A 57,671-nucleotide genomic window follows, 5' to 3' on the forward strand; every position below is an offset into this window, starting at 1 on the left:
GTCGTTGTAGTGCGTGATGTGCACGAGCGACATCTGATGGTGCCGGGTCAGCCCGGACAGCACGGACATCAGTCCCTCGCGGCCCTCCTGGTCGACCATGCTGGTGACCTCGTCGGCGATCAGCAGCGACGGCTCACGTGCCAGCGCCGCCGCGACGGCCAGGCGCTGCAACTCGCCGCCGGACAACCCGCCGGTGTCGCGTTCGGCCAGGCCGTCGAGGCCCACCTCGGCCAGCAACTGGGCGACATCGGTGGCCTTGCCGGGCGGGAGCCCCCACACCACGTCGTCGGCGACACGAGTACCGAGCACCTGACTCTCGGGGTGCTGCATGACGACCGCGGTGCCGCCGATGCGGCCCAACCCGACGGCGCCCGGCCGTTCGATGGTGCCCGCCGTCGGCTCCCGGCCCGCCAGCATCAGCATCAGCGTCGTCTTGCCCGACCCGTTGGCGCCCGTCACCGCGAGGTGCTCGCCCGGTTCGACGCGCAGCGACACCGGACCGAGGGCGTCGTGGTCGGTGTTCGGGTAGCGGAACCGGACGTCGAGCAGCCGCGCCGGCACCGGGGCGATGGCGCCGACGTCTTTCGAGGACTCCAGTTTGTGGACATCGGGGATGCCGGCAAGGCGCTCCATCACCCGCGACAGGGCCCACCATCCGACGAGGCTGACGAAGGTGATCGACATCACCCCGGCGCCGAAGAACAACAACGGCCAGTAGTCCAGCGCCGTCGCGAAGTCGCGCTTCAGACGGTCGGCCGCGCCCTCCATGTCGGGGATGCGGGCGATCACCGCGGCCAGCCCGTTGATGTTGGCCGTGACGGATTCGAAGATCAGGTGGCGCAGGCGCGACAGGATGGACAGCGCCACCACTGCGGCCACGCCGAACACCGCACCGGCGACCAACGCCGCGAACAGCACCGTCGGGGTGCCACGCCCGCGGCGTTTGACGATGCCGGTCAATCCGCCGATGTAAGCGCAGTTCATAACGGTCATGAAGCCGCCCATACCGGCAATCAGGAAGGCGATGATGCCACCTGCGACAGTCGCGGTGAGCAGCACACGCACCCGGTAGCGATAAGCCAGCAGACCCATCGGCACGGTGCCAAGCAGCGCCAGGCCGGCCGCGAACGGAACGACCACGGCAAAGATCGCGATGGCCGCGCACAGCGCCGCAATGACGGAGGCCTGCGCGAGTTCGACGGGACGTAGAGGGCCGGTATGGCGAGTTCGGCCCCCGGTCGCGGTCATTGCACGATTCTGCCAGCCGCGACGGGCCGCCCCCCACGGCCCGCTGTTTGAAACGCATAGCAAAACTATGTAATCTGGACGACATGACCCAGACGCTCGGAGCTGATCTGCTGTCCGTGGTCGCCCGGATCAACCGATTGGCCACACAGCGGGTTCGTCTGCCCCTCGGATACGCCCAAGCACGACTGCTGTCCACGATCGAGGACCAGGGCGAAGCCCGTATCTCCGATCTCGCCGCGCTCGACCACTGCTCGCAGCCCACGATGACGACGCAGGTTCGTCGCCTCGAGGACGCGGGCATGGTGTCGCGAGCGGTGGATCCCGAGGACGCCCGCGCCGTGCTGATCCGCATCACCCCGAAGGGGGTGGACACCCTTCGGCAGGTGCGGTTGGACCGCGGTGCGGCGATCGATCCATACCTCGAACGGCTCGATGCCTCCGACCGGGAGACGCTCGGCGAGGCGGTGCGCGTCTTGCGCCGGCTTCTCGACGATGCGTCGTCGCCGAACACGATCACCAATTAACCCTTAAGGAGAGTTCGCCCGTATGTGGCGTCAACCCAAAGCTGTCTGGGCAGTTGCCTTCGCGTGCGTCGTCGCGTTCATGGGCATCGGTCTCGTCGATCCGATCCTCAAGCCCATCGCCGAAACGCTCAACGCGTCGCCGTCCCAGGTGTCGTTGTTGTTCACCAGTTACATGGCGGTCATGGGCGTGGCCATGCTCATCACCGGCGTGGTGTCCAGCCGCATCGGCCCCAAGCGCACGCTGCTGTTGGGACTGGTCGTCATCATCGTCGGCGCCGGCCTGGCCGGAATGTCCGCCGATGTGATGGAAATCGTTGGCTGGCGTGCACTTTGGGGTCTCGGCAATGCGTTGTTCATCGCCACGGCGCTGGCGACGATCGTGAGCTCGGCGCGCGGGTCTGTGGCCCAGGCGATCATCCTCTACGAGGCGGCGCTGGGGTTGGGCATCGCGGTGGGGCCGCTCGTCGGTGGTCTGCTGGGGTCGATCTCGTGGCGCGGACCGTTCTTCGGGGTGTCGGCGCTGATGGCGTTCGCGCTCGTGGTCACGGCCTTCCTGTTGCCGTCGACGCCGCGCGCCGAACGCGCGACAACGCTGGCCGATCCCTTCCGCGCGCTACGTCATCGCGGCCTGCTCGGCGTGGCGATCACCGCGCTGCTGTACAACTTCGGCTTCTTCACCCTGCTGGCGTTCACGCCGTTCCCGCTCGACATGAGCGCCTATCAGATCGGCCTGATCTTCTTCGGCTGGGGCGTCGCGCTGGCCTTCACGTCGGTGGTGGTGGCGCCGCGGCTTCAGCACCGGTTCGGCACCGTGCCCGTGCTGCTGGTCAACCTGTTGGCGATGACGGCGACGCTGCTGGTGATGGCCGTCGAGACCAACAACAAGGCCGTGCTCGCGACGTGCGTGGTGGTCGCGGGGTTGTTCATCGGCATCAACAACACGCTGATCACCGAGACCGTGATGAAGGCCGCGCCGGTCGAGCGCGGCGTCGCCTCGGCGGCCTACAGTTTCGTGCGGTTCTCCGGCGCCGCGCTGGCGCCGTGGCTGGCGGGCGTGCTCGGCGAGCAGGTCAACGTCCACATGCCGTATTGGGTCGGCGCGGGCGCCGTACTGCTCGGCGCGGGCGTGCTCGCGCTCACCCGCTCGCACCTCGCGGGCATCGACGTCGAGGAGCGAGAACTCGACGCGTTCAGCGAGGCGACCGCGGTGACCGTCGGCGACAGCTGATCAACTGCGCGGGAACCGCAGCATGCGGCGGGCGTTCTCCTCGACAATCAGCGCACACTCCCCGTCCGGAACGCCGGCCAACACCTCCGCGGCCCGCTTGCGCGAGTTCGGCCAGTTCGAATCCGAATGCGGGAAGTCGATTTCGAGCGTGATGCGGTCGACGCCGATGGTGTACCGGTTCTCCAGGCCGTGCTCGTCATCGATGAAGCAGCCGTAGAAGTGCGATCGGAACAGATCCGAAGGGCGCGAGTCGAAGTCGATCGGCTGGTAGTACCGGTGCCGCTCCCACACGTAGTCGGCGCGTTCCAGGATGTAGGGCACCCATCCGATACCGCCCTCGGACAGCGAGAACTGCAGATCCGGAAACTTCTGCAGCTTGCCGGAGAACAGCAGATCGACGGTGGTCCACATCAGGTTCGTCGAGAACAGCGTGATCGCCACCGCGAACGGCGCGTCCGGTAGGGCCGGCGCCGGCGAGTTGGCCAGCGCCGAATACGAAAATCCCGGAACGAACGAGCCGGAGCCGAAGTGCAGCGACACCGGCATTTTCGCGTCGGAGCACACCTGCCACAGTCCGTCCCAGTGGTCGGAGTGGAACGAGGGCAGGCCCATCGGCACGGGACTGTCGGGGAATGACACGGTGCGCGCACCCTTTTCGGCGACGCGTTCGGCCTCAGCGACGGTTTCGTCGATGTCCCACACCGGCAGGATCGCCAGCGGAATGTAGCGCTCCGGGGCGGTGGCGCACCACTCGTCGATGTAGAAGTCGTTCCACGCCTTGACGCACAGCAGCGCGAGTTCCTTGTCCTGGCCGCGGAAGAACGTGCTGCCGCCGAATCCCGGGAACGACGGAAAGCACAGCGCAGCCTGCACGCCGTCGAGATCCATGTCCGCGATGCGGGCCACCGGGTCGTAACAGCCCGGGATCATGTCCTCGTAGCGGACGGGATCCATCCCCCACTCCTCGGGCGGCTTGCCCGCGACCGCGTTGAGGCCGATTGTCGGCAGGATCTGCCCGTCGTAACTCCACAGATGCCGGCCTTCGATTTCCACGATGCGCGGGCCGTTTTCGTGAAATCTCGCCGGTAGCCGGTCCTGCCAGACGCGCGGATGTTCGATCAGGTGGTCGTCGACCGAGACGATCTGATGGTTGTCCTGCAATGGCATGGTGTGCCTCCTAAGCTCTCGGTAACGTGGGCTGCATGGAAGATGCGGAATCGTCTGAGGGTCCCGGCACGACGCGCAAGCGGGTCGACGAGGACGACCACGACCTGCTCACGTTCGGTGAAGTCGGTGAACGGCTCCGCATCGAAATCGCCTCCGCCCGAACCGCTGTCGAGCAATCGGAGTCCAGCGGCGACGCCGCCGCCCTCGAACAGGCCCGCGCGCGCCTGGCCGCGCTCGAGTCCGCCGCCAAGCGCAACAGCGCCGGAGGCATCAACGACGCGAACTTCGAGAAGTTCTTCGGGTATTCGGGCACCGCGAAACGCAATCTGCCCGAGTAGCCGTTCGTCGCGCGCACTGTTGTCACCGTTCTCATGGCCGCGGTGGGCAGGGTGGATTCGGTCCCACTCCACACATCCCGTGATGGATGTAGCTGGGCACGTCGACGGCCGGTGGCTGCACCTCGGCGTGCTGGTTGACCAGGTTGAAGCCCAGGTTGAACACCAGCATGATCAGGTTGAACACCGCTGTGAGCGCCAGGATTCGCACCCCGGTGACCGTGCGCTTGTTCTTCAGCTGGTCGATGCCGATGTCGGAGATCATCCGGCCGTTGCGGTCGCGCAGACAGTAGATGGCGATGGACGAGACGCTGACCAGGCCGCCGAAGACGATGCCTTCGTACAGCGGGAACTGGTACATGGTGCCTTTGAAGATCGACCAGGTGTCGTCCACGCGCAGGTAGGTCCACAACCCGATGCGGTGGAAATACTGCTCCAACACGATGTCGAGCACGATGAACAGCACCAGCATCGCCGCCAACACGCCCGCGGTGTTGATGCGCGGCCACACTTTTCGCATCCGGGCGATCACCTGATCGATGCCCATGATGGCCAACGGTGTCAGCAGGATGTAGCTGGCGAGGAAGTAGATGATCGGCTGCGGGTTCTCGGCGCCCTTGTCCACCCATCCGGGGATGAACTCACCCCACGTGCCCATGTTGAAGAAGCCCGCGTTGTACCCGAACACGGGCCGCACGGCGTTCACGCCGGGGTCCTGCCAAGCGGCGAGCAGCCACGCCACCACGAAGATGCCGACGGGCGGAAGTTGCCTGTCGCGCCGGGTCTTTCGGATCATCCAGATCAGGAAGACCACGCCGCCGATCATGCATCCGATCTCCCAGAACCGGATCCAGGCGATGCTCGACGCGGGGATCGGGTCGGGCCCGGTGGGCGCCGGCGCGAACTTGTCCGAGAAGACCCAGCGTCCGTAGACGTAGAGCTGGAACACCACGAAGAGCGCCCCCAGCCGGGCCAGCCAGACGATCGGGGGCGAGTCGCGGTAGGTCTTGGTGGGCTCGGGGAGGAACTCGGGGGCGTCGGTGTGGTGGTGGGTGGTCACGTGACTGCTCCTGTCCGCGTGAAGGCCTCGATGACCTTCGTGCTGTACTGCCTGCGCCGTCGCGGGCTGACGAGAAAACCTGGCGGGGAATGGAATCCGAGGTCGGGAAGCGCGTTGCGGGCGGCGAGCATCGCGCGCGCCTGCTCGGTGTCGCCGCACGCCGCCATCGCCCACAGCATGTCGTCGGTGACGTGCCTGCCGATCGCGCGCGCGTCTCCCCCGGCGAAGTCCGCCCGGATCGCGGCCACCTGGTCCTGCCAGCCATGCAGGGCGACCAGCGAGTCGTAGGTCTTGACGGTCAGATAGAACGCGATCTGCAGCTTGGCGTCGTCGATCGCGCGCTGGGGGTCCTCGTCGTCGATCGCGGTGATCACCCAGCCCCACCGCAACAGGCTCGCGGGGTCGCGGCCGGCGCGTTGCGCACCCAGCGCCAGATTCGGCTCAACGATTTCGGTCCACCATCGGTCGGTGAACAACCCGTGTCCGAGGACGCCGTCGGCCACACCGCCCACGGTGCGCAGCATGTGGACATTGAACGCACCCAACAGTATCGGCACCTCGATCCGTCCCAGGACAGGCGCTTGGATCCGGGCGTCGATGTGGTAGAAGTCGCCGTCGAAGGCGATTCGCTCACCGTTGTCCGCCTCCAGAAACGCCCGGATGCAGCGCACCAGCTCGGCCATCCGCGGCGCCGGATGTGAGGAGTCAACCCCGAACCAGTCGCGGTTCATCCGGCCCGTTCCCGCGCCCAGCCCGAGGAACACCCGGCCGGGCGCGATCTTGTCCAGGTGCCGGGCGGCCGCGGCGTGGACGAACGGCGACCGGGCGAACGCGTATGCGATGCCCGGCCCGATGCGCGCGGTGGTGGTTTCGTGCGCCATCTCCGACGCAGTGACATACGCGCCGGTGTCGGCGAACTCGCCCGCGCAGAATGCCGCTGCTCCAGCGGATTCGGCCTGTCTCGCGAGTTCACCGCCCGGCCACGGCATCGCCCACTGCATCGGCACGTCCGATCAGAACTTCAGGGTGGCGCCGGCGTCGACCTTGAGCTGCAGCCCCGTCACGTAACGGGATTCGTCGGAGGCCAGGTAGCAGATGCCGTGCGAGATGTCCTCGGGTTCCACGTAGGGAATCGGCATGCCCTGCATCATCGGGAAGGTCAGGATCGCGTCGTCGAGCGACGGATGCTCGAGGTCGGGCCGGAACATCTTGTACATCGACTCGTTGTGCAGCATCGGGGTGTTGACGTTGGTCGGGTGCACCACGTTGACCCGGATCGATTTCGGAGCCAACTGAGTGGCCAGCGCCATCGTGTACTTGTCGATGAACTGCTTGGCCAGGTTGTAGCCCGCTCCCCCGGAGCCGTTCGGGCCCATGCTCGCTGCCGGGCCGGCCTTTTCGGCCAGCAGCCCGGCCACCGATCCCACCGTGATGATCGATGCGCCGGCCGAAAGGTACGGCAAGGCAACGTGGATTGTGTTCACCACGCCGAGGAAGTCGACGTCGAAAGCGTTGGCGAAGGCGTCGATGGGCTGGTCGGAACCGAGCGGACAGATGCCGGCGTTGGCGACAACCACATCGAGCTTGCCGAGTTCTCCCACCGCGGACTTCAGCGCGTCGGCGAGCGCGGCGCGGTCACGCACGTCGACGACGGCCGTCACCGCTCGGCGACCGGTCTTCTCAACCTCTCGGCCGGCCTCCTCGAGGTCGTGCTCGGTGGACAGCGCGTATTCGTTGTGTTCGACGTCGCCGCAGATGTCGAAGAGGATGATGTCGGCGCCTTCCTCGGCAAGCCGCACGGCATGCGACCGGCCCTGCCCTCGGGCGCCACCGGTGATGAGGACGACCTTGTCCTGCACTCTGCCCACGTTCGTTTCCTTTCGTCGGATATCTATCGGCCGGTCGTGTCGAGTTGTTCTCTGAGACGGTGCTTTTGCACCTTGCCGCTGATGGTGCGCGGGAGCTCCGGGACCACCACGATGCGTTCGGGGGTCTTCTGGCGGGCCAGCCCGCAGGCCGCGAAGTGCGCTGCGGCGTCGGCGGTGTCGAAGGATCTGCCCTCCTGGAGCACGACGAACACACAGACCCGTTCGCCGTATTTCTCGTCGGGGGCGCCCACCGCGGCGGCTTCGGCCACTGCGGGGTGGCTGCTGACGACGTCCTCGACTTCCTTCGACGAGATGTTCTCGCCGCCCCGCACGATGATGTCCTTCTTGCGGTCGGTGATGGTCAGGAAACCGTCGGCATCCATGCGCCCGACGTCTCCGGTGCGGAACCAGCCGTCGACGAAGCCGGCCTCGGTGAAGCGGGGGTCGGTATAGCCCCGGAACAGTTCCGGTCCCTGCGTGAGGATTTCACCGTCGGCTCCGGTTGGCACGTCGCGACCGTGCTCGTCGACCAGTCGGATCTGGGTGCCCGGAGCGATCCGGCCGTCGGTGTCGGCCCTCTTGTCCAACGGATCCTCCGGGCGGCCGACGCTGATCGTGGGGTGTTCGCTGGACCCGTAGCAGCGGTAGGCGCCGATGCCGAACCGATCCGCGCGCCGGATCAGCGTGCCCGCGACGCCGGCGGCTCCGGTGGTGTACTCGCGCAGGCTCGACACATCGAGGCCATCGCGCTCGGCGACGTCGAGAATGCCACCGAGGTGGATCGGTGCACCGGCGGAGACGCTCACGCCGTGCTGGGCGATGAGCCGGGCGGCGGCTTCGGGGTTCCACGCGTCCATGGCGATCGTGTTCCCGGCGCGGCACAGCATGCGCAGGATGCCCAGGGCCCCGGCGATGTGTCCGGCCGGGAACACCGCCAGCGTGCTCTGGTCGACGTCGGTGTGGCGCAGCGCATCCATCGCACGCAGTTCCCCCAGCAGCGAGCCGTGGGTGTGCTGGACGCCCTTGGGCTCGGCGGTCGTCCCCGAGGTGTAGACCAGTACCGCGCGGCTGTCTGATTCAGGGTGAAACTGCGTGAAATCCGTTGCCGGCGTTCGGGTCAGCTCTTCGATGGGGATGGTGCCCGCGGCCGCGCCGCCCACCACGATGCGGTGCCGCAGCTCGGGCAGGTCGGCCAGTGCCGCCACGGTCGCACCGGTATCGCGGTTGCGGAGCTCGCGCGCCAGCACGATGGCGCGCGCCCCCGACTGTCGGGCGATGAAGGCGACCTCGGCCGGCCCGTAGATCGGCACGATGGGCAGCACCACCGCACCGCACAGCCAGGCCGCGGCGTGGACGGAGAAGCATTCGCGCCAATTCGGCAATTGGACGGCGACGATGTCACCCGGCCGGATCCCCAGCCCCGCCAGACCGGCCGCCAACCGCATGCTCTCGTCGAACAGTTCGGCGGTGGTGAACCGATCGGGACGGTCCGCGCTGTGCACCATGACCGCGGTGTCAGGGTGTTCGCGGATGAACCCGGCGATCTCGTCGGGGATGTTGTCCGCGGATGCCACCGCCGGGCGGCCGGATTCGGTCAGCACGACAACAGCACGCATCCGGCTATCGGGCCGCCCCCTGCGGAAGCGACGGCGACTTCGGGGCGTTTGGGTATCGCCGTGTCGGTGGCCAACCCGCGCAACTGCTGGCACGCCTCGTACAGCACCCAGTACCCGTGCATCCGACCCGCCGAGAGCTGACCGCCATAGGTGTTCAACGGCAGCTCACCGTCGCGCGCGATGCGCGCACCGCCGTCGACGAACGGACCGCCCTCGCCGTCGGCGCAGAAGCCCAGGGCCTCCAGCCATGCCAGCGTGAGATAACTGAAGCCGTCGTACAACTCGGCCAGAGCGACGTCAGTAGGTTTGAGGTCGGTCTGCGACCACATGTCGGCTGCCGCGTCGTGCATCGCCATCTTCGGATAGTCGGGGCGGCCGGTCCATCCGCCGATGCCCGACGCGCCGCCCGCGGCTTCGATGGTGACCGCCCCGTTAGGCGCGTCGGCGCGGTGTTCGGCATGCGAGAGCACCAGCGCGATCGAACCGTCGACCGGCACGTCACAGTCCAACAGGCCGAACGGTGTGGAGATGGGCCTGGCATCCAGATACTGCTGCATGGTCATCGGGTCGCGGTACACCGCCAGGGGATTACGCGCGGCGTTGCGCCGGGCGTTCAGGGCGATCCAGCCGAGTTGCTCTTTGGTGGTGCCGTAGCGGTCCATGTGGGCACGGCAGTGCATGGCGAGCCAGTTGGCGGCCGAATACGCGTGTGCGGCAAGCAGATAGCCGACCTCGGTCATGTCCATCCCGCCTGCGGGGCGCTTAGCCCCGGACTCCGGCGGCCGGTCGGCAGCACGGCGATCCACGGTGCCGCCGATCATTTGCACGGTCCGGTACACGAGCACATGGCGCGCCCTGCCCTCGGCGATCAAATCACGAGCCATGACCAGCGGGGTCAGTAACCCGTTGAGGCCCATTGCCGGCCCGTATTCACCGACCTGGGCGATGCCCAGCGCGCAGGCCGCCTCCTCTGCGGGAGTGTCACCGAGCGTGAGCACGCCGTCGATGTCGCCTGGCGTCAGACCTGCGTCGGCGATGGCCGCCGAGGCCGCGGAGACGGTGAGATCCAGCGCCGGAATGCCGGTGCGGCGGCCGATCGCGGAGATTCCGGCGCCCGAGATGACCGGCAGGCGCGGCGGGCTGGACATCCGTCCTCCTTCGGATCAATGAACTTAATCAGTGTACTTTTATGTTGTGTCCGACGCCTCGGTTACTCCGGTTTCTTCACACGCCCCGCGCATCCTGCCGCCGCTCGACGACACTTCGCGCCCGTACTGGACCGGCGGCGCCGAGGGCCGGCTGCTCATGGCCCACTGCGCGGCCTGCGCGCGTTACTTTCATCCCCCACGGCCGACCTGCCCGACGTGCGGCGCGGATCCGGGGTTCGTCGCGGTATCGGGCCGCGGCACCGTGTTCACGTTCACCGTGTGTCATCAGCAGTTCAATCCGAGCGTGCCGACACCGTTCGTGGTGGCCCTGGTCGAACTCGCCGAACAACCCGGGCTGCGACTGACCGCCAATATCGTCGACTGCGATCCCGATGCGGTGCAATCCGGGATGCCGGTCGCGGTCCGGTTCGAACAACACGGCGAGGCATGGGTTCCGGTGTTCGCGCCGGTCACTTGATCAACGGGTCGCGCGGCAATCCCAGGATGCGCTCGGCGATTTGGTTGCGTGTGATCTCCGAAGTGCCGCCCGCGATGGTCATTCCGCGCGACGCCAGCACCATGAAACCGGGGTATTTTCCGGGACCGCTGACAAGCGCGACGTCGGGTCCGACGAGTTCGGCCGAGAGGCTCGCCCTCGCAACCACGTGTTCGGCGATCAGGAGTTTGGTGACGTTGCCCTCGGGCCCGGGCTCGGCGCCGACCACGCTACGCACCACCCGGCGCAGGTTCAGCAGTCGCAGCGCGTGGTCGTCGGCGAGGAACCTGCCCGCCCGTTCGGGCGCGGCCGCCATCCGGTCGCCGTAGCGCTGCGTCAGGTCGACCACCATTCCCACGGCACCCTGAGTGCCCGGTAGCCCCCCGCCGATGCTGACCCGTTCGTTGCCGAGCGTCGCCCGGGCCACCCGCCATCCGTCGTTCGGCTCACCGACCACGTCACCGTCGGGCACGAAAACGTCGTTGAAGAAAACCTCGTTGAACTCAGAGCCCCCGGTGATCTGGCGCAACGGACGCACTTCGACCCCCGGGGCGTTCATGTCGATGATGACGGTGGTGATGCCCGCGTGCTTGGCCGCCGTGGGATCGGTGCGCACGGTCGCCAAACCGTAACGGCAATACTGCGCGCCGCTGGTCCAGACCTTCTGCCCATTGATGATCCAGCCACCGTCGGTGCGCGTTGCCTTTGTACTCACCGCCGCCGCGTCCGAACCGGCGCCGGGTTCGGAGAACAGCTGGCACCACACGTGTTCGCCGGTCAGTGCCGGGCGCACCAACCGGTCGATCTGATCGGCGGTGCCGTGCTGGATCATGGTCAACACCACCCAGCTGGTGATGCCGAACTCCGGTCGCTTGATGCCGGCCTCGGCCATCTCCTGCTCGATGACCAGTTGCTCGACGGCACCGGCCGCCCGACCCCACGGCTTCGGCCAGTGCGGCATGACGTAGCCGGTCTCGATCATCCTCTCCCGCAACTGTTTCGGCTCCAGTCCCGACCAGGAGGAGAACTCCGCGCGAACCTCTTCGCGCAACCGTTCGGCCTCGGGGGGCAGATCGACCGAATTCTCGCGGACGACGCCCTTGGCGGTCAGTTCGTAGACGTCGAGCGGTGCGTCCCGCCCCCCGAGCAACCCGCGCACCGTGATGGCCCGCCGCAGGTGCAGGTGCGCGTCGTGCTCCCACGTGTATCCGATGCCGCCGTGTACCTGGATGTTCAGTTCGGCGTTGTGGACGTAGGCGGGGAAGGCCAGCGTCGCCGCGCAGGCCGCCATCAACGCGAACTCCTGCTCCCCCGCATTGGCCGCCCGCGCCGCGTCCCACACTGTCGCGCCCGCCGATTCGGCCGCCACCAGCATGTTGGCGAGATGATGCTTGACCGCCTGGAAGGTGCCGATGGTGCGCCCGAACTGCTCGCGTACCTTGGCATACTCGACGGCCGCGTCGACGCAATCATGCGCTCCGCCAACGGCTTCGGCAGCGGCGATCGTCCTGGCCATCGCCCGCGCGATGGCTGCGGCGCCGGGCAACACCTCGGCGGCGCCGATCGCGACGTCGGTCAGCGTGACGCGCGCCGTGCGCCGGGTGGGATCGAGGTTGGTCTTCACGTCGACGGTGACGCCGTCACCCGCGGCCGGCAGCACCAACACGTCCTCCCCGACGGCCAATACCAACAGGTCGGCCAGTCCCGCGCCGAGGACCACACCCGCGTCGCCGGTGCAGTGTGAGCCGTCGGAGGACAGCGCGGTACTGAATCCCACGCCCGCGGTCGAGGTGCCGTCGACCAGGCCCGGCAGCCAGCGGCCACGTTGCTCCTCGGTGCCCGCGGCCGAGATGATCGCCGACGCGATCACCGTCGGGACGAACGGTCCGGGTGCGACCGCACGACCGAATTCCTCTGTCACCAAGACGAGTTCGGGCAGGCCGCATCCCGCGCCGCCGTACTGCTCCGGCACGTGCAGGCCGAGCCATCCCAAGCCGGCCAGTTCGGACCAGAAGTCGGGCCGTTCCTCGGCGTCGGCATCCAACAGCGCCCTGGCGGACGCGCGCGCACCCCGCGCGCCGAGGAAGGACCGCGCGACCTCGGCTAGCTCACGGTGGTCGTCGGTGATGGCGATGCCCATCGATGCACTCCTGTTTCGCTCGAATCGTGAAGTTCCGGCCAGGTCCGCTGCCGAAGCGCTCCGGAGGCGGTTCTGGTGAGGTAGTCGTCACGCTTGATGCCGCGCCACACTTGAGTGACGTAGTCGCGCTCGTCGAGTTCACCGCGGCCGACCAACTCCGCCAACGCGGCCCGTCCCGACGGCACCGAAGCCGGGTTTGTACCGAGCAATTCGCGGAGCTCGGCGAGTTCGGCGGCGTCGACCTGGGCGCCGACCCGATCCACCTCGGCGAGGTACTTGACCAGCCGGGCGGCGCCCTTGACGTAGCGGGTGGCCAACGGGTCGGTGGACCGTCCGGCCGCATCGGACAATGCCGCCGCGGTGGCGGCGTACACGGGCGCCCGCTCGGATTCCTGTTCCTCGTCGGGGAATTCGACATCGACGTCGGGGATGCCGACCACCCGGGCCAGCGCCTCGACCAGCAGGCGACGGTGCAGCATGCCGTAGATCAGGCTGTTGCCGGCGTCCGGCGAACGGGCGGGCACCGACGCCCGCGCGTCGACGCCCCCTGGATTCATCGACGCCAGCCGCGTCTCGGCGAACAACCGGTAGTACCAGACCCGGGCTTCGTCGACCGCATGGCCGGACAGCCGCTCGTATTCGGCGATGCGGTCGGGGAAATGGGTGAAGGTGTCCTGCACGGTGCGCAGGGACAGCCACGCGATGTCGTCCATCGGGTCACCGAAATGGGCCAGTTCCCAATCCACGATCGCGGTCACCGCGCCGTCGGCGTACATGAAATTGCCGGGCCCGGTGTCGCCCTGGACCAGCACAGTCGGTCCTTCGTACTCGGGGATGTTGCGCTCGAGCCAGTCGATGCAGAACGACACCAGCGGCGCCGGCTTCCCGCACGCCGCAACGCGTTCCCGCATCATTACCAGTTCGGCCCGCACATGTCCTGGCACCGGACCCGCCGATCCCAGGCTCGGGATGTTCAGCGCGCCGGCATCGATGCGGTGCAGGTAGGCCAGTTTGGCGATGAAGTCCTGCGCGATGCGGACCTGGTCGCCGGGATCCTTGATCAGCCGGAACCAGGTGTCGCCGCCGACGCGTTCCAGCAATACCGCCTGTTGGTCCGGATGCGCGGCCAGCACGCGCGGCACCGTCACGCCGTGGCGCCACAACTCCCCCATGATCTCCGCCTCGACCTGCAAGGAGTGAAAGGCGCTGCCCGGCTTGGGCGGATTCGGGTCGTAACGCAGGAACAACTGCTCGTCACCGCCCGCACCGTATGCGTCGACGAACCAGGCCTGCCTGCTGGCGCCACCGGGTACCTGCTTGAGCTCGACACGTTCGGCGCCGGCGGTCTGCCGGATCCACTGCAGCAGCTCGTCGGAGATCGCTTGGGCGCCGCTCATGAGCGTGCACCCGACTTCGCCGCGGCGGCGGCCAGCCACGCCTTCACCGCCGCACGGTGCTCCGCGGTCATGCCGCTGCGCACCATGCGCTCGCTTTCGGACGACAATGCCTCTTCGAGCGGAAGACACTGTGCGTCGAGGACGTTGGCCTTGGTCCCGGCGAAGGCGGATGTCGGCCCTGCGGCGATCTGCGCGGCCCAGCGGATCGCCGAGTCCCGCAGGTCGGCGTCGTCGACGACCCGGTTGAACAAGCCGAGACGCTGTCCGGCCTCCGCGTCGACCGGCTCATCGGCGATCAACAGTTCGAGCGCCTTGGCCGGTCCGAGCAACCGGGTGAGGAACCAGGCCCCGCCGAAATCACCGGAGAATGCGAGCTTCGACCACCCGGGGATGAGCCGCGCCGATCGTGCCGCGATGCGCAGATCGGCGGCGAGCGCGATGCTCATGCCCGCGCCGACGGCCGCACCGGGTAGCGCGGCTATCGTGACCTTGGGCATGCGATGCAGCAGGGTCACCATTCTGGCGTTGTCGGCCAGCTGCGTGGACTGCGCGCGCACCTTGGCCTCGACGTCGACCCCATCACCCCGCTTGTCCGGTGCCTGCTTGCCCGAATTACCGTCCCGCACATCGCCACCCGCGCAGAACGCGTTGCCCGAGCCCGTGATCAGCACGCTGCCGATCGCATCGTCGGCGGCGAACCGTTCGAGCAGGCGCGGCACTGCGACGTACATCTCGGCGTGCAGCGCATTGCGCCGCTCCGGCCGGTTGAGGGTGATGATCCCAACCCCGTCGACGACCTCGGCCAGCACGGTGTCGGTGCCGGTTTCGATCGGGTGAGCCGACGTCACCGCCGCGCTTTTCCGATCAGTTCGTTGTGCCGGTCGAGCATCGCGGCGGCCTTGCGGCGCAAGTCCTCATCCGGAGTAGGGAGAACCACCGGGCCGTGCTCGCGGCTGGGCAGCGCGACGGTGGCGGTGGCCGGAGCGGTGACCTCCCCGCGCTGGCTGGTGCAGCAGAAATCAAGATCCACCAGGGCATTTCCGTTCTCCATGCGCTTGCCGACCACCTCACCGGTGATGAATTGCGTATCCCCGATGAAGTTGAACTTGCGCATCTCGTCGTGCTGGCGCACCAGCCACCCGTCGTCGCCCATCCAGTCGGTGACGAAGTGGGTGAGCCAGCACTCGCGCATCACGCCGTAGTCGTAGGCCATCGGGTTGCCGATGGACTGCGACCACTCGTTCTCCCAGTGCAGGCGCTGAGCGACGTCGGGGATGCCCGCGGCGTTCTTGATGTAGAACTTCGGCACCCGCTGGCGGTTCTTGTAACCGATCCGTGCCGCGCCGATCCCGTACGGCCCGAAACCGTAACCGCCCGAGTGGAAGCTGATGACGTCGGTGAGTGTCAGCGGGCCCTTGACCATCTTCGGCAGCGGCTCGCCGACCTCGACGTCCTCCCAGTACCGCGGCTCCGCGCCGCGCGGGCCCTCGGCGGCATAGATCTCGTCGATCTCGGCGATCTGCTCGTCGGTGTAGGTCGCGGGCTTGATGTCCATGTACTTGCCGCGCTCACGCGAGCGCTGGCGCTCGGTCGCGATCAGGATGATGCGAGCGACCGCGACCACCTCGGCGCGCTGGTTCACCTTGACCTGGCGCAGGATGCGGATGATCGATCGGCCCGCGTATTCGCTGTGCTTCTCCTCGATCGACTCCAGGCCACCGAAGCCGTACAGCGAATCCCCCGGCCGCACGGGCTGGTACCACTCGGTGGTCTGACCCGAGACGAAGACGTGGATGCCGGAGAACAGCCCCCTCGTGGCCCTGCGGATGTCTTCGGGAATCGGATCGCCGAGCATCTTCTTCGACATCGCCGAGAAGATCATCGGCGGTGCGATCACCCCGCCCCACCGGGTGTCGGCGGCATAATCCGGATCGCAGAACAACGGATTGTCGTCGCCTGCCCCGCGGGCGAAGTTGCGGATCCCGTCGACGCTGGCCTCGCGGTAGAACTCGTCGATGCTCGTCGGCGCGTCGATGCCGATCAGCAGCTTCGCGCGCTCGATGTCCTCGTCCTTGATGGCGTGGTCGAATTCCTGCTGTTGCGTCTGTGTCATGTTCAGTACATCCGTATCGGTAGGTTGGTCAGTCCACGCAGCGACACCGTCGGCCGGTAATGCAGCCGCTCCGGCGCCGCCTTGAGCTCCCAGTTGGGAAAACGTCGCAGCAGGGTGCTCAACGCCGCGCGCCCCTCAAGCCTCGCGAGTTGATGCCCCAGGCAGTAGTGAATACCGAAGGCAAACCCGAAGTGACGGTTGGGTTTCCGAGTCAGATCCAGCGCATCCGGATCCTCGAACACCGTCTCGTCCCGGTTGGCGGAGATGATCGCTCCCAGCAGCTGTGAGCCGCGCGGAATGTGCACGCCGCGAATCTCCATGTCCTCCTTGGCCAGCCGGGCCGCGCCGTAGGCCACCGGGGCGGTGTAGCGCAACAGCTCCTCGATTGCGGTGGACTCGAGGAGTTCGGGCTGGCTGCGCAGCAGCTCCTGCTGTTCGGGGTGCTGGGTCAGCGCCAGCACGCTGCTGCCGATCAGGCTCGAGGTGGTGTCGTGGCCGGCCAACAGCAACAGGAACACCATGGCGACGGCTTCCTTGTGGCTGAGCTTGTCGCCACCTTCGTTGGCCCGCACGAGTTCTGAGATCAATCCGTCATCGGGGTTGACGCGGCGATCGGAGATCATCTCCTCGAACAGCCGGGACAGCTGGATCGAGTGATACGCACTGCGGAGCTGGCCGGCGCGGCGCCCCGCGTCGTCACCGAGCTTCTCCACCAGATCGTGGAACGTGTCGCGGTCCTTGTCGGCGATGCCGAGCATGGTGGCGATCACCGCCAGCGGCAGCTTGACGGCGAAGGCCTGAACCAGGTCGACGTCGCGTTCGGCCGCCACCTCGTCGGCGAGCTGTTCGGCGATCTTGTTGATGTCGGGCACCAGCGTGGTGACGAATTTCGGAGTGAAGGCCTTGTGCACCAACGTCCGTAGCCGCTTGTGATCGGGGTCGTCCCGGAAGACCATCGTCTGGGTCAGCATCCGGATCGACGACGGCAACATCCACGCGAACCGGCGCGCCGAGGTGTACTTGATGATGTCGTTGGAGAACCGATCGTCGCCGAACACCAGGCCGACATCCTCGTGCAGCGTCACCAGGTAGCCGCCCTTGCCCCGCAGCAGCAGCGGGGCGGTGGCCCACGAGATCGGCGCTTCCGCCCGCAGTTCGGCCATCCGCGCGAACGGATCGTCGAGCATCTGCCGGGTGCCCAGGTCCGTGTACGGCAACCCGGCCGGGCCAGGACTGGCTTTTGCGGACCGGGACGCCCTGGACGGTTTCGTCATGGTCACTCCCATCGGGGCCGACTCGCACCCCGGGCGCATTTCGGTCGCGCACCCAAACTGCCCATCTCATTTCCCCGTGTGTCAGTTGCGAATCCAATTTATTAGTACACTGAATACTATGATTTACGCTAGCCCCCAATCGGACATCGACCCGGGCACCTCCGATGGTGCGCTTCAGGCCATCGAATTCGCGGTCGGTTCGGACCACGTGGCCACGGTGACGTTGAACCGGCCCGACGCGATGAACGCCATCTCCGAACGGATGGCCCGCGAGCTGGTCTGGGTCTGGCAGACCGTGCGCGACACCGACGACATCCACGTGGTGGTGCTTCGGGCGGCGGGCGATCGGGCCTTCTGCACCGGTGTGGACGTCAAGGGCGACGGGGGCTGGTTCCTGAAGTCCAACGTGTGGAACAGCTTCGACCCCGGGGTGTGGGTGTCGCCGAAGATCGCGCACCGGTGCTGGAAGCCCGTGATCACCGCGGTCCACGGGCTGGTGGCCGGCGGCGGGCAGTACCTGCTCAACGAGGCCGACATCATCATCTGCTCCGAGGACGCCGCGTTCTTCGACCCGCACGCGAACGCGTCGATCGTCTCGGCGTTGGAACCGATCGGGATGCTGCAGCGCGGTGTTCCCCTCGGCGACGTGTTGCGTTGGGCGCTGATGGGGACCGAGGAACGCATCTCCGCCCAAACCGCGCTAAGGCTCGGACTGGTGACCGAGGTCGTCGAGCGCGAACAGCTCTGGGAACGCGCCCATCAGATCGCGGCGACCATCGCCGAGCGGAACACCACGGCAATCCAGGGAACCATCCGGGCGATATGGGAATCTCTTGACATGACCAGGTCGACCGCGCTGCAGAACGGCATGGCCTACACGCACATCGGCAACCCCCCGGTGGCCGAGAGACGCGCTACTCCACGGCGCAACGGACCACCGAGCTACCGGTGACGCGGTGGATCAAGACCTGATCGCGCCGCGCATCGACTCGCGGCAGGCCAAGCTGGCGGGCCGCGCGGCCGAGCAGATCGTCGCCGACGTCATCGAACTGGGCTGGCCGGTCGGCCACGTGCTCGGGTCGGAGGCCGAACTGCTCGAGCGTTACGGCGTGAGTCGGGCGGTGCTGCGGGAGGCGGTACGCCTCGTCGAGCATCAGCGCGTGGCGCGGATGCGACGCGGAACCGGTGGCGGCCTGGTCATCGACGAACCCGACGTCGACGCCGTGATCGGTCCGACGGTGATCTACCTGCTGCGGGCCAACGCCACGCTCGACGAACTCTTCGACACCCGGATCATCCTCGAGGAGCTGGTCGCGGAGTTGGCCTCGCAACGCGCAGGCGAGGCCGACATCAGCACCGTGCGCGAGACGTTGGCCGACGAATCGGAGGGCAACTTCACCGAGTACCGGCGGCTGCACACTCAACTGGCCGCGCTGACCGGAAACCCGGTGCTGCAACTGTTCGTCGAAACCTTCAGCCGCGTCATTGATTTCCACTTCGCCGACGAGGCGATGCTGCCCGCCAGCATGACCAAAGAGGTCCAGCACGCGCACGCCAGCATCGCCAGGGCGATCCTGACCAACAACCCGGGCGTGGCCCGCGAGCGGATGAGCAGACACCTGCGCGCCGAGGCGGACTTCATCCACCGCCAGCCCGCTACGGTGCAGCACCTGGACCCCACCGCCGCCCTCGCGGGCACCGACGGCGACAAACGCGGCGAGGCGCTGGCCCGGCAGATCTTCGCGTGGGTGCTCGACACGGGGGCGACACCCGGCACGTTCATCGGATCGGAAGCGACACTGATGGCCAAGTACAAGGCGAGCCGGGCGGTCCTGCGCGAGGCGATCCGAATCCTCGAATACCAGCAGATCGCGCTGACCCGCCGCGGCCCCGGCGGTGGCCTCTTCGTCACCGAGCCGGACAGCTTTGCGCTGACCGAGATCATCTCGATCTACCTGCGCCGCCACGGCGTCACCGCACAACACATCGGAGAACTGCGCACCGGGCTGGAACTGGCCGTCGCCGAGCGGGCGGCCGCCGCCGTGCACTCGGGCACCGTCGACGCCTCGATGATCGAGCGGGCGCTGGCCACCGAATCCGAACAGGGCGTCACCACTGCATACGCCAAACGCGAGGACTTCCACTCCGTGCTCGCCCGGCTCTCGGGCAACAAAGCACTCGAACTGGTGCACCGGGTCACCATGCGACTGGGCTGGAACTTCTTCGCCCAGTACGCCGGCGACGACCCGCAAGCCCTCGAACGCGCCTCGCGGGCCATCGATCCGGCGCATCGCAGCATTGCCGACGCGCTGCTGGCCGGGGACAGCGAGCTCGCCGTGGTCCGGATGCGCGCACACGTCTCGGCCACCATGCCGCCTGGGCGGTGACCTCTCGCTGACTCAGCTCGGGGCCTGTTCAGAGCTCGGTGTTGAGTATACTGTTTAAGCTAATTCAAGAGGGGAGCGCACGTGAAGCATCCGTGGGACCAGCGGCTCGGAGTGTGGTGGATCGCCGAAGATCGCCCCCATGCACCGGCGATCGCCGAGTCGCCCAGCGGGCGCACCATGAGCTTCGGCGAACTCGCCGCGGCGGCCCACCGGGTGGCCAATGCCCTGCGCGCCCACGGCCTGCGCGACGGGGAAGTGGTCGCCTACGCGCTACCCAATGACGTCGACGCCGTCGTGTGGCAGTTGGCGACCACCGAAATCGGCCTGCGCTATCTGACGCTGAACCCGACGTTGTCGACCGACGAATTCGCCTCGATCCTCGAGCACTCCGGCGCCAGCGCGCTGGTATCCCATGTCGAGTACCTCGATCGCTGCGCCGCCGCCGCGGGCGGCGCCACACTGGGCGTGGTCGCCGGTGCCACACCCGGAGACGGCGTACCGGCGGGGTTCGTCACCGATGCCGAATTCGTCGCCGATCAGCCGTCCACCCCGCCCGAGAACCGCAGACAGGGCGACACCATCCGGTATTCGAGCGGCACGACCGGGAAACCCAAGGGCATTGTGCGGGCGCTGGACAACCGCGATCCGTCCGAAGCCGCCAACGCCATGGCGGTGTTCGGGCGGGCCTTCGACTTCCGCCCCTTCGACGGTGCGCACCTGGTTTCGACCGGTATGCACCATGCCGGTTGCCAGAGCTTCTATCTCGGGGCGCTCAACGTCGGTCAGGCGCTGGTGATCCTCGGCAAGTTCGACGCGGAGCAGACCCTGGCCGCCATTGACCGGCACCCGGTCACGTCGGCCTACATGGTGCCGACCCAATTCGTGCGCATGCTCAAGTTGCCGCGGAATGTCCGCAGTAAGTACGACGTGTCGAGCCTGCGTTCGGTGGTGCATTCCGCGGCCCCGTGCCCGCTGCAGGTCAAGCAGGACATGATGGATTGGTGGGGCCCGGTGATCTGGGAGACCTACGGCGGAACGGAGGGTGCGGCCACCATCGCCAAGCCCTATCGGTGGCTGCAGAAGCCGGGCACTGTCGGCAGGCCGGTCCGCGGGATGAGCGTCAAGATCCTGGACGACGAGGGAAAGCCCCTGCCCGCCAACGAAACCGGAAATGTCTACATCGAATCCCTGAACGGGCCGGGCTTCGAGTATCGCAACGATGCCGAACTCACCGCGTCGGTGTACCGCGGCAACGCCTTCACGTTGGGCGACGTCGGTTATCTCGACGAGGATGGCTATCTGTTCATCTGCGATCGTGCCAAGGACATGATCATCAGCGGCGGCGTCAACATCTATCCGGCCGAGGTCGAAGGCGTCCTGTCGAGCCATCCGGCCGTCGCCGACGTGGCGGTGATCGGGATTCCCGATGCGGAATGGGGCGAACAGGTCAAGGCGGTGGTGGAACTCGTCGCCGAGGCGGAGCCGTCCAGATCCCTGGCCGACGAACTCATCGCCTTCACCCGCTCGCGGCTCGCGGGTTTCAAGTGTCCACGCTCGGTCGAGTTCACCGCTCGACTGCCGCGCACGGAGACGGGGAAGCTGATGAAACGCTCGATCAGGGACGCCTATTGGGCCGAAGCTGGCAGGCGGGTCTGAGGTGAGCGCGACCACGAGCCGAGGATCGCAATGAGCTTGACCCGCGAGGTCTTCGACGGCGAACAGGTCACCCCGACCACCGTCGCTGAAGTGCTCCACATCAAAGCGCTGCCTTACGACCGATTTCGGGCCGACCCGGTGAGCGTGACCGGTAGGCGCACGATCTACGGCGGGCAGGTGGCCGCGCAGGCGCTGCGCGCGGCGAGCTTGACGGTTCCCGACGATCGCGTCGCGCATTCCATGCACGGCTATTTTCTGCTCGCCGGCGACGCCAGCGCTCCGATCGAACTGCGGGTGGAACGCGACCGTGACGGCGGGCGCTACTCGGGACGACGCGTCACCGCGGTACAGAACGACGACGTGATCTTCTCGATGTCCTGCTCGTTCAGCCGCCCGAAGCCCGATGCGCCCGAGTATCAGGCCGGTGAGCTACCACGGGTACAGCAGCCGGAGCAGTTGGACACCCACCAGCTCAACGCCTCACGCACCTTCGACGTGGAGGCCCGCGTTCCCGAGGACACCCGGCCGTGGTACCGCTGGCCGGCACGCATGTGGTTGCGCATTCGCGAGCCGCTGGCCGACGACCCGAACGTGCGGGCCTGCGGCGTGGTGTTTCTCTCCGACCTGTGCACCGGGTTGTCCCGGGCACCGCAGATCGAGCAGGTCGGCCTGCTGCCCAGCGTTGATCACGCGGTGTGGCTGCACCGGGGTGCGGATCCGAACGACTGGCTGTTGATCGATCTCGATCCCGTCGCGACCGCAGGCGGACGCGGCATGTATTCGGGCCACCTCTACGACACGGACGGCACGCTCGTGGCCACCCTCGCCCAGGAGTCGCTGTTCGACATCCCCCGCCCTCGCGGCGAGAAGCGTTCGGACGCACGATGATTCGCGCGGGTCAGGTCGGCCGTCGGAGCATTCGCTTCGATCTGGGAAGTATCGCCTAAATTAGTATCCTTTACGTTAGGATGACGCCATGCCACGGGCCAGCAGTCCGGACGCAACGACGCGCACGGATCGCACGGACACGACAGACCAGGCGGATCGAACCTCGATGATCACCGCCGATACGCCGATGCTGCCCGCCGACGACAATTTCCATCCGGCCCCGGAGGGCGACCCGTACTGGGCCGAGACCACCTGGTGGTCCTTCAACATCCCGGAACGCAAAATCGGCTGCTGGCTGCACGCCACCTTCCACACCACGCGGCGCACCGTCACCTGGCGCGTCTACGTGTGGGACCCGCGCGGTGCCCACCCGGACCAGCTGCGCTACTTCCGGATGCAGACCGAGGTTCCGGTGACGGATCCGGACCCGGACCTGCGCGACATCGCCATCCCCGGCGGCGGCTTCTCGGTGCGCATGCTGCGACCCCTGCGCGAGTACCAGATCGAGTTCGCCGATGCGACAGCCGACTTCGCCATCCGCCTGCACTTCGAGGGCCTGCACGATCCGCGCCGGTTCACCCCTGGCGAGCCACCCTTCATGAACCACACCCACTTCGACCAGGTGGGTCACGTGACCGGCGTGCTGACGTTGGACGGCGAGCACATCCCGATCGACTGCTACTCGGTGCGCGACCGGTCCTGGGCGCCGCGGGGCGCGCCTCGCCCTCCGCGGAAGCCGGGCAGGGACAAACCATCGCACGACAACGGGCGGGTCCTGCACCCCGGGGGGTCACAGTGGCGACAGATCGAACGTGAACGCGGACGTGGACGCATCCAGTACGTGTTCGCCCACACCGGGCCCGAGGCCGGGTTTCTCGCGTTCGTGCGGGTTGCCGAGGGCGGCCCCGACGGCTGGTCACCGCTCAACCACGGCTGGCTGCTGCGCGACGGCGAATTCGCCTCACTCGTCAAATCGGCCAGTGTCATGAAGAACTACCGCGACCCGGTCACGGGATGGAGTTCGCACATGGAGCTCCGGCTGACCGACACGCTGGGCAGGCAGATGGCCACGGAGGGCTTCACCGTCAGCCACATCAGCGAATACGGCGGCGGCAGTACGGCATTGATGCGGTTCGACATGGACGGGCGGATCGGATGGGGTGAGGACCAGGACATCTGGGAGCCCAAGCATTTTGCTCGGATGCGTGACGCGCTTCAGGCGGTTCGGTGACGCCCGCATCGGACTTCGACCCATCGCAGGCGGCAGGAGGATGAGTATGGCTGGACCGTTTGAGGGTGTACGCGTCGTCGAGGTGGCGGCGTGGACCTTTGTGCCCGGCGCCGGCGCCATCATGGCCGATCTCGGTGCCGACGTGATCAAGGTGGAGCCCCCGACTGGTGATCCCCAGCGCGCGCTGCGCAATGCGCTCAACGCCGACGACAGCGCGCCCAATCCTTTTCTGCACGTGCCCAATCGGGGTAAGCGCAGCATCACCCTCGACCTGACCACCCCGGCCGGTATGGACGCGCTGCACCGGCTCGTCACGACCGCCGACGTGTTCCTCACCAGCTACCTGCCGAAGGTCCGGGCCAAACTGGGCATCGACCCCGACGATCTTCGCGCGGACAATCCTCGGCTGATCTACGTGCGGGGGTCCGGTTGGGGCAGCACGGGACCCAACGCGTCGACCGGTGGTTTCGATTCCGCCGCAGCGTGGTCGGCGGCGGGCGTGCAGAACAAGCTCACCGCACCGGGGGCGACGGAACCCGCCGCGCAACCCGCCGCGTTCTTCGACCTGCAGGGGTCCAGTGCCATCGCCGGTGCGGTGGCGATGGCACTGTTCCGGCGGGAACGGTCGGGTGAGGGCGCGCTGATCGACGTCTCGCTGCTGAACACGGGGATGTGGACCATGGGGCCCGACATCGCCGCGGCGGCGACCGGTTCGAAAGAACTGCCGCGCATGGAACGCAAGGCGGCACCGAATCCGATCGTCAACTACTACCGCACCTCCGATGACCGTTGGTTGAACCTGGTGTGCCTGCAGGCCGACCGCTTCTGGACTGAACTCTGCGCACTGATCGGGCGCGACGACCTGATCGACGACGAGCGGTTCCGCGACGCGTTTTCGCGGTTCGTCAACAGTGCCGAGTGCGTCGCGGAACTCGACGCGACGTTCGGTAGCCGCACGCTCGAGGAGTGGCGCAGCGCCTTGGCCGGATTCTCCGGCGTCTGGTCCGCGGCGGCGACGTTCGAGGAGGTCTGCGCCAGCCCGCAGGTCGCCGAGAACGGCTATCTGCCCGAGGTCGTCGGCACCGACGGCGAACCGTTCCGCCTGGTGGCCCCGCCTTACCAATTCGACGGCGTGCCAACCACTCCGGTCGGCCCCGCACCCGAACTCGGCCAGCACACCGAGGAGATCCTGCTGGACTGCGGCATGGACTGGGACACGATCGCAGGTCTGCGCGAACAGGGAGTACTGGGCTGACGTGTCAGGAGTACAGGTCGAGGACCGTTTCGTTGCCGAGGTTGCCCCAGAGCATCTGGCGGCCCGCACGATTCATGTGGGCGGTCCAGAGTTCCCTGGCCCCTACCGCATCCCCGTCTTCGATCAGCGCGATGAACTTCTCGAAGGTCCGCAGGGTCTGCTTGAACTGCTTTTCGATCACCTCGGGACCGGCGGCGGTTGTGACGGCGCGATCCATGTGCTTGGTGATGACATCGCGCAATACCGCCCCGACCAGGGCCATGGTGTTGTTTCCGGAACGTTCGAGAATGACGTCGTGGAACCGGAAGACGACCGCCGACCACTCACCGAGGTCGGCGCCCTCGACGCCTTCGGCGATCAGGGCAGCCAAAGCCGAACAGGTGGACCGCAATTCGGCGATGTCGTCGGGTTTGGCCCGTTTGGCCAGCAGCTCGACGGCCGCCGGCTCGAACACCTTACGCGCCTCGTACACATCGGCCAGCGTGGTTTTGGACATCTGCAGCAGCAGGCCGAAATCACGTGCGGCCACCGCGGTTTCAGGCGAGGACACCAGCACGCCGCCCCGCGAGCCGCGGCGCACCACGATCAGCGACTCGCTCTCCAGGATCCGGAATGCCTCGCGCAGCGTGGGCCGGGATACCCCGAACTGCCGAACCAGCTCCACCTCGGTCGGCAGTGCGTCGCCCTTCTTGAGCACCCCGCGGACAATGCTGCTGCGCAGGTGCTCGGCGATCAGCTCGGCGGTCTTGGGGGCACGGACGAGCTTGGACGAGCGGTCGCCACGGCCGTTCAGTTCCATCGCCCTCCTGCCCCACTCCCCGAAGATGCCAACGAAATAGCTAATTCAGCTTACTCAATGACGTCCACCTAGGAGGAATTCAGTGACAGCGACGACCGTCTCCACGCAGAAGGGCTTGTTCATCGACGGCGCTTGGACGTCGGGTACCGGCAACGACACCGTCACGGTGGTGAACCCGGCGACCGAAGAACCCATCGCCGAGGTGCCGCAGGCGACCGTCGCCGACGTCGACGCCGCTGTCACCGCCGCGCGCACCGCGTTCGACGAGGGACCGTGGCCGACGATGCGACCAGCCGAGCGTGGGCGCGTCCTGGCCGCGATGGCCGACGAACTCACCCGCCGCCGAGACGAACTCATCGAGTTGAACATCGCCGAGGCCGGTTCGACCCGCATGCTCGCCGAGATGCTTCAGGTCGGTACCCCGATCGACCACTTCCGTGACCTGACCGATCGGGTACTGCCGCAGTTCGACTTCGAGCCGCCGGTGCGCCCCGTGATGGGCCACGGCATCGGCCAGGGCATGATGATGCGCGAAGCCTACGGCGTCGCCGCCCTGATCACTCCGTTCAACTTCCCGTTCCTGCTGAACCTGGCCAAGATCGGACCCGCGTTGGCCGCCGGGTGCACCGCGGTGCTCAAACCGTCGCCGTACACGCCGCTGGAGGCGCTGGTGCTCGGTGAGGTGGCCGAGGCCGCCGGTCTGCCGCCGGGCGTGCTCAACGTGGTCACCGGCGACATCCCCGAAGGGGAGGCGTTGACGACACATCCCGGGGTGGACCTGGTGAGCTTCACCGGCTCGGATGCGGTGGGCCGCAGGGTCTATACCCAGGCGGCGGAGTCGTTGAAGAAGGTCGTTCTCGAACTGGGCGGCAAGTCGGCGAACATCATCCTCGACGACGCCGATCTCGACAAGGTGATGGAGAGTGTGCTCGCGGGCATCGTCACTCACGCCGGCCAGGGTTGCGCGCTGTTGACCCGGATCCTCGTGCACCAGTCGCTGCACGACGAGCTGGTCGCCCGCATCGCCGGAGTGCTCGGCTTCATCAGCGTGGGCGACCCGTCGGATCCGGCGACGATGATGGGCCCGTTGATCCGCGAGGTGCAACGCCAGCGGGTCGAGTCGCTGATCGCGGCCGGAGTCGAGGAGGGTGCGCAGATCGCCTTCGGCGGAAAGCGTCCCGCGCAGTTGGAACGTGGCTATTTCGTGGAGCCGACATTGTTCGTCGGGGTGGACAACTCGATGCGCATCGCCCAAGACGAGTTTTTCGGCCCGGTCGGTGTGGTCATCCCGTTCAGCGACGACGACGAGGCGGTGCGGCTGGCCAACGACAGCCGTTACGGCTTGGCGGGCGGTGTCTGGTCGGCCGACCCACTGCGGGCGGTGGCGGTGGGACGCCGGTTGCGCGCCGGTACGGTCATCATCAACGGTGGTGGCGGCGGACTGAACCCGAGCGCGCCCTTCGGCGGGTACAAGCACAGCGGCATCGGGCGGGAGTTCGGTGAGCACGGGCTTTCGGAGTACTTGCAGCACAAGGCGCTTCAGTGGCCGGTGGGTTGAGGTGAGGCCATGAGACTGGGTCGAACGCTCGCCGCTGCGGCGGGTGTCGCCGTGCTCTTATCCGGTGCGGTGGTGGCACATGCGCAACCACCGCCGCCGCGGCCACCGGGCTCGCCCGACTACATCGACCACACCGTCTGGGAGTACCACGGCGACCGCGCGACTCTGCGGATCTACCCCACGCCGTGGGGCTGGGCGGGGTCAGGCCCGTTCAGCAACGGCGCACAGAGCTACGACGCGTGGGCCGAGTTGCTCGCACACGCGCCCGACGCCAACACACTGTCCATGCAGAACCAGTTCATGTGCTACTGGCAGCTGTCCACCTTCACCAATCCGGGCAAGGTCGGCACGTGGAACCTCGAGCCGTGGCGACCGGTCGTGTCGAGCATCATCATGCAGAATTCGGGGTGCAATCCGGGCGGACCGGACGACGTCCTCAACTGGTGATCGGCGCGAACACCGGATCGATCAGATCGGCCACCCCGGCCCACGGGATCGTGATCGAACGCACCTCCCTGCCGAATTGCCCCTCGGGGAAATACATCTGGATGCCGGCATCGGTCGGAATCCAAAATCGGAAGTTGCGTTCCACCGGAGCCCACCCCGCGTAGTACTCGCCCCATCCGCCCAGCGGCGGTTCCGGGTAGGTGGCGGGCAGGATCTTCTTCGTCAGCTCGCCCAATCGGTTCAGCCCGGCCTGCTCGTCGACGAACAGGTTCTTCCAGACGATTTGAATCCCGCTGCGGGAGTCGAAAACCCGCGTGGCGACGGTATCGACGGGCATGTTCGGCAGGTCGAAGGCGTTGTACTGGCCTTGCCACAGTTCCGAGATGGTCATCGGCCGGAACAACAGCCTGCCCTGGGTGTTGAACACCCATCGTGAGCTCTTGCTGGCGCTGGCGGCGAAGAGCCACACCTGACCGTCGGCCTCGTCGTCGAGGATCCTGTTGATCGCATCGGTGACCGCCGGGTCGCCGCCCGCGAGCTTCTCGTAGTTCACCGTCCACTCACCGGGGCCCTGCGGGCTGGTCCCGCCGCGTACGTCGGGCACGACGGTGTAGGTGACCCCGTTGGATGTGGTGTCAGCGGCGGCCGTCGGCGACGTCGCGATGAACGCCCCGACCAGCGCCACGCCGAGGACGACGCCCGCCCACCGCGCGAAAAGCCGGCTCACGGCAGCACGACATCACTGGCCAGCCAGCGGCCGTCGACCTTTTCCATGGTGATGATGATGCGGTTGCGATCAAGGCGCGGTTCGGGATTCAGCGCGTTGGTGACCGACTGGTCGAGAAAGAGCATGACCTCGACCTTGTCCTTGGTCGCCGATTTGATGCCGGCCGCGATGACTTTGCCGTCGGCCCTGGCCTTGTTGTCGATCAGCGCCTGTTTGAGCTGATTGCTGGACTCGCTGTACATCTGCTTGAAGTCGCCGGTCGCACCGTCCAGCACCGCCGTGAAATTCTCGTCGAGCTTGGAGGCGTCGACGCTGGTGAGGACGACCGCGTACTGTTGCGCCGCGGCGAGGGCCTGCTGACCGGCGTCGGTCACCTCCCGCTCCCGCTTCAAGTCGAGGGCCAGCACCACGCTGGTGGCCAGCGATCCGATCACGAGCAGGGCGCCAAGCCCCAGCGCGACGCCCTTCCTACTGGGCCGACGCAGCCACCGTCGCCGCGGTGAATCAGGATCGGGCTCATCTGCTTTCGCCTCCGGCTCCGATTCGGGCTCGCCGGCGGTGGCCTCCTCGCCGGCTTCCTCCGGCCGGGTCTCGTCGGCGTCGTCGTCCTCGGTGGCGTCCAGTGTCAGCACCTGTTCGCGGTTAGTCATCTATTGCTCCTTTCAGGGTAATCGAGCCGGTCCGTTTGCTTCGCCTCACGGCCCACTCGGCGGTGGCGGAAGCGGGAGGGCGGGACCGCCGTACGGCGTCGGGATGGTGAGCGGACCGGTGGGAACCGGATCGGCACGTTGCAACGGATGTGCACCGGGCGGCGGTCCCGCGGTGTCGTCACCGGGTGGACGCGGTGCGTTACGGGCGCCGCGAACAAGGTATTTCGGGTCGGGGTTCGGACAGTAGGTGTACAGGAAGGGCTCCGGGAAGTCGGTCAGCGTCGGCGGCGCCTTGGGCAGGTTGTAGTCACAGCCGTATCGCGAGTACAGGCTCACCGCTCCCCACACCCCGCCGTCGCGGAAGGTGCTGCCGACCGCTTCGAGCGCCGACCCGGTCCGGTATTGCGGGAAGAAGAACTCTTGCAGGGCGGGCACCCGCAGATACGCCAACTGGACACGGTGGTCAGGTTCCCGAGCAACTGCACCATCGTCGGCGAGTTGTCGGCGATCACGGCGTCGACGCCCGAGAACGCCTCGGGTGCACGGTCGAGCAGGGTCCGGTATCCGCCGTCCATGCGTTCGACACCGGCGAGGATCGTCGACAAGTCCGACGACGTCGCGGCCATGCCCGGGCCGACGTCCCGCACGGTCGACAGCACCACCTTGCTGTTGCGGATCAGGCTGACCGTCTGGGGCAGAACCGAATCCAGCGTCGACACCAGAAATGCGCCACCGTCGAGAATCGCGGCGAGTTTGTCCGCCCCCTCCGGGCCGACCCGCAGTTCGTCGAGGACCGCCGACAACCGCGCGCTGTCGACCTGTTCGAGTGTGCCGTCGAGATCGCCGAGCAGTTTGGCCAGCGTCACCGGTGTTCGCGTTCGATCGCTGGCGATCTCGGCGCCGTCGGCGAGGTAGGGACCGTCGTTGCGGTCGGCGCGAAAGTCGAGATACTGCTCACCAGCCGGCGACAGCGCGGAGACCCTGACCTCGGTGTCGGTGGGAATCCGGGTGCCCGGATGCAGCGCCGCCACCGCGACGGCGCCGGTGTCGGACAATTCGATGGCGCGCACCCGGCCTACGGGTACGCCCCGCAGCGTCACGTCCTGCCCCGGCAGCAGGCCACCGGTCTGAGCGAGATGGACGCGAACCAAGGACTCGGTGCTCACCGGATCGAGGCGCAGCGTTCCGAACATCAGATACGTCACGCCGACAACGAACATCATCGCCAGCGCGAATGCCGACAGCCCGAGACGGCGCACCTTGGCCCACCGCAGCGCGTTCAACAGCAGTCTCATGGCGGTCCCTCCAGAGACGCACCCGGCGGGGCAGTCGGCGGGGGTGGCGGCAGGCCTGGCGGCGGTGGAGCGGGCGTGAGGTTGGCCGGGTTGGGCCCGATCAGGTTCGGTGGAGGCACCACACCGGGCGGCGCCGTGGGCTTGCCCCAGAACCGGTTGCGAATCATCAACAGCTCGTAGGAGATGCTGCCGACGAGGTTGCGGAAGTCCTCGCGGCCCGGCCCCCGGCTCCCCGGATCGGCCGGGTGGAACCGATCGGCGAATGCGCCGACGGCCAAGTCCGCGAGATCGATCTCGACGTTGGACGCGGTCGAGTTGGTGGTCTTGAGTATCGGGCCGAACATCAGGTTGAAGTTGGCCAACGACGCGCCGGGAGCCGTCGACGCCTCGTTGAGCCCCTCCGAGAGCCTGTTGAGGTCGGCCATCATGCTGCGCGACTCCTCCCCGCGCACCGACGGGAACTTGGCCAGCTGCAGGGTGATCCGGTTGACCTGGGCGATGAGATCGACGATGCGGTCGGTGTTCTCGGCGACGGCGCCCAGCGCGGGACCCGCCGCCTCGACGGCCGCATCGATGGACTGCTGGCGGGCCGCCATCGTCGCGGAGAGGTCGTCGGTCTGCGCTAGCGCGCGCTTGATCGAATCCGAGCGGGCCGAGAGGCTTTGGATCAGCCGGGTGGATTCGTCGACGAACTTGTTGAGGTCCTCACCCTTGCCGCCGACGGCACGGCCCATACCGTTGATCACCCGGGTCAGGTTGCGGATCGCTCCCCCGTTGACGAGCATCGCCGCGGTGCTCAGCACGTCCTCCACCGACGCCGCCGACGCGGTGGAGTCCAACGGCAGCACCGCGCCAGGCGGCAGCGGTTCGGTCGCCGCGGAAGCGCCAGGCGGCGGGGTCAGCGCGACGAAGATGTCGCCGAGCGGAGTGGCCGAACGCAGCTCGGCCTTTGTGCCGGAGGGTATCTGGACGTCGGAAGAGATCCGCATCGTCACAACCGCCGTGTAGTCACGGGCGGTCATCGACTGGACCTCACCCACATCGGCGCCCGACAACCGAACCTTCGCCTTGGCGGGCAGGTTCAGCGCATTGGCGAACGACGCGCTGATCTCGTAGGAGTCCTGGCCGACGGACGGCGCGGGCAACGGAACCCGGTCCAGGCCCATCGAACACCCCCCGAGCGCACCCACCAGGAGCGCCGACGCGGCGAGTGCGCCGAGGGCGCGGGCGCTTCCGCGTGTCGGTGTCATGGGCTTCGTCATGAGCCCTTTCATGGGCTTCGTCATGGTCCGAGGCCTGCCAATCCCTCGAGCATGCTCGTCACCCCGAAATCGGGACCGAAGTCCTGAATGGTGCCCGTCGTGCAGCCCAACTGCTTCATGCCCAGCAGGTTGCAGACCTCCTTCGTGAACTGACCGTTGAGTTCGACCTTGTCGAGCACGGGATGCGCACGGATGGCGTCTTTCTCGTGGTCGATCATGTTGTAGACGTTGTCGAGCAGCATCGGCGCCACGTCCAGCGACTCGGCTAGTTCGCGGCGGTACTCGGCGATCGCCTTCGTGGTCGTCTCCATACCCGCGGTCGACGTCTTCAGGGCCTCCCGGTTGTCCTCGATCAGATCGGCTGTCTCAGTGAGGATCTGATTGATCTGCGCGCCGGTCGATCCGCTGCCGAGCTGTTCGGCCGCCAGTACGTCGCTGAGTTGACGCATCGAGGAGCCGAAGTCGCGGATGGTCTGGTCGTTCTCGGCGGCCGCGGTGGTCAGGCTCTCGAGGTTGGTGACGATCTTGGTGATCGCGTCGCCGGTCGGCGCACCGCGTTCCTTGCTCATCTTCAACGCCGTCGAAAGCTCGCCCAGCGCCGAGCGGATCTTCGTGCCGTTGCCCTCGGTCATCGCGGCGCTCACCGAGAGTAGGTCGGCCACCGGGCCGGAACCGTGACCGTCGCCCTGCAACTGCACTGCCAGCTTGTCGATCATCGCCAGCACTCGGTCGAATTCGACGGGTGTCCGGGTGCGATCGAGCCCGAGCGTCTGACCATCGGTGAGCGTTGGGCCACCCTCGTAGACGGGCGTGAACTCGACGTGCCTGTCGGTGAGGATGGAGGTGGACACGGTCACCGCCTGTGCATCGGCCGGGATCTTGACTCCCGGCTCGACGCGCATCGTCACCTCGACGTAGGCGCCTTTCGCCTCGATCTTCTCGACGGAGCCGACCGGCATGCCCAGGATCGACACCGCATTGCCTTCGTAAAGCCCACTGGCACTGTCGAACAGGCCGATGATCGTCATCGCCCGCTCGCCGAACGGATTGCTCGAACAGCCGCACGCACCGCACACCATCGCGACGATGGCGATCAGCTTCAGCAGTGCCCGTGAACTCATTTACAGTCCCCGAAGTACGGCGGCAGGTTGAACTGCTTGGCGCGCCCGCTGATCGCACACACGAAAGAGTCGATCATCGAACCGCCTGTGGAGGTGAAGTCGAACTCGTTGCCGTTGCCGGTGGCGTTGGCGAAGTTGCGGACCGTGACGGGCATCAACTGCAGCGTGCTGCGTAACAGCGCGTCGTTGCGGCCCACCGCGCCCAGCATGCCCTCGAGGTTGTGCAGCAGTTCGTCGATGCGCTGCCGGTCCCCGATCAACACGGGCCGCAGCTGATTCACCAGCTTCGTGGTGGCATCGATCAACCGGACCACCAAGTCCTTGCGCGCCGCCAGATCGCCGAGGACCTCGCGGCCCTGGGTCATCAACAAGCCCAGGCTGCGCTGCTGGTTGCCGAGCAGTTCGGCCACCTGTTCGGTGCTGCGCAACAGGTCGTAGATCTGATCCCGGCGCGATGCGATGACCGATGACAGGTGCTCGATGTTCTGCAGCGCCTGCGGGAGCACCTCGGGTGCGCCCTGCAACTGGGTCGACAGCGTCGTCATCGACTGTGCGATCTTCTCGGCGTCGACTGCCTCGAAGGTTGTGGTTGCATCCTGCAGGGCGGACTGCAGGTCGTAGGGGACCTCGGTGTTGGCAAACGGAATCCGTTTGTCCGACAACGGCTTCGAACCAGCCGGTTGAACGTCGACGTACCGGGCGCCGAGCAGCGTGGTCAGCTTGATCGACGCGCGGGTGGCCGAGCCGAGCGGTATGTCGTCGTCGATCTCGAGGCCTACGGCCACCCGGTCGCGCGAGAGTCGCATGCTGGTCACGCGACCGACACGCACACCGGCGACGGTTACCTGGTCACCCACGCTCAAGCCCGCCGCCTGCGCGAACTCGGCGGTGTAGACGTCTTTTCCCAACCCGAGCCTGCCGAGGCCCAGCGCCCCACCGAGGGCCAGCGCGATCACCAGGACCGAGATCACGCCGAGCTGAAGCTTGCTGTACGACCCTACGGAGCGGAGCCACACGCGTTTCCCGGCCGTCTTGTCCAGCACCTCTGTCATCGTCCTCACCGACACTTCTGGCTGTAGGTCAACCGGTCTTCGGGCGTGCCTTCCCGCACGATCGCGTTGATCAGGCTGTCGATCCGCGGGAACTGGCTGACGGTCAGGTTGCACGCGTAGACGTCGAGATAGGCACCGCCCTGGCTGAACCGGGCCATACCCTTGAGCATCAGCGGCGTGTTGAAGGCCATGTAGGCGAAGCCCTGTTTGTCTTCCATGAAGTGTTTGGCGAAGCCCGGTTCGCGGGCCAGCCATTCCCGCATGTCCGGTTGGACGTCGGTGATGACGTTGGCCAACCGTTCGCCCACGATCGACACCTGGTCCATGGAGTCGACGAATTCCGCACGGCGTGCGGCGAATCCGTTGAACGTCGCCTCCGCCGAATCGATGGTGTCGTTCAACGCACCGCCGTGGTCGGCCAGCGAGGCCACCACCTTGTTCAGATGGACGAGCACGCCGTCGAGGATCGCGTCGGTGCCCGAGTAGGACTCGGCGAGGCGGGTCGTCTCGGAGATCATCGTCGCGATCGCGCCGGTGTCACCCTGCAGAGACCGCACGATGGCGGTCGTGAGATTGTCGACCTGGTCGGGGTTGAGCAGCGCGAACAGCGGTTCGAACCCGTTGAGCAACCGGGAGATGTCGAACGACGGTTCGGTGTGCTCGACGGAGATCACCGCGCCGGCGGGCAGCACGCGTGGGTCGCCGTAGTCGGCGAGGGACAAACCGAGGTAACGCTGGCCGATGATGTTCTGGTAGACGATGGCGGCCTTGGTGTTTCCGTAGAGCACCTGTTCGGACTGCACCTGAAACTGCACACGCGCTTCGGTCCCGTCGAGCGCGATGTCGTCGACGCGGCCCACCTTGACACCGGCCATCCGCACCTCGTCACCGACCTTCAGCCCGGACACGTCGGTGAATATGGCGTTGTACGAATGGGTTTGGCCGTCCACCTCGCGTTTGAGGGTGACGAACACCGTCCAGATCAGGGCCAGGCAGACGACGAGGAATATGCACAGCCCGGTCAGCGGGCGGAGATGCCTTCTCAGCGGTGTCCTGACGGGTGGGCCGGTCGAGGTCACGGGCCGTTCCTCCCCTCCGGAGCGGTGGGCCCGGGAAGCGCGGCCTCCGCGGGCAGGGGCAATCCCGGCGGCGGTGCCGCCGCTGCGTGCGCCGAGGGATCCGGGATGATCTGCACGGTGTTACCCCGGGCGACCGGACCGAACAACAACTCCGTGGCGGCATTCGGCTCCGGTCCGAGCAGTTCGCTCAGCTGGGCACGCTCTTCGGGGCTGCCGACCGGGCCCACGTTGCCGCCGGGCGGCTGGTAGTTGCGCGGGTCGAGTTGTCGCGGCAGCACCGGCGGGTCGGCAGTCAGCGGGGCGGTGCGGCAGCTCGGTCCCTCCAGGGCGCCATAGCGCGGGCAGTCCTGGCGGGTGTACATCCGGTTCGGGGTGAGGACCAACATGAACTTGCCGACCGCCATGTTCTTGTCCTCATGCCACACGTGGTCGAAGAAGCGGTTGGTGACGTCGTTGATCCGGGTGACGATCGGCGCGAAAGCGCCTGCACCGTCGGCCATCACGCCCATGACCGGTGATAACTGGGTGGTGATCACGATCATCCGGTCGGTGTTGTTCTCGAAGGCCGTGCCCACTTCGCCGAATGTGGCGTGTCCGGCGGACAGGAAGTGAGCCAGGTCCTGACGCTTCTCGGCGAAGGTCTGCATGGGCACGACCGCACTGTGCACCGCGTCCAGCAGGTCCGGTGAGCTGGTCTGAAGACCTTGCAGCGCCTCGGACAACACCGAGAGCGTGGGCTCGGTGCCGTCGTCGGCCATCACGCGGTTGAGCTGGTCGACGATGCGGTTGGCCCCGCTGCCGGCACGTTCGAGTTCGTCACCCCGACCGCTGGTCGCCTCGGCGACCGCGGACAGTACGCCGACCGAGTCGGTGGACCCGGGCCGTCCCGCGGCGGCGAGCACCTCACGCAGTTTCGACAGGGCGGTCTGGAACTGGACGGTGGCCAGGCTGTCGTCCTGGTGGATCTGCGCGCCCGACCTCAATGCGGGGCCGGAACCGTTGTCCACCAATTGGATCGACGACACCGCAAAGACGTTGCCGGGAACGACGCGGGCGGTGACCGTGGCTGGGATCGCGTGCGCGAAATGCGGGTCCAGGCTGAGGTCGACCTCGTTGTCGCCACCGTCGATGCTCGGTGTGACGCCTTCGACGGTGCCGACCAGCGCACCGCGGAACTTGACATCGGAGCCCTTCGGCAGGCCATCTCCGACATTGGCGAGCAGGGCAATCACTTCGACCCGGCTCGAGAACACCCCTTCGGATTTGGCGATCGCCGCGGCCGCCAACAGCACGGTGCCGAGCAACAGGGCGACCCCACGCAGCAGCAGTCGCGAGTCCGATACGGGTTTGGCCGCGGATTCGAAACTCTGCGCCATCGTCAGCCTCCGAGCCTTGCGCCCGAGCCGATTCCCCACAACCCGATGGTGAGAAGGAGATTGGCGATGATCATGACCGAGATGCTGGCGCGCATCGCGCGGCCTGCGGCGATGCCGACGCCTTGCGGTCCACCGGCGGCGAAATAGCCGTAGTAGCACTGGATGGTGGAGGTGATGATCACGAAGGCGATCGCCTTGATGACCGAGTACACGATGTCCTGGCCGGTGAGCACCAGCCGGAAGTAATGCTCGAAGGACCCCGCCGACAGACCGCCCGCGAACGTCACGATGCTCTGCACCGCCGCGTAGTTGACGACCAGGCACAGGATGTAGAGCGGGATGATCGCCACCACGGACGCAAGCAGGCGAGTGCTGACCAGGTACGGCAGCGGACGGATCGCCAGCGACTCGATCGCGTCGATCTCCTCGGAGATCCGCATCGAGCCGAGCTGCGCGGTGAACCTGCAGCCAGCCTGCGCTGCGAACGCCAGCGCTGCCATCACCGGCGCGAGCTCCCGGGTCGACACCGTCGAAGACAGCAGTCCCGCAGCGGGTTCCATGCCCAGCAGGTGCAATGCCTGGTAGCCCTCGATGCCCACGATCGCGCCCGCCGTCGCGCCGAGAAGGATGATCACCCATGCGGTACCGCCGCCGACGACGATCGATCCGTTGCCCCATGTGACGTCGGACAGAATGGTCAGGAAGGCCTTGCGGTAGCGGGTCACCGCCAACGGGAACCCGGCGACCGCGCGGCTGAAGAAAGTCAGCATGTGGCCCAGTCGCACGCCGAGGCCGGCGACCGACGTTGACGCGGTCAGGATCGGCCGAACGCCCTTCGGGTAGTACGGCGCCGCCATCAGAGCGCTGCCTTGGGGAAGAGCAGCACATACATCTGGGTGAACACCACGTTGGTGATCATCAGCAGGAGAATGGACGCCACAACGGTGGCGTTCACCGAGTTCGCCACACCCGCCGGGCCGCCCTTGGTGGTCAGTCCCTTGTCGCACGCGACGATCGCGACGATGGCGGCGAACACCACCGCCTTGATCATGGTCAGGACGAGGTCGCCAACCGTCGCGAACGACGCGAAGGTCATCACGAAACTGCCCGGCGCGCCGTTCTGCGCGAAGGTGTTGAACAGGTAGCCGGCGAGGAAGCCGATGAAGCACACCAGTCCGGTCAACGCGACGCCGACGACGATGGATGCCGCCAGCCGAGGGACGACGAGCCGGCGTACCGCCGAGATACCAAGCACCTCAAGGGCATCCACCTCTTCACGGATGGTGCGCGATCCGAGGTCGGCGCAGATCGCCGAACCCACCGCCGATGCCATCAGCAGGGCGGCCACCAGCGGTGCGCCCTGACGGATCACCGCCAGGCCGCTGGCGGCACCGGCCAGTGAGGTGGCGCCGACCTGGCCGGCCAGCAGGGCGAATTGGATCTGCAGCGTCACCCCGATCGGGATCGCCACGCACATGGTGGGCAGCATCGCCGTCGACGCCATGAACGCCGCCTGTTCGACGAACTCCCAGAACGGGAATCGCCACCTGACGATGTCGACGATGAGGTACCGGATTGCCTGCAGGCCCAGGATGCACTGACTGCCAACGGTATTCAGCGCCGCGACGGGGTGACGCTGGACATAACCGCGCCCCCAGTCGCCGACCTCGCCGAGCGGGCTGGGGTACACCTGTCGCGGGGTCGTCATCCCGCACTCACCAGCCGTCAGCCACGTGGTAGTCCGAGCGCCCGCTCTGCAATGACGTTACGCAATACCTCGTTGGTCCCTCCGGCGATGGTGAAAGCCCGTCCGTAGAGAAACGCATCTTGCCACCAACCACCGTCGCGCACATGCGAATCCGTCTCGATTCGAACACCGTCGTGGCCCTGTAGCTGCAGACCGTACTCGTGCAACGCCAAATTGATCTGACTGAACAGGATTTTCGACACCGGCGCGTCGGCCATGTCGGCGCCGCCGTGCAACGCCCTGCTCTCGTTGTAGGCCGCGACCAACGAATTGACGTGTACGTCGGCGACGAACCCGCCGATCGCCTGGCGCACATCGCGGCGGTCGAGTGCAGAGCCTCCTTCCACGCGGTCGTCGGCGCCGGACGTACCGGGCAGCGTGCCCGCGAGCCGGACGAGCCGCTGCAGCGCTCCGAACAGCGACGCCCCACTCCCCGCTCCTGCGCGCTCGTGCACCAGGCTGGCGGTCGTCACGGCCCAGCCCTGATCGACCTCGCCGATCACGCGCTCCGCAGGAACGCGCACGCCGTCGAGGAAAACCTCATTGAAGTCCGACGTTCCGGTGATCTCGCGCAGCGGCCGCACCGTGACGCCCGGCAGCGACATGTCCAGAGCGAAGGCCGTGATGCCCGCGTGCTTGGGAACGTCGGGATTGGTGCGGGCCAGCAAATAACCCCAATCGGCGTGCTGGCCGTTGGTGGTCCACACCTTCTGACCATCGATGACGAAGACGTCGCCATCGCGACGTGCGCGGGTGCGCAGTCCCGCGAGGTCGCTGCCGGCATCGGGCTCGCTGAACAGCTGGCACCAGATGTGCTCGCCCGACCGGATCCGGGGCAAAAAGTAATCTTTTTGCTCGGTGGTCCCGGAGGCGATGATCGCCGCCGCCGCGAGCATCCCGCCGCCCACCGGGCCAGGCGCGTTCACACGGATCAACTCGTCGATTACGACCGATTCGTGCAGCGGATGCGGATCGGGCAGGCCACCGTACTCGACCGGCCAGTTCACTCCAAGCATTTGCTCAGAGAACAGTCGCGCGGTCCACTCCCGAAGTTTCGGAATGTCGTGCGCTTCCGGCGCCCGAACGCCGGTGCGACCATGTCGAGGCGGTTGACATCGGGCGGCCAAGGCACGCACCCGCTCCCGCAGCAAGTCGAGGTGCGTGTCCTGTTCGAGGTGCAATTCAACCCCTCTCCCTTGAATGGCCGAACCAGCAATCGAGCTTAATCAGTATCCTGTATCTTGTGAAGGCTTTTCCAGATCCCGTCCTTCCGTCACCGATCAGAGCCGAGGAGACGCCGTGAATTTCGATCTCACCGACGAGCAACGCGGGCTGATCGAGGTCACCCGCGAGTTGCTGGAACGACATGCGTCGGTGGCCGCGGCCCGGGCGTTGATCGATGGACCGGCGGGCTACGACGGCCAGTTGTGGCGTAAGGGGGCCGAGCTCGGATGGCCCGCGTTGGCCATCCCCGAGGAGGACGGGGGCCTTGGCCAGCAGGTCATCGAATGGGCTTTGGTGGCAGTCGAATTGGGGCGCGGATTGGCGAGCACGCCCTTCCTGCCGACGGTCGTGGTCGCTGACGCCGTGACCCACTCGACCGTGGACGGTCGCGCCGACATGTTGTCGGCACTGGCCTCGGGTGCACGAACGGGGGCCTGGGCCTTCGCCGAGATGGGACGGCCCTGGTCGGTGACGGGCCTCCAGACCACTGCAGCGCGCGACGGCTCCGACTATGTGCTCGACGGCGCGAAGGCGTCGGTCCAGGACGCCGATTCGGCCGCCATGCTCGTGGTCGACGCCGTGCTCGACGGGCGTCCTGCACGTTTCCTGGTGCCTACCGACGCGACCGGCGTGAAGATCGAGCGACAACACACACTCGACGTGACCCGCCGGTTCTGCGACGTCGTGCTCGACGGCGTGAGGCTGGACCGCGCGGCGATGCTCGCCGAAGGCGCGCCCGCAGAGGAGTCCATCGTCCGTTCGTGCCAGCTCGCGGCTGTGCTGACCTGCGCCGAACTGGTCGGGATCGGTGAGCGCCTGCTCGAGCTCACGGTGACCTACGTCAAGGAACGGGTGCAGTTCGGTAGGGCGGTCGGCAGCTTCCAGGCGGTCAAACACAAGTGCGCGGACATGCGGATCTGGAATCAATCCTGCGCCGCGGCAACGTACTTCGCTGCGATGGCCATCGACAGCGACCACCACGACAGAGCGCACGCCGCGAGCGTGGCGAAGGCGTATGTCTCCGATGCGGTGAATCGCCTTGCCGGCGAGGCGCTGCAGCTGCACGGCGGCATCGGTTTTACCTGGGAGCACGACCTGCACCTGTATCTGCGTCGCGCGCGGGTGGGTGCGGCGCTCTACGGCGACGCTGACCACCACCGCGAGCAGCTGTTCCGTGCGCAGGTGCTGGCTTCTGCCTGACCTTCCTGCACCTGGCGAACGCTCAGCGATTCCAGCTCAGTTTCAGCGAGTCCAACCCGAACACCTGCCCGGCGTGCTCGATGGGTGGTTCGGCGACCCGGTAGTCGGGGATGCGGGCGTGCCACTCTTGAAGGAACACCGTCATCTCCTGGCGCGCCAGGTGTGAACCCAGGCACCGGTGTGGACCTGCACCGAACGAAATGTGTCGTGTGATGCCGCGTTCGAGGTCGACCTCGCGGGCTCGGAGAAACACCGTCTCGTCCCGGCCGGCGGCGGCCAGCGGGAACGAGGCCATGTCGCCGGCCTTGACCGGACACCCGTGAAACTCCAAGTCACGAGTGGCTTTTCGGGCGGTCTGCACGATCGGATAGACGCGCAGCAACTCCTCGATGGCCTGCGGAATGAGCTCGGGTTCGGCCACGATGCGAGTGCGGTCGTCGGGATGGGTGGCCAGGTGCAGCATCGCGTAGGACAGCTGGCTTGCCACGGTGTCCAGTCCCGCCATGAACAACAGCAGCAGGCAGTTGAGCAGATCGCCGTCGCCGACCGGCTCACCGTCGATCGTCCACCCGAGGGCTGCGCTGACGATGTCGTGGGCATCGGGATCCGGGTCGGCGCGACGCTGGTCGATAAGCGTCTGGAAGTAGCCGACCACCTGGGTCATGCCTTCCAACCGGATCGCCATGGCTTCGTCACCGGTGCCGGACTGGTGCAGCATCTTGTCCTCCCAATCGAGGAACTCATCCAGTCGCTCGATCGGCATGCCCATGATGTTGAGGAAGATGTGCGACGGAAACACCCTGGCCGCCTGCGTGACGAACTCGCAGGCGCCGTCGGCCGAGATGCGCTCGACGAGTTCTGCTGCGAGCCTGCGGTGTTCGTCGCGCAGGCCCTTGACCCTGCCGGGCGAGAAGTAATCGGCAAGCACCTGTCGCCACTTGGCGTGCTGCGGCGGATCGACCATCACCGGGATCCACTGGTAGGGCGGATCGGGATCGGTCGGAACGATCACGCTGCTCGACCACATCTCCGGGTGCTGCAATCCCTCGAGGATGGCGGCGTAGTCGGTGAACATCCAGTAGCCGGCCTCGCCCTCGGTGTTGCGGAACACCGGGCGCATGTGGTCTTGGCGCGAATCGATGCTGGAGAATCCTGTCAAGGCCGGTCCGGCGAGCGCGGCCAGCTCGAACGTGTCCACCGGGCACTGCCCAACCTGCTGTTCAGCCGTCACGTCGTGAACCTCTCGTCAATCGGCCGGCCGAGCAGCGCCATGTGCAGTGGGCCTCGACCGTGTCGCCCACTTCCCCTGTCTACGAGGAGATTTCGCCAGGGCAACAGGCCCGGTCGAGGCGAGTCGCCGGGTGTGATCCTGGACTCCGGGGTGATGCTCAAAACGTATTGGACGGTACCAAGGGTCTTGCGGCCGCGGGGGCAACTTGCACGCTTTGGAAGCGCCCGCCGCACTCAGGTGACGGCCGTACCGACCAACAGTCCGACGACGTACGTGGCTGCGATGGCCACCGCCCCGAATGCGAGTTGTCGCAGCGAGGCGAACCACACGGGGCGCCTGGTGAAGCGCGCGGCCACACCGCCGGCGACAGCAAGGCCGATGCCGCCGCACGCCAGTCCGGCCCAGAGGGTTTCGAATCCGAGCAGGTACGGGATGAGCGGGATGATGGCGCCGACGGTGAACATCAGGAACGACGATCCGCCCGCGACCCAGGGCGAGGGCTTCTCGCGTGGGTCGACGCCCAACTCCTGGACGAGGTGGAAGTTCAAGGCGCGGCTCTCGTCTTGGTGAACCTCCTCGGTGGCCTTGGCCGCCGTCTCGCGGCTCATGCCCATGTCCATCAGCATCGCCACCAGCTCGGCCTTCTCGGCCGCAGGATGCTTTCGGAAGGCCCGCCGCTCCACCAGCACCTCGGACTCGAGCTGCTCGTTGGCGGTGGTGACCGAGGTGTACTCCCCCAGCGCCATCGAGAAGGCACCGGCTAGCAGCCCGGCGACACCGCTGATGACGACGGTGTGGGCGCTGGCGGCCGCGGCGACACCGGCGATCAGTGCGGTATTGCTGACCAGACCGTCCATGGCCCCGAAGGTCGCGGCGCGCAGCCAGCCGCCGGTGACATTGGAGTGCCGGTGCGTCGAGGTGTGCGGCACTCCGGTCGGGGCGGTCATGACGACGATTCAACCCCTCCGGTTTGACCTGGTCTAGTCAGGATTGCCTGGGTTTGCCACATCACAGTTTGCGGAAGCGCGCAGAAGGCTACCGTCGAGTCATGACCACCACTGCGGAACATCTGCGCAACGCGCTCGACGGCCGTTGGCGCGATGTGAAGAACCGGCTGCGCGAAGAACTGTCCAGCGAGATCTTCCGCCCGCACTACACCCCGAACACCGTCATCGCAAGGACCAAGGTCGCCGAGCAGCTGAAGATCATGGCGGCCCAGGGTTCGGCCGAGGACGGATTCAAGAAGGAACACGGCGGCAACGGCGATGTCGGCGCCGCGGTGACCCAAATCGAGATGCTGGCGATGTCTGACCTCTCGCTGATGGTCAAGGCCGGTGTGCAGTGGGGCCTTTTCGGCGGTGCGATCGAGAACCTCGGCACCGAGCGCCATCACGAGAAATACGTCCGCCGGATCATCGACTGCGACCTGCTCGGCTGTTTCGCGATGACCGAGACGGGCCACGGCAGCAACGTGCAGGCGTTGGAGACCACCGCGACGTACGACCCGGCGACCGAAGAGTTCATCATCGACTCGCCGACACCCACCTCGCGCAAGGACTACATCGGCGGAGCCGCCGAAACCGCCCGGATGGCAGCGGTATTCGCGCAGCTGATCACGCCGGACGGCGTCGGTCACGGTGTGCACTGTGTGCTGGTGCCGATCCGCGACGAAGAGGGTAATGACCTGCCGGGCATCACCACGTCGGACTGCCACTACAAAGGCGGTCTGCCGGGCGTCGACAACGGTCGGATTCAATTCGACAAGGTTCGGGTCCCGCGCGAGAACCTCCTCAACAAGTACGGTGACGTGGCCCCGGACGGCACCTACAGTTCGCCGATCGAGAATCCCGGCAGACGATTCTTCACGATGCTGGGCACCCTGGTGCGCGGGCGCGTCACGGTGGGCGGGAGCGCGGCGGCCGCGGCCCGCGTCGCGCTCGACATTGCGACGCGATATGCGTTGCAGCGCAGGCAGTTCGAGGCGCCCGGGGCAGACCACGAGGTGGTCATCATGGACTACCTGGTGCACCAGCGTCGGCTGCTGCCCTTGATCGCGAAGTCCTACGCGCTGCAGTTCGCGCAGAACGAGCTCGTCGCGAAGTGCCACGATCTGCAGAGTGCCGAGAACCCCGACCCGGAGGAGCAGCGCGAGCTCGAGGCACGGGCGGCCGGGTTGAAGGCGGTCAACACCTGGCACGCCACGCAGGCGATCCAGGAAGCGCGCGAAGCATGCGGCGGCGCAGGCTACATGGCCGAGAACCGGCTCATTGCGCTGAAGGCCGACACCGACGTGTTCACCACGTTCGAGGGCGACAATCACGTGCTGATTCAACTCGTGGCCAAGCAGTTGCTCACCGCGTACGCCGACGACATCAAGAGCATGAGTCCGGTCGAATGGGTGCGATTCGCCGCGAACTTCGCCGGTGAACGGGTGCTGAAACGTACTGCGGCCGAGACGATCATGCAGACCATCCTCGATACGCGGCAGGACAACGAGGAGGAAGGCAGCCTCTTCAACCGCGGCACCCAGGTCAAGATGTTCGAGGACCGCGAAGAGTACATGATCTCCACCGTGGCGCGCCGGTTGCAGGGCAAGTCGAAGGAGATGAGCGAGTTCGACGCCTTCAACGCCGTGCAGGACCACGTGCTGCACAGCGCCCAGGCCCACATCGACCGGGTGATCCTCGAGGCGTTCGTCGCGGGCATCGATGCCTGTGAGGACGAAGAGGCACGGACGATCCTGAACATGGTGTGCGATCTGTACGCCCTGTCGGCGATCGAAGAGGACAAGGCGTGGTTCATCGAGCACCGCTACATCTCCACCGAGCGGGCCAAGGCCGTCACCCGCGGCATCAACGAGCGGTGCCGGTCGCTACGCCCGTACGCCGAACTGCTCGTCGACGGGTTCGGCATTCCAGAACAGTTGCGCTACGCGGAGATGCTGCACCCCGAGCACATTCCCGACGCCGAGGAGCACATTGAGCAGCACGCGATCAGTTCGGGGACGATCGAGCCGAAGTAGTTCCTGCTTAGACGGCGGTATTGGGCGGCCTGCCCCCAAAGAGTACTGGCACGGAGGCGCGCATGTGGTTCGAGGCACGGGAGCGTCGTGAGGCCATTCTCGCGGCTAGCTTGTGCGCATTCGATAACTTCGGCACATGGTCCCTGCTGTAACGACACAGCGTGTCTGTGAAGTGAGCGGGGTGTTCCGATCACCGAGTGGTTACCGTCCATCAGAAGGTCGGCAACGTGATAGTCGGCAGAGTCGGCAAAGTCGGCATGGTGACCGTCGGCATGGTCGGCATGGTCGGCATGGTCGGCAAAGTCGGCATGGTGACCGTCGGTACGGTCGGCATGGTCGGCATGGTGACCGTCGGCACGGTCGGCATGGTCGGCAAAGTCGGCATAGTGACCGTCGGGACGGTCGGCAGAGTTGGCAGGAACACATCGATCGGCGGGGCGTTGAGCCCTCCCGGAATCACTGGCCAGGACCACACCGTCGCACCCATGGCGGGGTTGATGGGACCCGGACCGTACCAGAAAGCATCAGCATCCAGGGCATAGGGTTGCTGTGCTAACTGCAGGCCTGGCGTGACCGGCGAGGGGGCGGCACTCGCTACACCACCCGCGCTTACTCCCAGGATGCCGATGCCCAGCGCACCGGAGACAATTGCGGCATAGGTAGCCATTTTCAGATTCACAACGCACCCCATCAAAGTCACAACCAAACGCTGTCGAAAGCGCAACACCATCGTGCTCCTTTCGAGGTGCGACGTGAAGAGGGTTATGGCTATCCGCCCACAGCGACACCGGTGCGGGTGATCGACCCGCGCTGACGCGCGTCCTACTTCCATGATTGGCCGGTGATCGTGCGCCAGACGACAGCTCTCGGCGGCTGACCGATGATGCCAGGCAGGCCAGTGCGCGACGACCAGATTTGACGCTTCGCCGCTTGGCTACGGCTCGGTGCAGGCCCTCGATGGCACTTAGCGGTTCAGTTCTGCAGTTGGACTCAACATCGCATTCCGTTTTGCGAGCTTGTCCAAAGTGGCTCTGATTTGGCTCCCCCGGCTGGACTCGAACCAGCAACCCTTCGGTTAACAGCCGAATGCTCTGCCAATTGAGCTACAGGGGACTGCTCGCCCGCGATCTCGCTCTGCGGGGGACGGGGGTTGACTCTAGCGTACGTGTCGGCGCCGCCGCCAATACGCCGCCTCCGCTCGCGCTCTCAGGTGCGTGAGGCAGGATGGAGCACAACGCACCATCGTTTGGAAGGGACCCCGTGATCGGGTATTTCGTCGTATTGGGTGTCGGCTACGTACTCGGCTCCAAGGCCGGCCGACGCCGGTATGAGCAGATCGCCGGAACCTATAAGGCGGTCACCGAGAGCCCCGCCGCCAAGGCCGTGATCGACGCCGGACGCCGCAAGATTGCTGACCGGGTCTCGCCGGACCCGCCGCTGGTCAAGTTGACCGAGATCGAGAACGGAACCGAGGTCATCGGCCCCGAGACCGCGCAGGTGAGAAGGGCCCGGTAGGGCTAGAAGCCCGTACCGTTGCCGTAGATCCGGCCCGGGAGCAGGGGTCCGGTGGTGACGCCGGCCCCGTCGGGTCCGTTGAGGCCGAACTGCGGTGTTCCGACATTGATGCCGTTGCCGTTGGAGACCCCGAGGCAGTGGCCGTCTTCCTTGTTCCCGAACCATGCCAGGCATTGGCCGAGCGGCTGGCCGGCATCGGACGTACTCCCCAGAACGGAGGCGGCGATCGGGGCCGCGACCGCAGCGACGACGAATGCGCCGGCGGCGATGAAACGCCGCGCCCGGTTGTTGGTCGATGTCACGTGCACGCCTTCCTGACCGTTCCCACGGTTGTATAGCGCGCTTACCCTATCGCGTTACCGCCGACTACGCAGAGATGTCGTCTCCGCTGGCCTGTTCGAGCAGGCTGCGACGATACGCCTCCATCGCGACCAGGTCGCCGAACAGCGCGTGGTACTCGTCGCCCTGTTCGACCGGCGACATCCGCTGGAGTTTGGACTTGACCTCGGCGATCTGGCGGCCCACCCACACTTCCTGCAATCGGGCCAGCACCCCGCCGATGTAGCGCGGCAAGCGCTCGTCGTCGACGACGTTGATGGCCTCGACGCCGAGTTCGTTGACCAGGCTCGCCGCGGCCGGCACCTCCGTCTTGGACCGGACCGTCTCGATCCATTCCGCACCCGATTGGCCCGTCGACGTACCACCGGCGGCGCCGATCGCCGAACGCACCGCCGCATAACCCGGATGAGTGAAGCTTTCGACGGTCAGCGAGTCGAACACCGGCCCCGCCAGTGCCGGATACTGCAGAGCCGCCTTGAGCGCTTCGCGCTGCGGCCACAGCGTCGGGTCGGCCGGGTCGGGCCGCGCGCCCAGATCCGGGCTGCGCGACCGGCGTGGCTGCGCCTGGTCGTTGGCGCGCCTGCGCCCTCCGCGTTCGGGCAGGCCGCGCTTCTGCGCCTCCTCGCGAACCCGGCTCAGCACTTGCGCCTCGTCGGCCCAGCCCACCCAGCCCGTCAGCCGCCGCGCGTACTCGTCGCGCAGCATCGGCTCCTTGATGCGGGCCACCATCGGCACGCACCGGCGCAGGGCGGCGACGCGACCCTCCGCGCTGTCGAGGTCGTGTTCGGCCAGTGCGGTGCGAATGGCGAACTCGAACAACGGCGTTCGGCGCGCCACCAGGTCGCGCAGCGCACCGTCGCCGAACTGAAGCCGGATGTCACACGGATCCATGCCGGCTAATTTGTCTTCTGAGGCGACCGCGACGAACGACTGCCCGGCCAGGTTCTGCTCACCCTCGAACGCCTTGATCGCCGCGGCGCGACCCGCGGCGTCGCCGTCGAAGACGTAGATCAGTTCGCCGCGAAAGAAGTTGTCGTCCATCATGAGTCGGCGCAGCATCGACAGGTGCTCGTCGCCGAACGCCGTTCCGCACGACGCGACCGCCGTCGTCACCCCGGCCAGATGCATCGCCATCACGTCGGTGTAGCCCTCGACCACGACCGCCTGGTGGCCCTTGGCGATGTCGCGTTTGGCCAGATCCAAGCCGAACAGCACCCCCGACTTCTTGTACAGAACCGTCTCCGGGGTGTTCACGTACTTGGCTTCCATCGGATCGTCGTCGAAGATCCGCCGGGCACCGAAGCCGATCACCTCGCCACCGCTGGCTTTGATCGGCCACAGCAGCCGACGGTGAAAGCGGTCCATCGGGCCGCGTTTGCCCTCTCGTGACAGACCGGCCGCCTCGAGCTCCTTGAACTCAAAACCCTTGCGCAGCAGGTGTTTCGTCAATGAATCCCAACCCGACGGCGCGAACCCGCAGCCGAATCGTTTGGCAGCCTGACCGTCGAAGTTCCTCTCGATCAGGTATTGGCGCGCGGGAGCGGCCTCATCGGACTCCAGCGCGGCCGCATAGAACTCCTGTGCTGCCGCGTTGGCGGCGAGCAGCCTGCTGCGGCTACCGCGGTCGCGCTGCACATTGGTGGTCGAGCCGCCGGTGTAGGTGATGGTGTAGCCGACGCGGTCGGCGAGCAGTTCGACCGACTCCACGAAGCTGACGTGCTCGATCTTCTGGACGAACGCATAGACGTCGCCGCCCTCCCCACAACCGAAGCAGTGGAAGTGGCCGTGATTCGGCCGCACGTGGAACGACGGCGACTTCTCGTCGTGGAACGGGCACAACCCCTTCATGGAGTCCGCGCCTGCACGGCGCAACTGCACGTAGTCGCCGACGACGTCCTCGATGCGAACCTGCTCACGAATGGCCGCGATGTCGCGATCAGGAATACGGCCGGCCACCGGGCCAGTCTAGAGCGCCCCGCGCGAACGCCTAGGCGGGTTCCAGGCGCTCGAGACGCCCTTCGGTGAAGGACGCCACCTGGTCGATGACCACCCGCAGGCGGGCGCCGTCGTCACCGGCCGCGTTGTATGCAGGCACGAAGATCGGATCGAGCGTGGCGGGTGCTCTCGCGGCGACCCACTCCACCACCCGGTGCACGCGTTCGCGCTGCCGCGCCTGCAACTCCAGGTGCCGCGGGTCCGACATGATGAACTGCAGCGCCAGGATCTTGAGCACCGCGACCTCGGCCCGCACCAGATCGGGGATGCGCAGGTCGGCCTGGTAGCGGACCAGCGGGCCCCGGCCGGATTCCGCGCGGGTCGCCGCGATGGCCGCCGACGCGAACCGGCCGACCAGTTCGCTCGTCAGCTTCTTGAGCGCAACGGACGCCGCCAGGGTGCCGTCGTACTTACCGACCGCGGCAACCACCGGCAGGCTCGAGAGCCGCGTCGCCGCTGCCACCAGGTCGTCGGCACGCATTCCGCCGCCCATCCCGCTCGACTCCCCCAGCCGACCCAGCACCGCCGCGGCGTCGCTGTCGGCCAGCACCCGCATGTCGATGCGACCGGACACCACGCCGTCCTCGACGTCGTGCACCGAATAGGCGACGTCGTCAGCCCAGTCCATGACCTGGGCCTCCAGGCACGGCTTCTCCGCGGGTGCGTCGGCGCGCACCCAGTCGGCGACGGGCAGGTCATCGGTATAGAAGCCGAACTTGGTCGGCCGCGTCCAGCGTTGCCACGGGTACTTGGTGACCGCGTCCAGCGCGGCTCGGGTGAGGTTCAGGCCCGCGCTCTGCTTCTGCGCGTCAACGACTTTCGGTTCGAGACGGGTCAGGATTCGAAAGTTCTGGGCGTTGCCCTCGAAACCACCGCAGTCGGCGGCGATCTCATTCAGGGCGCGCTCGCCGTTGTGACCGTAGGGCGGGTGCCCGATGTCGTGAGCCAGGCCGGCGAGGTCGACGAGGTCGGGATCGCAACCCAGGCCGATGGCCATCCCGCGGCCGATCTGGGCGACCTCGAGCGAATGGGTGAGCCGGGTGCGCGGCGTCTCGCCCTGACGCGGGCCGACGACCTGAGTCTTGTCCGCCAGCCGGCGCAGCGCCGCACAGTGCAGGACCCGGGCACGGTCGCGGGCGAAATCGGTGCGGTGCTCGGTGTCGGTGCCCGGGAGCGCGGCGCCCTTCGGGAGCTCGACCACCCATCGCTCGCGGTCGAACTCGTTGTAGGAATCCCCGTTGCCTGTCACCGACGGATAGTCTGCCAGCACCGACCGGCCCCACCGCGTCGCGCACTAGATTGGCGGGCATGCGCCTCGTCCGCCTGCTGACCCTCGTGCTCGCCATGCTCACCGCCGGTGCCCTGATCGCGCCGACGGTGTCCGCCGAGCCGCCGTTTCGACTTCCGGGCTACGTCACCGACAACGTGGGCGTCCTCGACAGCGCCGGCCGGGCGGAGGTGACGTCGGCGATCGACTCGCTCTACAACAGCCGCAAGACGCGGCTGTGGGTCGTTTACGTCGACTCGTTCGACCGTCAGTCGGCCGAGACCTGGGCGCGCAACACCATGCGCGCGAGCGACCTGGGTTCCTATGACGCCCTGCTCGCGGTGGCCACGGTCGACCGCTCGTACGCGTTCCTGGTGCCCGATAGCGCCACCGAGTTGAGCTCGAGCCGGGTGGACAGCGTGCGGCGCAACGACATCGAACCCGCACTGCGGCAGAGCGACTGGGCCGGGGCGGCGGTCGCGGCGGCCGATGGGCTCGCGGCGTCGAGTAGTTCCGGCAGCCTCAGCTGGGTTGGGCTGCTCGTGGCGCTCGGCGTGATCGCGCTGGCGGTCGTGGTGCTGATGATCTGGCGTCGGCGTCGGCGAAGCAAGCGTCGCGAGGCCGAGTTCGCCGCCGCGCGCCGAGTGGATCCCACCGATCCGCAGGCGTTGGCGTCGGTGTCGCTGGACGCCCTCGACGATCTGTCGCGCGCGATGGTGGTCGAGGTGGACAACGCGGTGCGCACCAGCGACCACGAGCTGGAGTTGGCCGTCGAGGAGTTCGGCGCGGAACGGACCGCGCCGTTCACGCGGGCGGTCAACAACGCGAAAACGACGCTCGCGCAGGCGTTCAACGTGCGGCAGATCCTCGACGACGCCATCCCGGAGACCCCGGCCCAGCGTCGCGACCTACTCACCCGCGTGGTGGTTGCGGCGGCCAAGGCCGACCGCGAGTTGGACGCGCAGCGGGACGCGTTCACCGAATTGCGGAACCTGGTCATCAACGCGCCGTCGAAGCTCGACGCGATGACCCAGCGGGTGGTCGACATCACCGCTCGGCTCGACCCGTCGCGCGAGAAGCTCACACAGCTGCACAGCGAGTTCGACGCGGCGGCGCTGAGCTCGGTGGACGGAAACGTCGACGCAGCCAGGGAACTGCTCACCTTCGCCGACGAGAACATCAGCCGCGGCCGCGAACTCGCCGCCCGTCCGGTGCCGGGCCGCCAGAGCGAACTCGTCGAGTGTGTGCGTGCGGCGGAGTCCGCATTGGTGCAGGCGCGTGGGTTGCTCGATGCGGTGGACAGCGCGGCCAGCGACATCCGGCGAGCCGCCGCCACGTTGCCCGCGACCATCGAGGACATCCAAAACGGCATCAAACAGGCCGGCGCGCTGCTCCAGCAGGGCAACGTGCCGCAAGCAGCGCAGCTGGCCGAGGCGCGCGACGCCGCGGCGGCCGCCGTCGCCATTGCCCAGCGCGAGAAAGCGACTGACCCGCTGGGCGCGTTCACCGAACTGACGAAGGCGGACGCGGACCTCGACCGGCTGCTGGCCGCTGTCGAAGAGGAGCGCGAGGCCGCCGAGCGGCTGAAACGCACGCTCGACGAGGCGCTGTTCACGGCGCGGTCGCGGGTCCGGTCGGTGTCGGACTTCATCGACACCCGCCGCGGCATCATCGGGCCCGAGGCGCGCACCCGGCTGGCTGAGGCCGTCCGGCAGATCAGCGCCGCAGAAGAGAAGCGGGAGAGCGATCCCGCCGGGGCCATCGCCTACGCCAACGGCGCCGCGATGCTCGCGTCGCAAGCGCAGAACCTGGCCAACGCCGACGTACAAAACGCGCACAACTCGTTCATGGGGCCGTTCGGTGGCGGCCGCGGCGGCGGGGGCAACATGGGCGCCGTCATCGGCGGCATTCTGATCGGCAACATCCTCAGCGGCGGGATGCGCGGCGGCTTCGGCGGTTTCGGCGGTGGCTTCGGCGGTGGCGGGTTCGGCCCCGGTTCGTTCGGCGGCTCCGGTGGCGGAGGCGGAATGTTCGGCGGCGGCGGTCGCTTCTAGGTCACCACGAAAAATGATTGGTTAGCAGCCTTTGAGGCGGGCGGCGAGGTAATCGCTCACGTTGTCGAGCGCCACCCGGTCCTGCGTCATGGCGTCGCGCTCGCGGATCGTGACCGCGTGGTCCTCGAGTGAGTCGAAGTCGACCGTCACACAGAACGGTGTGCCGATCTCGTCCTGGCGGCGGTAGCGCCGGCCGATCGCACCCGCGTCGTCGAAGTCGACGTTCCAGCACTTGCGCAGTTCCGCGGCGAGGTCACGAGCCTTCGGCGAGAGCGCCTCGTTGCGCGACAGCGGCAGCACCGCGACCTTGACCGGCGCGAGCCGCGGGTCCAGCCGCAACACCGTCCGCTTGTCGACGCCGCCCTTGGCGTTCGGCGCCTCGTCCTCGGCGTAGGCGTCGACGAGGAACGCCATGAACGACCGCGTCAGTCCGGCCGCCGGCTCGATCACATACGGAACGTAGCGGGTGTCGTTGGCCTGGTCATAGTACGACAGGTCGACGCCGGAATGCTTTGAGTGCGTGGATAAGTCGAAGTCGGTGCGATTCGCGACGCCTTCGAGCTCGCCCCACGGGCTGCCCTGGAAACCGAACTTGTACTCGATGTCGACGGTCCGGTCGGAGTAGTGCGACAACTTCTCCTTCGGGTGCTCGTAGAGCCGGAGGTTGTCACGGTCGATGCCGAGTTCGACGTACCACTGCAGCCGCTCGTCGATCCAGTACTGGTGCCACTCGCGCGCGGTCGACGGCTCGACGAAGAACTCCATCTCCATCTGCTCGAACTCGCGGGTGCGGAAGATGAAGTTGCCCGGCGTGATCTCGTTGCGGAAGCTCTTGCCGGTCTGCGCGATGCCGAACGGCGGCTTCTTGCGTTGCGTGGTCACCACATTGGTGAAGTTCACGAAGATGCCCTGCGCCGTCTCGGGCCGCAGATAGTGCAGCCCCTCCTCGGTCTCGATCGGACCGAGGTACGTCTTGAGCATCATGTTGAAGTCGCGCGGCTCGGTCCACTGCCCCTTGGTGCCGCAGTCCGGGCACGCGATCTCGCTCATCGGCACGGAGTCGGGATCGACTGTGACCCTGTCCTTCTTCGCCTGGTCCTGCTTCGCCTGCTTCTCGCTGTACGCCTCCTGCAGGTGGTCCTGCCGATGCCGCTTGTGGCAGTTCAGGCATTCGACCAGCGGGTCGTTGAACACGTCGACGTGGCCTGAGGCCACCCACACTTCGCGGGGCAGGATGATTGACGAGTCCAGGCCGACGACGTCGTCCCGGCTGGTGACCACCGACCGCCACCACTGGCGCTTGATGTTCTCCTTCAGCTCGACGCCCAGCGGGCCGTAGTCCCACGCCGACTTGGTGCCGCCGTAGATCTCTCCGGCTTGGTAGACCAGGCCGCGCCGCTTGGCCAGGTTCGCGACGGTGTCGATGATCGAAGAAGATGAAGCCACGACTGCATAGCCTAGCGACCCCGACTTTCGTCGTTGACATGCATAGAAGCGCATGTATTGTTGGCCCTAATGAAAATCGTTTCCACTTTGGCTGACGGAAGCGCCGGCGCCGCGGACACCCACGATCACGGCGGTGAGCCGTATCCCGATCTCCCACGCCGCGACGTGCTGGACACCTCCGGCGATCTGCTGCGGGCGCTGGCCGCGCCCGTGCGCATCGCGATCGTGCTGCAGCTGCGGGAGTCAGCGCGCTGCGTGCACGAGCTAGTCGACGCGCTGGCGGTGCCTCAGCCGTTGGTCAGCCAGCACCTGCGGATCCTGAAGGCCGCGGGCGTCGTGGCCGGTGAACGGTCCGGGCGCGAGGTGATGTACCGCCTCGTCGACCATCACCTCGCCGACATCGTCGTCGCGGCGGTGACGCACGCGGCCGAGGCGGGCGAATGAGCACCACCGGAGTCCGCGCGACCCGCCAACGCGCGGCCATCGCCGACCTGCTGGAGAACCTCGAGGAGTTCCGCTCGGCCCAGGAGCTGCACGACGAGCTACGGCGCCGCGGCGAGGGCATCGGGCTGACCACGGTCTACCGCACCCTGCAGCAGATGGCGGCCGCCGGCGTCGTCGACACGTTGCGCACCGACACCGGCGAATCCGTCTACCGTCGCTGCTCGCAGGACCACCATCACCACCTGGTGTGCCGCGATTGCGGTTCGACCGTGGAGATCCAGGGCGGCGATGTCGAGACCTGGGCGGCCGACATCGCCCGGCAGCACGGCTTCTCCGACGTCAGCCACACCATCGAGATCTTCGGAGTCTGCGGTGTCTGCGCGACGAACGGGTCAGCCGACTAGCGCCCGACGCACCTCGGCGCCGGTGGCCAACACCATCAAAATCAGCGTGCGCAGCGCGTCATCGGACAACCCCGCCGCCGGAAAGTTGTAGCGCAGCAACACATCCGCTGCCTTCTTCGAGTTGCGCTTGGCGCCCGCGGCGACCTCCGTGGGCGCGCTCTTCGACGTCAGCGACACCGTGCCCAGCAGCGTGTTGCGGGCGTGCTCGGCGACCGCGGCCCGCAGCTTGGCGTCCAGCGGCAGATCCCACGCCAGGATCTGGGTCAGCGAGACCAGCTCGAGGCCCTCGGCGACCGGGACCGTGCGCAGCGACGCGAACGTCTCGTCGTGGTGGACGGTGACCGCGCCGTCGTCCTCGCGCTTGACGGGCAGCACACCCTCGAGGACCTCGCCGAGCCGCTCCTGCAGCGCCATCAGGCCCTCCCGCTCAGGTACATCATCAGGCTCTGCCGCTCAGGTACATCATTCGGCTCTGCCGAAGCGACGGTTGCGGTTGACGTACTCCTCGCAGGCGGCCCACAGGTCGCGGCGGTCGTAGTCCGGCCACAGCTTGTCCTGGAACACGAACTCGGCGTACGCGGCCTGCCACAGCAGAAAGTTGCTGGCGCGCTGCTCCCCCGACGTCCGGATGAACAGGTCGACGTCGGGGATGTCGGAACGGTGCAGGTGCTTGGCGAACGTCGCCTCGGTGATGCGGTTCGGCTTGATCTTGCCGTCGACCGCCAACTGCGCGAGCTCGCGCGTCGCCTCGACGATCTCGGTGCGCCCCCCGTAGTTCACGCAGTAGTTGATGGTGATGACGTCGTTGCCGACGGTCATCTGCTCGGCGATGTCGAACTCCTTGATGACGCTGCGCCACATGCGCGGTCGGGAGCCGACCCAACGCATCCGCACACCCATGTCGTTGAGGTTCTCCCGGCGACGACGCACGACCTCGCGGTTGAAGCCCATCAGGAAACGCACCTCTTCGGTGCTGCGTTTCCAGTTCTCGGTCGAGAACGCATACACCGTCAGGTGTTTGATGCCGATTTCGATTGCCCCGCAAGTGATGTCGATGAGAACGGCCTCACCCATCTTGTGGCCCTCGGTGCGGTGCAGGCCGCGCTGGGTGGCCCAGCGGCCGTTGCCGTCCATGACGACGGCGACGTGGTGGGGCACCTGGTCGGCGGGGATCCGCGGCGCGGCCTCCTTCGACGTGTGCTGCGGCGGACGCGCGAAGCGCCCGTTGGTGCCGGCCGGGATCTCCGGAAAGACGACCGGCCACGTCGACTTGTCGGGGAACGTCGGGTAGTCGTCAGGCGCCGGGGGCAGCTGTGGGTAAACCCCCTTGCCCGCCCGTTTGGAAGCCATGTGGCACATCCTGCCCGACCACCGACACATGCTGGTCGTCGACACTCCTATCCACCCGGTACACCCGCTCCACCAGCGGCAACGTCCGCAGTTGGCGTTCGAGGTGCCACTGCAGATGCGCGGCCACCAGCCCGCTGGCCTGGCTGCGGTGCGACGGGGTGGACGTCTCGGCGTACTCCCAGTCCCCGTCGTGCAGCGCAGTCATCAGGTCCAGCACCGCCTGGGGCGGCGTCACCGATCCGGAGGGCCTGCAGTGCACGCATATGCTGCCGCCGGCCGCCACGTGAAAAGCCCGGTGCGGACCCGGCGCCGCGCAGCGGGCGCATTCGGTCAGCGCAGGCGCCCAGCCGGCGATCCCCATGGCGCGCAACAGGTACGCGTCCAGCACGAGTTCGCGGGGGCGGACCCCGTCGGCCACCGCCCGCAGCGCGGCTACCGTGAGGCGGTGCAGCGCGGGCATGGGGGCGCGTTCCTCACCGGCCAGGCGTTCGGCGGTCTCGAGCACCGCGCAGGCGCAGGTGTAGCGGCCGTAGTCGCTGACGATGTCGGAGGCGAACGCGTCGATGGCCTGCACCTGGGTGACGATGTCGAGGTTGCGGCCCGGATGCAGCTGAACGTCGATGTGCGCGAACGGCTCCAGCCTGGCGCCGAACTTGCTGCGGGTGCGCCGCACCCCCTTGGCCACCGCCCGCACCAACCCGTTGTCGCGGGTGAGAAGTGTCACGATGCGGTCGGCCTCGCCGAGCTTGTGCTGGCGCAGCACCACCGCCCGGTCCCGATACAGCCGCATCGGTTCAGTCTCCCACTGCGGTCCGTCAGATTCCGATCCGCACCGCCGATAAGCTTCTACTTGATGGTCAGAAACGCGCGCTTCCCCACCCTCACTCAACAGCTTTTCCAGCTCGCGAGCGGCTCGGTCACGTCGGTGGAACTGGTGCAGCGCTCACTCGACGCCATCGCGGCCAGCCAACCGACGCTGAACGCATTCCGCGTGGTGTTCACCGAGCAGGCCCTCGCCGATGCCGCCCGCGCGGACCGCAAACGCGCGGCGGGCCAGGATCTTTCGAAGTATCCGCTGTTGGGCGTTCCGATCGCGGTCAAGGACGACGTCGACGTCGCCGGGGTCCCGACCCGGTTCGGCGCCGACGGCAACGTCCGCCCGGCCACCCAGGACGCCGAGGTGGTGCGGCGGTTGACGGCGGCCGGCGCGGTCATCGTCGGCAAGACCAACACCTGCGAGCTCGGCCAATGGCCGTTCACCAGCGGGCCCGCGTTCGGCCACACCCGCAACCCGTGGTCGCGCGAACACACCCCCGGCGGTTCCTCGGGCGGCAGCGCCGCCGCGGTAGCTGCCGGCCTGGTGCCCGCGGCGATCGGCTCCGACGGTGCGGGCAGCGTGCGCATCCCCGCCGCGTGGACCCATCTGGTCGGCATCAAACCGCAGCGGGGCCGCATCTCGACATGGCCCCTGACGGAGGCGTTCAACGGGATCACGGTCAACGGCGTGCTGGCGCGCACGGTCACCGACGCCGCGCTCGTGCTCGACGCCGCTTCGGGCAACGTCCCCGGTGACCGCCACCAGCCACCGCCGGTCAAGGTCTCCGAATACGTGGCGCAGGCGCCCGGCCCGTTGCGCATCGCGATGTCGACGAAGTTCCCGTTCACGGTGTTTTGGGCGAAGCTGCATCCCGAGATCGAGGCCGCGATGTCGGTGGTCGCCGCGCAGCTCGAGGACCTGGGACACAGCGTGTTCGCCGCCGACCCCGATTACAGCCTCGGAATGTCGTGGAACTTCCTGTCCCGGTCGACGTCGGGGCTGCTGGAATGGGCGGACCGGCTGGGTCCAGGTGTCACCCTCGACAAGCGGACCAGGGCCAACCTGCGCACGGGTCGGCTGCTTTCGGAGCACATCCTGCGGAAGGCCCGCGCTCGCGAGGCCCGCGCGCACCGCCGCATCGGCTACATCTTCAACATCGCCGATGTGGTGCTCGCCCCCACCACCGCGCAGCCGCCGCCGAAGGTGCACGACTTCGACG

General features: G+C 67.1%; 52 protein-coding genes, 1 tRNA gene and 1 pseudogene (2 of these 54 cut by a window edge). 19 read left to right on the top strand and 35 right to left on the bottom strand.

The window, feature by feature from the left end; genetic code table 11:
* A protein-coding gene (locus tag A5650_RS23875; RefSeq protein WP_067297831.1) for an ABC transporter ATP-binding protein crosses the window boundary here: on the bottom strand, positions 1-1,248 show its 5' portion. The gene continues 792 nt to the left of window position 1, outside the view; the window shows 1,248 of its 2,040 coding nt (coding positions 1-1,248); its start codon is at positions 1,246-1,248; its stop codon lies beyond the left edge, outside the window.
* 83 nt (positions 1,249-1,331) lie between these two features.
* Between A5650_RS23875 and A5650_RS23880 the strand changes: the two genes are divergently transcribed.
* On the top strand, positions 1,332-1,772 hold the full coding sequence (locus A5650_RS23880; protein WP_067297835.1) for a MarR family winged helix-turn-helix transcriptional regulator: 441 nt from the start codon (positions 1,332-1,334) through the stop codon (positions 1,770-1,772).
* Positions 1,773-1,794: 22 nt separating this feature from the next.
* On the top strand, positions 1,795-3,000 hold the full coding sequence (locus A5650_RS23885) for an MFS transporter (RefSeq protein ID WP_067297839.1): 1,206 nt from the start codon (positions 1,795-1,797) through the stop codon (positions 2,998-3,000).
* On the opposite strand, the gene A5650_RS23890 is transcribed toward A5650_RS23885, so the two are convergent.
* Positions 3,001-4,167 carry an amidohydrolase family protein gene (locus tag A5650_RS23890; protein ID WP_067297843.1) on the bottom strand — a complete coding sequence of 389 codons (1,167 nt, stop codon included), beginning with the start codon at positions 4,165-4,167 and terminating at the stop codon, positions 3,001-3,003.
* Between the two features lie 35 nt (positions 4,168-4,202).
* Here A5650_RS23890 and A5650_RS23895 point away from each other — a divergent pair, with 35 nt between their 5' ends.
* Positions 4,203-4,505 carry an acyl-CoA synthetase gene (locus tag A5650_RS23895; RefSeq protein WP_067297846.1) on the top strand — a complete coding sequence of 101 codons (303 nt, stop codon included), beginning with the start codon at positions 4,203-4,205 and terminating at the stop codon, positions 4,503-4,505.
* A gap of 31 nt (positions 4,506-4,536) precedes the next feature.
* On the opposite strand, the gene A5650_RS23900 is transcribed toward A5650_RS23895, so the two are convergent.
* Genes A5650_RS23900 through A5650_RS23920 form a run of 5 tightly spaced genes read right to left on the bottom strand, consistent with a single transcriptional unit; the run spans position 4,537 to position 10,194 of the window.
* Positions 4,537-5,562 carry a spirocyclase AveC family protein gene (locus A5650_RS23900; RefSeq protein WP_156744316.1) on the bottom strand — a complete coding sequence of 342 codons (1,026 nt, stop codon included), beginning with the start codon at positions 5,560-5,562 and terminating at the stop codon, positions 4,537-4,539.
* Positions 5,559-6,563, bottom strand: coding sequence for an LLM class flavin-dependent oxidoreductase (locus tag A5650_RS23905; RefSeq protein ID WP_067297993.1), 1,005 nt, complete (start codon positions 6,561-6,563; stop codon positions 5,559-5,561). The genes A5650_RS23900 and A5650_RS23905 overlap by 4 nt, the downstream gene beginning before the upstream one ends.
* 12 nt (positions 6,564-6,575) lie before the next feature.
* Positions 6,576-7,430 carry a mycofactocin-coupled SDR family oxidoreductase gene (locus A5650_RS23910; RefSeq protein WP_067297849.1) on the bottom strand — a complete coding sequence of 285 codons (855 nt, stop codon included), beginning with the start codon at positions 7,428-7,430 and terminating at the stop codon, positions 6,576-6,578.
* Positions 7,431-7,453: 23 nt separating this feature from the next.
* The gene (locus A5650_RS23915) at positions 7,454-9,046 is read right to left on the bottom strand and encodes a class I adenylate-forming enzyme family protein (RefSeq protein WP_082950917.1); all 1,593 of its coding nucleotides are present in this window, start codon (positions 9,044-9,046) and stop codon (positions 7,454-7,456) included.
* Positions 9,025-10,194 (bottom strand): thiolase family protein, encoded by a 1,170-nt coding sequence (locus A5650_RS23920; protein ID WP_067297852.1) that lies wholly within the window; start codon positions 10,192-10,194, stop codon positions 9,025-9,027. Before A5650_RS23920 ends, A5650_RS23915 begins: the two co-directional genes overlap by 22 nt.
* A gap of 46 nt (positions 10,195-10,240) precedes the next feature.
* Here A5650_RS23920 and A5650_RS23925 point away from each other — a divergent pair, with 46 nt between their 5' ends.
* Positions 10,241-10,672 carry a Zn-ribbon domain-containing OB-fold protein gene (locus tag A5650_RS23925; protein ID WP_067297855.1) on the top strand — a complete coding sequence of 144 codons (432 nt, stop codon included), beginning with the start codon at positions 10,241-10,243 and terminating at the stop codon, positions 10,670-10,672.
* On the opposite strand, the gene A5650_RS23930 is transcribed toward A5650_RS23925, so the two are convergent.
* From A5650_RS23930 to A5650_RS23950, 5 genes are read right to left on the bottom strand one after another with little or no spacing between them, the layout of a single operon-like run.
* Positions 10,665-12,830, bottom strand: a complete 2,166-nt coding sequence (locus A5650_RS23930) for an acyl-CoA dehydrogenase family protein (RefSeq protein ID WP_067297858.1) — start codon at positions 12,828-12,830, stop codon at positions 10,665-10,667. The two genes, A5650_RS23925 and A5650_RS23930, sit on opposite strands and share 8 nt — an antisense overlap.
* Positions 12,794-14,227 (bottom strand): phosphotransferase family protein, encoded by a 1,434-nt coding sequence (locus A5650_RS23935; protein WP_067298000.1) that lies wholly within the window; start codon positions 14,225-14,227, stop codon positions 12,794-12,796. The genes A5650_RS23930 and A5650_RS23935 overlap by 37 nt, the downstream gene beginning before the upstream one ends.
* Positions 14,224-15,075: an enoyl-CoA hydratase/isomerase family protein gene (locus A5650_RS23940; protein ID WP_067297861.1), complete on the bottom strand. Its 852-nt coding sequence runs from the start codon at positions 15,073-15,075 to the stop codon at positions 14,224-14,226. Before A5650_RS23940 ends, A5650_RS23935 begins: the two co-directional genes overlap by 4 nt.
* On the bottom strand, positions 15,072-16,340 hold the full coding sequence (locus A5650_RS23945; RefSeq protein ID WP_067297864.1) for an FAS1-like dehydratase domain-containing protein: 1,269 nt from the start codon (positions 16,338-16,340) through the stop codon (positions 15,072-15,074). The genes A5650_RS23940 and A5650_RS23945 overlap by 4 nt, the downstream gene beginning before the upstream one ends.
* Before the next feature lie 2 nt (positions 16,341-16,342).
* On the bottom strand, positions 16,343-17,614 hold the full coding sequence (locus tag A5650_RS23950; RefSeq protein ID WP_082950926.1) for a cytochrome P450 family protein: 1,272 nt from the start codon (positions 17,612-17,614) through the stop codon (positions 16,343-16,345).
* 118 nt (positions 17,615-17,732) lie between these two features.
* Here A5650_RS23950 and A5650_RS23955 point away from each other — a divergent pair, with 118 nt between their 5' ends.
* The 6 genes from A5650_RS23955 (at position 17,733) to A5650_RS23980 (ending at position 25,031) form a co-directional block, all read left to right on the top strand.
* Positions 17,733-18,566 carry an enoyl-CoA hydratase/isomerase family protein gene (locus A5650_RS23955; protein ID WP_082950918.1) on the top strand — a complete coding sequence of 278 codons (834 nt, stop codon included), beginning with the start codon at positions 17,733-17,735 and terminating at the stop codon, positions 18,564-18,566.
* 4 nt (positions 18,567-18,570) lie between these two features.
* Positions 18,571-20,001: a FadR/GntR family transcriptional regulator gene (locus A5650_RS23960; RefSeq protein ID WP_067297867.1), complete on the top strand. Its 1,431-nt coding sequence runs from the start codon at positions 18,571-18,573 to the stop codon at positions 19,999-20,001.
* 81 nt (positions 20,002-20,082) lie between these two features.
* Positions 20,083-21,657: an AMP-binding protein gene (locus A5650_RS23965; RefSeq protein ID WP_067297871.1), complete on the top strand. Its 1,575-nt coding sequence runs from the start codon at positions 20,083-20,085 to the stop codon at positions 21,655-21,657.
* A gap of 30 nt (positions 21,658-21,687) precedes the next feature.
* Positions 21,688-22,545, top strand: a complete 858-nt coding sequence (locus tag A5650_RS23970) for an acyl-CoA thioesterase (protein WP_067297874.1) — start codon at positions 21,688-21,690, stop codon at positions 22,543-22,545.
* 166 nt (positions 22,546-22,711) lie between these two features.
* Positions 22,712-23,776, top strand: coding sequence for a DUF7064 domain-containing protein (locus tag A5650_RS23975; RefSeq protein WP_156744323.1), 1,065 nt, complete (start codon positions 22,712-22,714; stop codon positions 23,774-23,776).
* A 46-nt stretch (positions 23,777-23,822) separates the two neighbouring features.
* Complete coding sequence (locus A5650_RS23980) at positions 23,823-25,031, top strand: CaiB/BaiF CoA transferase family protein (protein WP_067297882.1); 1,209 nt, start codon at positions 23,823-23,825, stop codon at positions 25,029-25,031.
* Between the two features lie 4 nt (positions 25,032-25,035).
* Here the strand turns inward: A5650_RS23980 and A5650_RS23985 are convergent, their stop codons facing one another.
* A complete protein-coding gene (locus A5650_RS23985; RefSeq protein ID WP_067297886.1) occupies positions 25,036-25,830 on the bottom strand; it encodes a FadR/GntR family transcriptional regulator in 795 nt (264 codons plus the stop codon).
* Positions 25,831-25,912: 82 nt separating this feature from the next.
* On the opposite strand from A5650_RS23985, the gene A5650_RS23990 reads away from it, so the two are divergent.
* Positions 25,913-27,388 (top strand): aldehyde dehydrogenase family protein, encoded by a 1,476-nt coding sequence (locus A5650_RS23990; RefSeq protein WP_067297889.1) that lies wholly within the window; start codon positions 25,913-25,915, stop codon positions 27,386-27,388.
* A gap of 9 nt (positions 27,389-27,397) precedes the next feature.
* Positions 27,398-27,835, top strand: a complete 438-nt coding sequence (locus A5650_RS23995; RefSeq protein ID WP_067297892.1) for a DUF2599 domain-containing protein — start codon at positions 27,398-27,400, stop codon at positions 27,833-27,835.
* On the opposite strand, the gene A5650_RS24000 is transcribed toward A5650_RS23995, so the two are convergent.
* The 11 genes and pseudogenes from A5650_RS24000 to A5650_RS24050 all read right to left on the bottom strand — a co-directional run bounded on the left by A5650_RS24000 (position 27,825) and on the right by A5650_RS24050 (position 39,325).
* A complete protein-coding gene (locus tag A5650_RS24000) occupies positions 27,825-28,562 on the bottom strand; it encodes a hypothetical protein (protein ID WP_067297895.1) in 738 nt (245 codons plus the stop codon). The two genes, A5650_RS23995 and A5650_RS24000, sit on opposite strands and share 11 nt — an antisense overlap.
* Positions 28,559-29,212: an Rv1363c family protein gene (locus A5650_RS24005; RefSeq protein ID WP_067297898.1), complete on the bottom strand. Its 654-nt coding sequence runs from the start codon at positions 29,210-29,212 to the stop codon at positions 28,559-28,561. Before A5650_RS24005 ends, A5650_RS24000 begins: the two co-directional genes overlap by 4 nt.
* 45 nt (positions 29,213-29,257) lie before the next feature.
* Positions 29,258-30,507, bottom strand: a pseudogene (locus tag A5650_RS24010) (MlaD family protein).
* Entirely contained in the window at positions 30,504-31,769 is a 1,266-nt protein-coding gene (locus tag A5650_RS24015; protein WP_082950927.1) for an MCE family protein, read from the bottom strand. The pseudogene A5650_RS24010 and the gene A5650_RS24015 overlap by 4 nt, the downstream one beginning before the upstream one ends.
* 20 nt (positions 31,770-31,789) lie before the next feature.
* Entirely contained in the window at positions 31,790-32,890 is a 1,101-nt protein-coding gene (locus A5650_RS24020; RefSeq protein ID WP_067297903.1) for an MCE family protein, read from the bottom strand.
* Positions 32,887-33,942, bottom strand: a complete 1,056-nt coding sequence (locus A5650_RS24025; protein WP_067298009.1) for an MCE family protein — start codon at positions 33,940-33,942, stop codon at positions 32,887-32,889. Before A5650_RS24025 ends, A5650_RS24020 begins: the two co-directional genes overlap by 4 nt.
* 5 nt (positions 33,943-33,947) lie before the next feature.
* The gene (locus A5650_RS24030) at positions 33,948-35,021 is read right to left on the bottom strand and encodes an MlaD family protein (RefSeq protein WP_156744318.1); all 1,074 of its coding nucleotides are present in this window, start codon (positions 35,019-35,021) and stop codon (positions 33,948-33,950) included.
* Positions 35,018-36,397: an MlaD family protein gene (locus A5650_RS24035; RefSeq protein WP_067297906.1), complete on the bottom strand. Its 1,380-nt coding sequence runs from the start codon at positions 36,395-36,397 to the stop codon at positions 35,018-35,020. Before A5650_RS24035 ends, A5650_RS24030 begins: the two co-directional genes overlap by 4 nt.
* A 2-nt stretch (positions 36,398-36,399) precedes the next feature.
* Positions 36,400-37,254 (bottom strand): ABC transporter permease, encoded by an 855-nt coding sequence (locus tag A5650_RS24040; protein WP_067088009.1) that lies wholly within the window; start codon positions 37,252-37,254, stop codon positions 36,400-36,402.
* The gene (locus A5650_RS24045; protein WP_067088011.1) at positions 37,254-38,105 is read right to left on the bottom strand and encodes an MlaE family ABC transporter permease; all 852 of its coding nucleotides are present in this window, start codon (positions 38,103-38,105) and stop codon (positions 37,254-37,256) included. Before A5650_RS24045 ends, A5650_RS24040 begins: the two co-directional genes overlap by 1 nt.
* A gap of 17 nt (positions 38,106-38,122) precedes the next feature.
* Positions 38,123-39,325, bottom strand: a complete 1,203-nt coding sequence (locus tag A5650_RS24050) for an acyl-CoA dehydrogenase family protein (protein WP_067297911.1) — start codon at positions 39,323-39,325, stop codon at positions 38,123-38,125.
* Between the two features lie 118 nt (positions 39,326-39,443).
* On the opposite strand from A5650_RS24050, the gene A5650_RS24055 reads away from it, so the two are divergent.
* Positions 39,444-40,568, top strand: coding sequence for an acyl-CoA dehydrogenase family protein (locus tag A5650_RS24055; RefSeq protein WP_067297914.1), 1,125 nt, complete (start codon positions 39,444-39,446; stop codon positions 40,566-40,568).
* Between the two features lie 22 nt (positions 40,569-40,590).
* Here the strand turns inward: A5650_RS24055 and A5650_RS24060 are convergent, their stop codons facing one another.
* Entirely contained in the window at positions 40,591-41,799 is a 1,209-nt protein-coding gene (locus A5650_RS24060) for a cytochrome P450 (RefSeq protein WP_082950920.1), read from the bottom strand.
* 233 nt (positions 41,800-42,032) lie between these two features.
* A complete protein-coding gene (locus tag A5650_RS24065) occupies positions 42,033-42,746 on the bottom strand; it encodes a VIT1/CCC1 transporter family protein (RefSeq protein WP_067088018.1) in 714 nt (237 codons plus the stop codon).
* 101 nt (positions 42,747-42,847) lie between these two features.
* Here A5650_RS24065 and A5650_RS24070 point away from each other — a divergent pair, with 101 nt between their 5' ends.
* Positions 42,848-44,821 carry an acyl-CoA dehydrogenase family protein gene (locus A5650_RS24070; protein ID WP_067297920.1) on the top strand — a complete coding sequence of 658 codons (1,974 nt, stop codon included), beginning with the start codon at positions 42,848-42,850 and terminating at the stop codon, positions 44,819-44,821.
* 211 nt (positions 44,822-45,032) lie between these two features.
* Here the strand turns inward: A5650_RS24070 and A5650_RS27015 are convergent, their stop codons facing one another.
* Both A5650_RS27015 and A5650_RS24080 read right to left on the bottom strand, forming a co-directional pair.
* On the bottom strand, positions 45,033-45,551 hold the full coding sequence (locus A5650_RS27015; protein ID WP_156744320.1) for a hypothetical protein: 519 nt from the start codon (positions 45,549-45,551) through the stop codon (positions 45,033-45,035).
* A 307-nt stretch (positions 45,552-45,858) separates the two neighbouring features.
* Positions 45,859-45,934: transfer RNA gene (locus tag A5650_RS24080), tRNA-Asn, on the bottom strand.
* Positions 45,935-46,081: 147 nt separating this feature from the next.
* On the opposite strand from A5650_RS24080, the gene A5650_RS24085 reads away from it, so the two are divergent.
* The gene (locus A5650_RS24085) at positions 46,082-46,336 is read left to right on the top strand and encodes a hypothetical protein (RefSeq protein ID WP_067297925.1); all 255 of its coding nucleotides are present in this window, start codon (positions 46,082-46,084) and stop codon (positions 46,334-46,336) included.
* A 2-nt stretch (positions 46,337-46,338) separates the two neighbouring features.
* Here the strand turns inward: A5650_RS24085 and A5650_RS24090 are convergent, their stop codons facing one another.
* The 3 genes from A5650_RS24090 to A5650_RS24100 form a co-directional block, all read right to left on the bottom strand.
* On the bottom strand, positions 46,339-46,638 hold the full coding sequence (locus A5650_RS24090) for a DUF7155 family protein (RefSeq protein WP_502687102.1): 300 nt from the start codon (positions 46,636-46,638) through the stop codon (positions 46,339-46,341).
* A gap of 64 nt (positions 46,639-46,702) precedes the next feature.
* Positions 46,703-48,631, bottom strand: a complete 1,929-nt coding sequence (gene dnaG, locus A5650_RS24095; RefSeq protein ID WP_067297932.1) for a DNA primase — start codon at positions 48,629-48,631, stop codon at positions 46,703-46,705.
* Between the two features lie 31 nt (positions 48,632-48,662).
* The gene (locus tag A5650_RS24100; protein ID WP_067298016.1) at positions 48,663-49,919 is read right to left on the bottom strand and encodes a deoxyguanosinetriphosphate triphosphohydrolase; all 1,257 of its coding nucleotides are present in this window, start codon (positions 49,917-49,919) and stop codon (positions 48,663-48,665) included.
* 59 nt (positions 49,920-49,978) lie between these two features.
* Here A5650_RS24100 and A5650_RS24105 point away from each other — a divergent pair, with 59 nt between their 5' ends.
* Positions 49,979-51,991, top strand: a complete 2,013-nt coding sequence (locus A5650_RS24105) for a TPM domain-containing protein (RefSeq protein WP_067297935.1) — start codon at positions 49,979-49,981, stop codon at positions 51,989-51,991.
* A 21-nt stretch (positions 51,992-52,012) separates the two neighbouring features.
* On the opposite strand, the gene A5650_RS24110 is transcribed toward A5650_RS24105, so the two are convergent.
* A complete protein-coding gene (locus A5650_RS24110; protein ID WP_067297938.1) occupies positions 52,013-53,437 on the bottom strand; it encodes a glycine--tRNA ligase in 1,425 nt (474 codons plus the stop codon).
* Positions 53,438-53,506: 69 nt separating this feature from the next.
* Here A5650_RS24110 and A5650_RS24115 point away from each other — a divergent pair, with 69 nt between their 5' ends.
* Entirely contained in the window at positions 53,507-53,881 is a 375-nt protein-coding gene (locus tag A5650_RS24115) for an ArsR/SmtB family transcription factor (protein ID WP_067297940.1), read from the top strand.
* Entirely contained in the window at positions 53,878-54,285 is a 408-nt protein-coding gene (locus A5650_RS24120) for a Fur family transcriptional regulator (protein ID WP_067088038.1), read from the top strand. Before A5650_RS24115 ends, A5650_RS24120 begins: the two co-directional genes overlap by 4 nt.
* On the opposite strand, the gene A5650_RS24125 is transcribed toward A5650_RS24120, so the two are convergent.
* The 3 genes from A5650_RS24125 to recO are packed head-to-tail and all read right to left on the bottom strand — an operon-like array spanning position 54,274 to position 56,425.
* Complete coding sequence (locus A5650_RS24125; protein WP_067297943.1) at positions 54,274-54,699, bottom strand: hypothetical protein; 426 nt, start codon at positions 54,697-54,699, stop codon at positions 54,274-54,276. The two genes, A5650_RS24120 and A5650_RS24125, sit on opposite strands and share 12 nt — an antisense overlap.
* Positions 54,700-54,747: 48 nt before the next feature.
* Positions 54,748-55,644 (bottom strand): decaprenyl diphosphate synthase, encoded by an 897-nt coding sequence (locus A5650_RS24130; RefSeq protein WP_502687103.1) that lies wholly within the window; start codon positions 55,642-55,644, stop codon positions 54,748-54,750.
* On the bottom strand, positions 55,580-56,425 hold the full coding sequence (recO, locus tag A5650_RS24135; protein WP_067297947.1) for a DNA repair protein RecO: 846 nt from the start codon (positions 56,423-56,425) through the stop codon (positions 55,580-55,582). The genes A5650_RS24130 and recO overlap by 65 nt, the downstream gene beginning before the upstream one ends.
* Positions 56,426-56,488: 63 nt before the next feature.
* Here recO and A5650_RS24140 point away from each other — a divergent pair, with 63 nt between their 5' ends.
* Positions 56,489-57,671 carry the 5' portion of an amidase gene (locus A5650_RS24140; protein ID WP_067297949.1) on the top strand. 335 nt of this gene lie beyond the right edge of the window, so 1,183 of the gene's 1,518 nt are visible here — the first part of the coding sequence; its start codon is at positions 56,489-56,491; the stop codon falls past the right edge of the window.

The organism is Mycobacterium sp. 1164985.4, assembly GCF_001668575.1.
Classification (GTDB): Bacteria; Actinomycetota; Actinomycetes; order Mycobacteriales; family Mycobacteriaceae; genus Mycobacterium.

Excerpts from the sequence above, each read along its gene's own strand:
- A5650_RS23880 (WP_067297835.1), top strand. The coding sequence starts at position 1,332 with ATGACCCAGACGCTCGGAGCTGATCTGCTGTCCGTGGTCGCCCGGATC.
- A5650_RS23885 (WP_067297839.1), top strand. The coding sequence starts at position 1,795 with ATGTGGCGTCAACCCAAAGCTGTCTGGGCAGTTGCCTTCGCGTGCGTC.
- A5650_RS23890 (WP_067297843.1), bottom strand. The coding sequence starts at position 4,167 with ATGCCATTGCAGGACAACCATCAGATCGTCTCGGTCGACGACCACCTG.
- A5650_RS23895 (WP_067297846.1), top strand. The coding sequence starts at position 4,203 with ATGGAAGATGCGGAATCGTCTGAGGGTCCCGGCACGACGCGCAAGCGG.
- A5650_RS23905 (WP_067297993.1), bottom strand. The coding sequence starts at position 6,563 with ATGCAGTGGGCGATGCCGTGGCCGGGCGGTGAACTCGCGAGACAGGCC.
- A5650_RS23915 (WP_082950917.1), bottom strand. The coding sequence starts at position 9,046 with ATGCGTGCTGTTGTCGTGCTGACCGAATCCGGCCGCCCGGCGGTGGCA.
- A5650_RS23920 (WP_067297852.1), bottom strand. The coding sequence starts at position 10,194 with ATGTCCAGCCCGCCGCGCCTGCCGGTCATCTCGGGCGCCGGAATCTCC.
- A5650_RS23930 (WP_067297858.1), bottom strand. The coding sequence starts at position 12,830 with ATGGGCATCGCCATCACCGACGACCACCGTGAGCTAGCCGAGGTCGCG.
- A5650_RS23935 (WP_067298000.1), bottom strand. The coding sequence starts at position 14,227 with ATGAGCGGCGCCCAAGCGATCTCCGACGAGCTGCTGCAGTGGATCCGG.
- A5650_RS23945 (WP_067297864.1), bottom strand. The coding sequence starts at position 16,340 with ATGACACAGACGCAACAGCAGGAATTCGACCACGCCATCAAGGACGAG.
- A5650_RS23950 (WP_082950926.1), bottom strand. The coding sequence starts at position 17,614 with ATGACGAAACCGTCCAGGGCGTCCCGGTCCGCAAAAGCCAGTCCTGGC.
- A5650_RS23955 (WP_082950918.1), top strand. The coding sequence starts at position 17,733 with ATGATTTACGCTAGCCCCCAATCGGACATCGACCCGGGCACCTCCGAT.
- A5650_RS23970 (WP_067297874.1), top strand. The coding sequence starts at position 21,688 with ATGAGCTTGACCCGCGAGGTCTTCGACGGCGAACAGGTCACCCCGACC.
- A5650_RS23975 (WP_156744323.1), top strand. The coding sequence starts at position 22,712 with ATGATCACCGCCGATACGCCGATGCTGCCCGCCGACGACAATTTCCAT.
- A5650_RS23980 (WP_067297882.1), top strand. The coding sequence starts at position 23,823 with ATGGCTGGACCGTTTGAGGGTGTACGCGTCGTCGAGGTGGCGGCGTGG.
- A5650_RS23985 (WP_067297886.1), bottom strand. The coding sequence starts at position 25,830 with ATGGAACTGAACGGCCGTGGCGACCGCTCGTCCAAGCTCGTCCGTGCC.
- A5650_RS23995 (WP_067297892.1), top strand. The coding sequence starts at position 27,398 with ATGAGACTGGGTCGAACGCTCGCCGCTGCGGCGGGTGTCGCCGTGCTC.
- A5650_RS24005 (WP_067297898.1), bottom strand. The coding sequence starts at position 29,212 with ATGACTAACCGCGAACAGGTGCTGACACTGGACGCCACCGAGGACGAC.
- A5650_RS24015 (WP_082950927.1), bottom strand. The coding sequence starts at position 31,769 with ATGACGAAGCCCATGACACCGACACGCGGAAGCGCCCGCGCCCTCGGC.
- A5650_RS24020 (WP_067297903.1), bottom strand. The coding sequence starts at position 32,890 with ATGAGTTCACGGGCACTGCTGAAGCTGATCGCCATCGTCGCGATGGTG.
- A5650_RS24025 (WP_067298009.1), bottom strand. The coding sequence starts at position 33,942 with ATGACAGAGGTGCTGGACAAGACGGCCGGGAAACGCGTGTGGCTCCGC.
- A5650_RS24035 (WP_067297906.1), bottom strand. The coding sequence starts at position 36,397 with ATGGCGCAGAGTTTCGAATCCGCGGCCAAACCCGTATCGGACTCGCGA.
- A5650_RS24040 (WP_067088009.1), bottom strand. The coding sequence starts at position 37,254 with ATGGCGGCGCCGTACTACCCGAAGGGCGTTCGGCCGATCCTGACCGCG.
- A5650_RS24045 (WP_067088011.1), bottom strand. The coding sequence starts at position 38,105 with ATGACGACCCCGCGACAGGTGTACCCCAGCCCGCTCGGCGAGGTCGGC.
- A5650_RS24065 (WP_067088018.1), bottom strand. The coding sequence starts at position 42,746 with ATGACCGCCCCGACCGGAGTGCCGCACACCTCGACGCACCGGCACTCC.
- A5650_RS24070 (WP_067297920.1), top strand. The coding sequence starts at position 42,848 with ATGACCACCACTGCGGAACATCTGCGCAACGCGCTCGACGGCCGTTGG.
- A5650_RS27015 (WP_156744320.1), bottom strand. The coding sequence starts at position 45,551 with ATGGTGTTGCGCTTTCGACAGCGTTTGGTTGTGACTTTGATGGGGTGC.
- A5650_RS24105 (WP_067297935.1), top strand. The coding sequence starts at position 49,979 with ATGCGCCTCGTCCGCCTGCTGACCCTCGTGCTCGCCATGCTCACCGCC.
- A5650_RS24115 (WP_067297940.1), top strand. The coding sequence starts at position 53,507 with ATGAAAATCGTTTCCACTTTGGCTGACGGAAGCGCCGGCGCCGCGGAC.
- A5650_RS24120 (WP_067088038.1), top strand. The coding sequence starts at position 53,878 with ATGAGCACCACCGGAGTCCGCGCGACCCGCCAACGCGCGGCCATCGCC.
- A5650_RS24125 (WP_067297943.1), bottom strand. The coding sequence starts at position 54,699 with ATGGCGCTGCAGGAGCGGCTCGGCGAGGTCCTCGAGGGTGTGCTGCCC.
- A5650_RS24130 (WP_502687103.1), bottom strand. The coding sequence starts at position 55,644 with ATGTGCCACATGGCTTCCAAACGGGCGGGCAAGGGGGTTTACCCACAG.
- recO (WP_067297947.1), bottom strand. The coding sequence starts at position 56,425 with ATGCGGCTGTATCGGGACCGGGCGGTGGTGCTGCGCCAGCACAAGCTC.